This is a genomic window from Bartonella sp. CL63NXGY (assembly GCF_042194905.1).
Taxonomy (GTDB): Bacteria; Pseudomonadota; Alphaproteobacteria; order Rhizobiales; family Rhizobiaceae; genus Bartonella.
In genome coordinates, this window is record NZ_JBHINK010000004.1 from 1 (window position 1) to 57671 (window position 57671).

Sequence of the window (57671 nt, forward strand, 5' to 3'; positions counted from 1 at the left end):
AGCAGGTACACAGTTGTTTTCAAAAGTGAATGCACGGGCTTTTGATACGGCTTTTATCGGATGGAATAATGATTCTGTGGATCCTCATACAATGGCTTCACGTCTTATTTTCAATCCAGATAATCGGTTTGAGGCTAGAAATACAGCCTATCCTAGTTGGAAGCATGGGTATTTTGATGCCAAGATGAATCAAAAAGTTGAAGAGGCGCTGTTTCAAAAAGATCCGCAAAAACGGGCACAACTCTATGCTGATTTACAACGTGAACTTATGCAAAAAGGGCCTTATGCGTTTATCTTTCAACAATATAGCGTTGTAGCGATGACGCCTGATGTCAAAAAGTGGGTTTGGAATAGTGCACCGCGTATTTTTTATAGTGCAATTGAAAAATAAGTGTGTCTTTTTAATGTTGTCAAAGCTAAAAAGAGCTTAATCATATAAAAAGAGCTTAATCATAATTGCATGATGAAAATATTCTCCCATATAAAAGCTCTTCAGTTTTTTAAGGATGAAATTGTGAGGGATGTTTGTGCAGTAGCAGTATATAATTAAGATCGTTTATAGGGAGCGATGAATATAGAAAGTTATATTGGGGAGGATCTTTGTTTATAGTTATAGATTCTCTGCATCCAGAATATAGACTGATGTATAAGAAAATTATTTTATAGATGCTTAGTTTGATGAAATGAAATTGATGTCTAATGCTATGCTATTTAAAAGATGAAAGAGCAAAATCAAAATCACTTTGTGTGAAAAGGTAGAAGAATACAAAAGGAAGAGATAAAATGGGAAAACAAAGAATATTGAAAAATTTTTCTATTTTATTAAGCTCAATCGTTTTTTTTAATGGGGCTGTAACATCGGCATTCAGTGCTTCATCTAAAGATATATTGGTAATGGCGTGGAATATTGATTCAATTAGTAGTTTTGATCCAGCGCAAACTGTTGAGGTTGTGACGAGTGAGTTATTGACGAATATTTGCAGCGCGTTAGTGCAATATGACGAGCATGATCCTACAAAAATTCGTCCTGCTATGGCAAAATCTTGGGATGTTTTAGATAATGGCAAAAGAATAGTTTTTCATCTTCGTGATGATTTAAAGTTTAATGACGGAAGGACGGCTACAGCGCAAGATCTGGTATGGTCGATGCGACGGATTATTAAATTAGGATTAAGCTATGCTCAATCTTTAATGGATTATGGGTTTACCAAAAACAATGTTGAAACAAATATTCAGGCACTTGATGATAAGACTTTACAATTAAAATTAGATAAACCCTATCCTATTCAGCTCATATTGACTGTTATTGGACAATCTTATGCTTCTGCTTTGCTTGATCGGGAAACAATTGAAGCACAGAGTATTAACGGTGATATGGGGAATAAATATTTAGCAACACATTCAGCTTGTGTTGGACCTTATAAATTGGTGAGCTGGTCTCCAGGAGATAAAGTTGTATTAGAGGCGACACAGCATTATTGGGGCGATGTGCCTAAAATTAAGCAGATTGTTGTGCAGCATGTAGCGGATTCATCAAGTCAAAGACTTCTTTTGGAAAAAGGTGATGTGGATATAGTGCGTGATCTTTCTTCAGAGGATATTTTAGATCTTGAAAAAAAGGGAGGCTCAGTCAAAATTAGTCGTGTTTTGCGTCCGCAGATTATTTACCTATCGTTAAATAATAAGAATGCAATTTTTGCGAATGAAAAGGTCAGACTGGCACTTCGTTATTTGGTTGATTATGAAGGTCTTGGAAACACTGTTTTGAAAGGAATTGCTATTCCTAGGGCAACTTATATGTCTTTAGGTGTTCCAGGTGCTTTAGATGAAAAAGAAGGTTTGCCTTTTCAGTTGGATTTGAAAAAAGCAAAACAACTGATTACTGAAGCTGGTTATCCTAATGGGTTTAAAGCTAATCTTTTAGTTGGAAGCCTTAGTTATATGTCGTCTGTTGCACAGTCTATTCAAGCCAATGCACGCAAAATTGGTGTTGAGCTTACAATTGAAAAAATGGCACAAAATCAATTGTTGAGCCGTGTACGTGGTGGAAATTATGATACTGCACTTATGGGGTGGGGGAGTGCTGATCCTGATGGACATCCTGCTTCATTAAATCACGTGTTTAACCCTGATCCAACATTTACAAAAAAGCACAATATGTATTTAGCTTGGCGCGCTGGGTATTATGATGAAAATATTAATAACATGGTGATGGATGCTTTGTTTGAGCAAGACCCCAATAAGCGCATTGTGCAATATCGTACTTTACAGCATTATGTGTTAGAGCATGGTCCTATGGTTTATTTATTTCAGACATATTATACCGTTGGTATGGGACCTGATGTCAAAAAATGGATTTGGAACAGTTATAGACTTTATTACAATGAAGCAGAAAAATAAAAGAAGCATGTTATAGAGAAGGATTGTAGAACATGCTTCATAAGAGGTTGTTTCGTTATATAAAAAGAGGTGTTTGCTTTATGTTTTGTCGCTACAGAGGGGATTTTTATAATGGTTTTGCCACTTTCAGAGACTGAAAGAGCTGTATCAGAAAAGCAGAAAAAATTATTTTTATGGGATTTTTTATGCAAAGGATTGAAACTTCTTATTTCAGTTTTTATCACATTGCTTGGGTTGGTGACGATCACTTTTTTTCTTGGTCATCTTCTTCCTCTAGATCCGGTTCTGTCTATTCTTGGTGATAATATCAGTCAGGAAGCTTATGATGCAATGTATTATAAGCTGGGTCTTGATAAGCCGTTGATTGTCCAATATTGGAAGTATCTTCATAATGTATTTTTGTTTGACTTTGGAGATGCTTTAACTTCTGGGCGACCTGTTCTAGCCGATATTATGCGTGTATTTCCTGCAACATTAGAGCTTGCAACCGTTGCTATTGTTATTGGCACAACTCTTGGAATTCCATTTGGTGTTTTTGCAGCAATGTATCGCGATTCATTTATTGATTATGTTGTCCGTGTTTTTACACTTGTAAGTTATTCTACTCCAACGTTTTGGCTCGGATTAATGGCGTTGTTAATATTTTACGCCAAGCTTGGCTGGGTTGGTGGCCCAGGACGTATTGATTTTCTTTATGAATATTCTTTTGAACCAAAAACAGGATTTTTCCTTTGGGATACGGCAAGCCAAGGACAATGGGAGGCTTTTGGTAATGTTTTTAGTCACGTTATTATGCCTGCTTTGATCTTGGCTTTCGGTGCTATGGCTTATATTAGCCGTATGACTCGTGGGTTTATGATTGAGCAGCTTAATCAGGAATATATCATTACTGCACGTGTAAAGGGATTATCGTGGGCGCGAACCGTTTGGGGGCATGCCTTTCGAAATGCTGCTGTTCAAATTATTACTGTTGTTGCGCTTTCTTATGCTTTTTTATTAGAAGGGGCTGTTTTAACGGAGACAGTTTTTGCTTGGCCTGGTTTTGGACATTATTTGACAAATGCTCTTTTAGCCGGAGATATGAATGCAGTTGTAGGATGTACTTTACTTGTAGGATTTATCTTTGTCGCCATTAATTTATTTTCTGATTTGCTTTATCGCATTTTTGATCCAAGGACACGTTGAATATGACAGTAAGTAATCATCATAAATCGCAATCATCATCTTCTTTGGGTAGTTGGTTAAACGATCCTGTTCCAAACTCCATAATTCAAGCGAACATACAAAGAATTTATCACGCACTGGCTAAGTTTTTTCATAACTTTTCGGCTGTATTCGGTCTGCTTATTATTTGTATTATTATTATATGTGCATTTTTTGCTCCTTGGATTGCTACGCATGATTTTCTTAGCAATGATCTAGGGCATCGGTTGCAGCCACCCTCTATGGCGCATTATTTTGGAACAGATGAATTGGGACGTGACATTTTTAGTCGCCTTGTTTTTGGTTCCCGTATTACTCTTTATGTTGTTTTTCTTACAACAGTTATTGTAGGTCCAATAGGGCTTATTGTAGGAACTGTATCTGGTTATATGGGCGGATGGGTTGATACTGTGCTCATGCGTATTGTCGATATTTTTCTTGCTTTTCCAGGTTTGATTTTAGCTCTTGCATTTTCAGCCGCATTGGGACCGGGGATTGAAAATGCTTCTATTGCAATTTCAATTGCAGCATGGCCGCCAATTGCACGTTTAGCACGTGCTGAGACTTTGACAATACGTTCTTCTGATTATGTTTCTGTAGTTCGTTTGCAAGGGGCCTCTGCTTGGCGAATTATTTTGTTTCATGTTGCGCCCATGTGTATTCCTTCAGTGATTGTACGATTAACTTTGGATATGTCTGGAATTATTTTAACGGCTGCTGGTCTTGGTTTTTTAGGGTTGGGAGCTCAACTTCCAAGTCCTGAATGGGGTGCGATGCTTTCTTCAGGGCGGGAATTTATGATGACAAATTGGTGGTTGGCGGCAATACCAGGCTGTGCAATATTATTTGCAAGTCTTGCTTTCAACCTTTTAGGTGATGGTCTTCGTGATGTATTGGATCCACGCAATGGGTAATAAATTATTAGAAGTAGAAGATTTACGTATTTCTTTTCCTACAACGCGCGGCATTTCAGAAGTTGTGCGTGGCGTTAGTTTTTCTGTTGGAAAAGAAAAAATTGGAATTGTTGGTGAATCCGGATCTGGAAAATCGATGACTGGGCGCGCAATACTAAGGTTAAGTCCAAAAGCAGCCATTGTTAAAGCTAAAAAAATGCGCTTTGAGGATGTTGATTTATTGGCCGCAAGTGAACCTCAGATGCGAAAAATCCGTGGGAAACGTATTTCAATGATTTTACAGGACCCCAAATATTCACTTAATCCATTAATACGGATCGGGGAACAGATTATGGAGGCTTACCGTATTCATTATCGTGTTTCAAAAGCTGAAGCGCGGGAGCGCACCATATCTATGTTAGAATCTGTTCATATTCGTGATCCTGAACATGTGATGCGTCTCTTTCCTCATGAAATATCTGGGGGGATGGGGCAGCGTGTGATGATTGCAATGATGCTCATTCCAAAACCTGATTTAATTATTGCCGATGAACCAACATCTGCGCTTGATATTACGGTCAGACGGCAAGTTTTATCCGTATTAGATGAACTTGTTACAAAGTCTGGAACGGGACTTATTTTCATTAGTCATGATTTAAATATGATTGCTGATTTTTGTGATCGTATTTTAGTGATGTATGCGGGCCGTGTGCTAGAAGAGTTGCCTGCTTCTGATTTGTCTCACGCTTGTCATCCTTATACAAAGGCGTTGCTCGCGAGTTTGCCACGGCTTGATAATCCAGTTGATATTTTGGCTGTACCTGAGCGTGATCCTGATTGGTTGTATAATCCTACGATTGTTAATGGTGTTGAGGAGGTTCCTCATGACAAATTGTGAGAATATTATTGATGTTTCTAATTTATCTGTAACTTTTGGTCATAGGCATAAGGCAGTAACAGTTGTTAAAAATGTTAATTTTCATATTAAGCGTGGTGAAGCTTATGGTTTGATTGGTGAATCCGGATGTGGAAAGTCAACTATTTTGAATACATTGGTGGGGCTTATTCCAGATTATAGTGGAAAGTTTCTTTTTGCTGGACAAGAAGTTGAAAAGAAAAGAAGTAAGGATTTTTTACGCTGTATTCAAATGGTTTTTCAAGATCCTTATGCTTCGCTGCATCCAAGAAAAATGGTCCATACGGTTCTTTCTGAATCGCTCAAAATCCATGGGATGGATAATCAAAGAGAGCGGGTAGAGGATGCTTTAGATTCCGTTGGTTTAGATTCTTCATTTCTTTATCGTTATCCTCATGAGTTGTCTGGAGGGCAGCGTCAGCGTATTGCTCTTGCACGTGCTTTAATTATTGAGCCAGAGGTGTTATTGCTTGATGAGCCAACATCTGCATTGGATGTGTCGGTACAGGCTGAAATTTTAAACTTGTTGAAATCATTGCGCGTGAGAAAAAAGCTTACTTATTTAATGGTATCCCATGATCTTGCTGTTGTTGCACATATTTGTGAACGTGTTGGAATTATGCATAAAGGGATTATTCTTGAAGAGCTTAGCAATGATGAATTGCGTAATCTACGTGCGCAACACGATTATACAAAGGAGTTTTTTGAAGCAAGTATAGAGCCTATTGTCCATAGAGAGCAAAGAGCATGATCCATTTTACAGAAGAGAAAATGCAATTTTATTTGTTTTGAAGTTTCTGGTGATGTTTGGCGGTATTGTTAAGAGGGAAGGGCATAATAGGATTTTTCCAGTATGAATTTGCTGGGCAGTGTTTGAGCTATAATATTTTAAATCCTACTAGAACTCCCATTTTGAAATATACGAGTGACTTATAACATACATCCCTTTGTTTAATATTGTTACATTATTTTTACTTATCATTTTATGTTCAAAAGTTTTATTTTGGCATTTAAAGCATTAAATTTGTGAGAAATAACAAAAGATAGTAATACTGTATTTTCTAGAAAATCTTCACATTATTTTTCAATATTATTTTGTTTTTGGTTGTTCTCTTTTTACAGTTTTATTCTTTATAAAAAGAATTTTTTGTAAAAAACATTCAATGGTCAATGACAGTCTTCAAATATTTCGCTGTTCTCTATTTAAAAAAGCGCTTAAAAACAGCTTATAATAAGCCAAAAAGGCAGCAATATGCTGCCTTTTTGTTAAATTGAATGGGCTGTTTTTTACAGTCGTTATTTAAAACTGATAGCGTATTCTTCCTGAAAAGCTTGCACCACTTATACCAGTTTTTGAAGCTTTTGTTGATAGCTGACATCACCATGAAGGGAGAGGTTAGCGGACAATTGTGGCCCACCTTCAACGAAACTTCCCGAGGGGCACGTTTATAATTCTTATCGATATGGAGTGTCTGATCATCACCAAAGGTTTTGATCAAGTTTACTTTTCCATAGAAAGACATAGGACGGCTGTTTTCAGTGGCAATGGTTTTTTTCAAACGTCCACCAACACGGATTATCCATTGAGAAGGATTTTGCATGTCAATGGTCAGATTATCAGCATCTTTAATGGTATCAAACATCAAATGTTGATAGGCAAGTTGTGCCTGCGGTTCGAATGCTACGCCTTGGATACCCGTTGCAAATTGTTTGCCAACAGTTGTGGAGATCGCCAACATTTTTGCATTTTTCAATTTTGCGGTTGTACTAATGAGGGCATTGTGATCTTTCCCTTTAGGAAGCCATAGGATAACAGCGTATCAAGATAGAAACCACTGTCACGCTATTTACTGCCTTAGGCGGTGAGTTGAAATGACCATTTATTCAATATGCTCTTACTTGCTGTCTTGCATATTCTTTGGAGTGAAGGAGAGTTGCCCGTAGGTTCCGAAAAGACCAAAATGTATTGTAGATATTTTTCCTTTCTGCGCGACAAGGTTAACAGCTCCTTGTAGAGCAGCATAGCGAAGATGAGCACTGCTATAACCATATTTACTAGGAGCACTACTTATCAGAAAATAAGCTTCCTGTTTTCCATAGACGTATAAGAAGAAGCCATTCCGTTTGTCTTATTCTTTCCTTAAGACATCTGTTTTTTCAACTAACACACCAGAAGAACTGTGAAAAGAATCCGATAGTTTATATTTATTGGTGTAAACTCTGATGCGTATATCCATATTTTATCTCACAGCCAGAAAAAAAATCCCGTATCATATTTAACTGAAATGTATTCTCGTACTTTTTTCTATTTTCAAAATTAACTAAAATGAACTCGGGAGTAGCGATACATATTAGAGCTAACACTTCTGCCAAATCGAATCTCTCCGATAAAGTAATCGTCACACTATATGGTACGCTATCTTTTTTCATACACTCTATGTTATGCACCCACTTTTGTTTATATTTTTTACTGTCTAGATTTCTTATCTCTGAAATAACATCTGTGCCTATTTGTATCCCTAAAAAGAACGGATTACTCTTTAATAGCTTCAAATATGGTTGAATATAGATGTGCCCCCCTGTTGCAATCCGAAAATATTTTTTACAAATGAGACACATACAAGTATATTTATGAAGTAAATCATAATCGAGCTCAAAAGGCTCTCCACCAGAAAGAATAATAAAATCAGATTTTATGTCATTTATTGTATATAAAGATTCAGGCAACGCATCATCTCTCACCATACATTCCATCGAATACGGACAATGATTGCAGCCCGCACTGCAATTTTTATTACAAATTACAATATTATCGCCCATGAAATTTCTTATTCAAGTTCATATAATCCAATACTAATTGTTTCATGAAAATATTTTGGTATAGACAAAGATCAGAAATTTTTTTAGCCACAAACGCTTTTATCATTGGTAAAGCTTCATCCTTTGATATAGACAGCAAATGAGAAATATAGTCTATCCGTTCTTCTAAATTGAGAGATAATCTTGGACTGGTGAAAAATGTTAAGATATCCAATTCCGGACTGGCTTCTTGACATAAATCCCAATCCACTACCATAAAAGAACTATCAGGAGTAACAATGATATTATCAGGATGTAAATCTCCATGTGATAAGATTATATTCTTGCTTAATCGATCTTGAAAGATCTTATTGATTTGATCAATAATCGCCTTTTGATGTAGCAAATCCATTTGGCTCAATACAGTACCCCGGATAAACTCCCATTCGACTACTTCATCGCAAAGTGTTATCAAATTTGGTGCAGGATAGAGACTTTGTCGAAAAGAGCCATCCTTGATGTTTTCATTAATGCACGATGCTTCCGGATAAATTTGCCCATAGCAAAACTCTTGATGCTTGCGTTTCAAGAAATGTTGTTTTGACGATTGTGCATTTTCAGGCTGTAACCAAATGATTTCTTGTTTTCTGACAAAAATAATTAAAGCAGACACCCCAAAAATCACAGCCATAATCACTGCCAACCACAAATTAGCTTGCCAGAATGTTGAAAAAACATGACCGTATAAAAAACTGAATGCAAAGGATACAACAGCTGTAATAATGGCTGTGAATGATAAAACAGTCGCGATAGCTTTGGGATCAATCAGTGAATTTATAAGAAGAGACGACAGATAAGATCGATAAGCAGATTTAAAAACACATAGCAGTAAAAATCCTAATATAAGAGCCGCAATGATTTGAAATGACATGAGAAAAAAAGCAATGGTTACCATACAACCAATCATTAAGACGGGGAAAATAGGATTTTGAAACTTTGAAAAATACTTCTGAAACAATATATTGGAACTTGCTGAAAAAAAATTCCCAATGATAAAAATAATCGAAACCAAAATAGCAGGTTGAAATGGCAAAAAATCAGAAAATGCGATAGAAACAGTTCGATTATTAACCAAAATAGCAAAAGCTGAAACTGCACTTAAAAAAATAAGAGTGAAGCGATAAGGATTTTTGACTTCTTTACGGCTGGCGCACATAACTGTGAAAATATTCGGATGAGCGTTGATATGAAAACTATCTAATCCCTTCGTCAGTTTTGAAAACATAAAAATAGCAAAAATTAATGAAAGGACTTGAAAAATCACAGGCAATGCAGGATGCACATAATAAAGTATTCCTCCTAAAAAAATAAGTACCGTTGTCACACTATAGGTAACAGCAGCCACTTCGGACTTAACGGAAAACAGTGTGCGATGCTTTGGTACTACAGAAAAGAGTAAACTATCTTCCGCACCTGAGAAACAAGCGGCTGCTAATGTGATACACAACAAATAAGTGGCGTAAGCAAAATATGCATAATTCATAAAAAGAGCTAAAAAACCGCAAAGAAAGAAAAACAGCCCAGTATAAATAATGCGTTTACTTCCATAAACATCTGATAATAAACCCAAGGGGACTTCTAAGATCAAAGGAAGCAATAAAAAATAACTACCGATTAAAACAATATCCGCTTGTGACAAATGCAATTTTTCCGACAAAAAAAGTGGTAAAACAGCAACCACTAGAGCAGTAGACTTGCTAACACTATAAATCTTAAATTGCTTAACCTTATCCACAAAACACCTTCCCACGACATCCGCTACATGCGCCAGATTCTTTCAAAGATTTTAAAACGCTCTGAGCAGACCAATCTATTGCCTCATAATTTTGTAGATTCCAAAAAGCTTCTGAATAAAAGCAATTTTTTAAATCTCCATTATAGTCCAATACCAAGGATGAAAATGGAAATAAACACATTAACGGCGACGAAACGTACATAGAATTTTCGCCTAAGTAATAATTAATACAATTTACAAAATTTTGTGACGTCCATGAGATTTTCCTTTCTTGGAACTTTTTATCTATATAAATCTGGAGGGGGGATTCTTTCCTTGATAATTCATCTCTCAAATGAAAAAGTGAAGTGTTTGGCGGAAGAGTTTTGTTTCTTAAAGCCTTAGATCGATCCTTTGTATTATTTTTTCTAGAAAAACTAAATGACGACGTATCGAGCGGGCTGAAGCCGATATAATCGACATCTTTGCTTATACAAAAATCGATAAAATTAATAATATTTTCTAGAATCTCTTTGGTAACTGTCGCTCTTATTCCTATACTTTGCAGAGGTTGAAGATTCTTAACGGTTTCAATGTTTTTCCACAAGCGATCAAATTTATTCGCCCCCGTATATCATAATATCCTTGGACACTAGTCGAATCCATAGAAATAACAATACTTTATTCAGGAATCTCTCATCTTTAAAAAATATATGAAGAATCAATAACTGAATAGGAATGTAAAGCTATATGGTGGGCGATGAGAGACTCGAACTCCCGACATCCTCGGTGTAAACGAGGCGCTCTACCAGCTGAGCTAATCGCCCAATGCAATGATCAGCAATTGAATGGAGACTCTTTAAGGAAAAATTTTTCTAAACGCAAGAATAAAGATGGTATTTGATAATTTTTTTTAAAAATGCATAATCCTTCTTGACATAAACGCGTGAACCCCTTACACGACCGCTTGTACCAAATTAAATTGGTTCGAAAAAAAATGCGCGGGTGTAGCTCAGTTGGTTAGAGTGCTGGCCTGTCACGCCGGAGGTCGCGGGTTCGAGCCCCGTCACTCGCGCCATTTCTTGATTCCTTATGAAATTTCCTTTTTTTAAGTATCCATATGCTATAAGTGAGGTGGTGGAGTATTTGATTGGGGGATAAATATGTTTTTTCTTTCTTTTTATATGGTTTATAAGAATAGGGCTTGCGTCTTTCTTTGCTCTGCGTTACCTATGCCGATAAGAAAAGTATCGCTCTGTATGCCTTTGAAGCAGTATGAATAGAGTTAATAGAGCGATTGTTAAATTTGTCTGTTTAGTCTCGCAATATTGAATCATTGTGTTAAACTCAGGCATTTCGTTACGATGGAAGAGGGTTATGGCTTATTTATTGAGCTCTTACTTACCAGTCTTGATTTTCATTATTGTGTCAGCGGTTATTGCTGGAGTTTTGTTGATTACACCTTACATTGTAGCATATCGTTCCCCCGATCCTGAAAAGTTATCGGCTTATGAATGTGGGTTTAATTCATTTAGTGATGCACGCATGAAGTTTGATATTCGTTTCTATTTGGTATCAATTTTATTTATTATTTTTGATCTTGAAGTTGCTTTTCTTTTTCCTTGGGCTGTTTCATTCGAATCAATAGGTATGTTTGGCTTTTGGTCGATGATTGTGTTTTTAGCGATTTTGACTATTGGATTTATATATGAATGGAAAAAAGGAGCCCTTGAATGGAATTAAAATCTAATAATTCAACGATTACAGCTCCAAAACCAAAAGGAATCATTGATCCAAATACTGGTGGGCTGATAGGATCTGATGATAAGTTTTTTCGTGATATCAATGCTGAATTATCAGATAAGGGTTTTTTAGTTACCTCGGCAGATGCTTTGATTACTTGGGCACGTACCGGTTCTTTAATGTGGATGAGTTTTGGTTTGGCTTGTTGTGCTATCGAAATGATGCAATGCTCAATGCCTCATTATGATAATGAGCGTTTTGGATATGCACCACGAGCTTCACCCCGCCAGTCCGATGTGATGGTGGTTGCTGGTACGCTCACAAATAAGATGGCGCCTGCTTTAAGGAAGGTTTATGATCAGATGCCTGAGCCACGTTATGTGATTTCTATGGGGTCATGTGCAAACGGTGGGGGATATTATCATTATTCCTATTCAGTAGTGCGGGGATGTGATCGTATCGTGCCTGTCGATATATATGTTCCAGGGTGTCCACCTACAGCAGAGGCATTATTATACGGCATATTGTTGTTACAGAAAAAAATCCGTCGTACCGGATCCATAGAGCGATAGAGAGTTTTCTTGTCATGGTGGATGAAACATTGGTTGAACTTGCTGCTTATTTGGAAAACAAGTTAAAAAATAAGCTTGAAGAGACTGTTCTTGCTTTTGGTGAATTGACCATTGTGGCACGTCTTGATGCAATTATCGATGTCTTAATGTTTGTTCGAGATGATTCTCGCTGTCAATTTATTAATCTTACAGACATTAGTGGTGTGGATTATCCTTCTCGCGATAAGCGCTTTGATGTTTCTTACCAATTGTTATCTCCTCGTGAGAATTTACGCTTACGTGTAAAGGTTCGTACTGATGAAAATACTCCTGTTGCTTCAGCTTGTACGGTTTATCCTGGTGCAGAGTGGTATGAACGAGAAACGTATGATATGTATGGGATTTTATTTTCAGGACATCCGGATTTGAGACGGATTTTAACAGATTATGGGTTTGAAGGATATCCTTTACGCAAAGACTTTCCTGTGACAGGATTTGTTGAATGCCGTTATGATAATGAAGCAAAGAGGGTGATTTATGAGCCTGTTGTTTTGCGCCAAGAGATGCGTAATTTTGATTTTCTGTCTCCTTGGGAAGGAGGACAGTATACTTTGCCACGTGATGGAAAAGCAGATGAAAAAAAATAATATTGGTTTTGATAAGGCATTATATTAGAGTACTGTATTTCTTAAATAATTAAATATTTTTTAGCGTGATAGATTTTTTTGATATTTGATATGAAGTTTTTTAAAAAGCAAGGGGTTGATTGTGGCTGAGGTCAATGTTCGAAACTTTAATATCAATTTTGGTCCGCAGCATCCTGCCGCGCATGGGGTTTTGCGCATGGTTCTGGAGTTGGACGGTGAAGTTGTTGAGCGTGTAGATCCACATATTGGGTTGTTGCATCGCGGTACTGAAAAATTAATGGAAACAAAGACTTATCTTCAAGCGGGTCCTTATCTGGATCGTTTGGATTATGTTGCTCCTATGAATCAGGAACATGCCTTTGTTCTTGCTATTGAAAAGTTATTAGATATTAAAGTTCCTAAAAGAGGGCAATTAATACGTGTTTTGTTTTCTGAAATTGGGCGTATTCTTAATCATTTGCTTAATGTAACGACACAGGCAATGGATGTTGGCGCTTTAACACCACCGCTTTGGGGGTTTGAGCAACGTGAAAGGTTGATGATTTTTTATGAGCGTGCCTGCGGTGCTCGTCTTCATGCAAATTATTTTCGTCCCGGTGGCGTGCATCAAGATTTACCAGAATCTTTAGTTGAAGATATTGGTGATTTTATTGATCCATTTCTTGTTTCTCTCGGAAAACTTGATGCGCTTGTGACCCCAAATCGGATTTTTAAGCAGCGTAATGTGGATATTGGCGTTGTAAGTATTGATGAAGCTTGGGCACGCGGTTTTTCTGGGGTTATGATTCGTGGAGCTGGTGTTCCGTGGGATTTGCGTAAAAGTCAGCCTTATGAATGTTACGATGAAATGGAATTCGATATTCCTGTAGGTAAAAATAGCGATTGTTATGATCGCTATCTTATTCGTATGGAAGAAATGCGTCAATCAGCGAAAATCATGCGCCAATGTGTGGAGCGTTTACTGAGTACTGAAAAAAATGGACCGGTTTCGAGCTTGGATCGCAAAATCGTACCACCGACGCGGAGTGAAATGAAAAGCTCGATGGAAGCACTGATTCATCACTTTAAACTCTATACGGAAGGTTTTCATACACCTCCTGGAGAAGTATATGTTGCTGTGGAAGCTCCGAAGGGTGAGTTTGGTGTTTATCTTGTTTCTGATGGGACCAATAAGCCTTATCGTGTCAAGTTGCGTGCTCCTGGGTTTGCTCATCTCCAAGCTATGGATTTTTTAACCAGAGGTCATATGTTGGCAGATGCTACAGCTATTTTGGGTTCGATTGATATTGTTTTTGGGGAGGTTGATCGCTAATGTCCGTACGCCGTCTTGCAGATGATGTTTATCAGCCGGCTGAGTTTTCTTTTACAAAAGAAAATCAGATATGGGTACAAAATACCATAAAAAAATATCCTGTAGGGCGTCAGCAGTCTGCTGTAATTCCATTATTAATGCGCGCTCAAGAGCAAGATGGTTGGGTGACACGTGCTGCGATTGAGCATATTGCTCAGATTCTTTCCATGGCTTATATCCGTGTCTTAGAAGTTGCTACTTTTTATACTCAGTTTCAGCTTAAGCCTGTTGGAACAAAAGCGCATATTCAAGTTTGTGGTACAACGCCTTGTATGTTACGTGGTTCTGATGAATTGATTAAAGTTTGTCAGAAAAAAATTCATCATGAACCTTTTGCGACCAATCAGGATGGAACCTTATCATGGGAAGAGGTAGAGTGTCTTGGTGCTTGTGTTAATGCTCCGATGGTTATGATTTTTAAAGATACTTATGAAGATCTTACAGCTGAACGCCTTGAAGAAATTATTGATGCATTTGAAGCAGGTGAAAGTTCTGAGATAGCGGTTGGTCCACAAAATAGTCGTAAATCGTCGGAACCGATTAGTGGTTTAACTTCTCTTATTGATGATGAGAAAGAAAAAAAGATCTCTCAAGTCTTCACCAAAAAAGGATAAGGAAAGAATGGGAACATAATTAAGTATTTTTCTTGAAAAAATATTTTATTATTCTACCCATGATGGCAACATTTAACGAAAAGTAAGAAGTCTTGAAAAGATATTTAAAAATTGCATTTGAGGAAAAGCGGAAAATGCTATGGGTAATAGAAAAAAGGTGAGGTATGCTAGCTGATAAAGATCGTATCTTCACCAATATTTATGGCTTAAAAGACAAATCATTAAAGTCTGCGATGTTGCGTGGGCATTGGAATGGTCTGAAAGAGATGATTGACAAAGGTCGTGATTGGATCATTGACGAAGTGAAGGCATCGGGTTTACGCGGTCGTGGTGGTGCTGGTTTTCCTACTGGAATGAAGTGGTCCTTTATGCCAAAGCAGAATGATGGGCGTCCTCATTATTTGGTTGTCAATGCCGATGAATCTGAACCTGGAACTTGTAAAGACCGTGATATTTTACGTCATGACCCCCATACTTTGATTGAAGGATGTGTAATCGCTACTTTTGCTATGGGAGCCAATGTTGCTTTTATTTATATTCGTGGTGAATATATTCGTGAACGTGAAGCGCTTCAAGCTGCCGTTGATGAGTGCTATGATGCGGGGTTACTTGGCAAAAAAACGAAATATGGGCATGCTTGTGATATTGTTATTCATCATGGAGCTGGTGCTTATATTTGTGGTGAAGAAACGGCTCTTCTTGAAAGTCTTGAAGGAAAAAAGGGGCAACCTCGGCTTAAGCCACCATTTCCTGCCAATATGGGGGTTTATGGCTGTCCAACAACAGTAAATAATGTAGAGTCTATTGCCGTTGTTCCAACGATTTTGCGGCGGGGTGCTTCGTGGTTTTCATCAATTGGACGAGCAAATAATGTTGGAACAAAATTATTTATGGTTTCAGGGCATGTTAATGCACCTTGTACATTTGAAGACGCTCTTGGTGTTTCATTCCGTGAATTAATTGAAAAACATACGGGTGGTGTTCGTGGTGGATGGAATAATCTTTTAGCGGTTATTCCAGGGGGGGCTTCTTGTCCAGTCGTTCGTGGTGAGGATATGATCGATGCGATCATGGATTTTGATGGGATGAGAGATGTCGGGTCTTCTTTTGGCACAGGGGGAATGATTGTTATGGATAAATCAACCGATATTATCAAGGCAATTTGGCGTATAGCTGCTTTTTTCAAGCACGAGAGTTGTGGTCAGTGTACACCGTGTCGTGAGGGGACGGGGTGGATGATGCGTCTTTTAGGGCGTATGGTTGAAGGAAGAGCGCAAAAACGCGAGATTGATCTTTTGTTTGAAGTGTCTAAACAGGTTGAAGGACACACTATTTGTGCGCTTGGTGATGCTGCCGCATGGCCTGTACAGGGGTTGATACGTAATTTTCGTCCGGAAATCGAGCGTAGAATTGATGAATACACGCGAAATGTAGTCCAAAGCAAAAATATTGCTTTAGAAGCGGTTTAATAACGGATTTTGTTCTAAGAGCAACCGAATGCAAATTTTAAGTGGGTTATCCGCAGGTTGGATGGGTGATGATAAATATCAAAGTTGATGGCAAAGAGATTGAAGTTCCTGATTACTACACGTTGCTTCAGGCTGCTGAGGCGGCGGGTGTTGAAGTGCCACGTTTTTGTTTTCATGAATCTTTATCAATTGCTGGAAATTGTCGTATGTGTTTAGTTGAGGTTAAGGGTGGTCCTCCAAAACCTCAGGCTTCTTGTGCTATGGGGGTTCGTGATTTACGAGTAGGGCCTAACGGTGAAGCACCTGAAATTTTTACCAATACGGCGATGGTAAAAAAAGCACGTGAAGGTGTTATGGAATTTCTTCTCATTAATCATCCTTTGGATTGTCCAGTGTGTGATCAAGGGGGAGAGTGTGATCTTCAAGATCAAGCAATGCTTTATGGACGAGATTGTTCTCGTTATACAGAAAATAAACGTGCTGTAGAAGATAAATATATTGGACCTCTTGTCAAAACTGTTATGACACGATGTATTCATTGTACACGGTGTGTTCGTTTTACAACGGAAGTTGCAGGTATTTCTGAGCTTGGTTTGATCGGTCGTGGTGAAGATGCTGAAATTACGACGTATCTTGAAAAAGCTATGACATCTGAATTACAGGGAAATGTTATTGATCTTTGTCCAGTGGGAGCTTTAACTTCAAAACCTTATGCGTTTCATGCCCGTCCGTGGGAATTGGTAAAAACGGAATCGATTGATGTGATGGATGCGCTTGGTAGTGCTATCCGTATTGATAGCCGCGGCCGTGAAGTTATGCGGATTATGCCGCGTACGAATGAAGATGTAAATGAGGAATGGATCTCTGATAAAACGCGTTTTATTTGGGATGGATTACGGACTCAGCGGCTTGATAAGCCATATGTACGCAAAGATGGAAAGCTTCAACCTGTCAGTTGGACAGAAGCTTTTGCAAAAATTAAAATGGTGATCTCTAAAATTTTTCCAGAAAAAATTGGAGCCATTGCTGGAGATCTTGCTTCTGTTGAAGAAATGTATGCCCTTAAAACATTATTGAGCTCTTTGGGCTCAACGCTTTTTGATTGTCGTCAAAGAGGGGGGGCTTTATCGCCAGAGTTTGGACGCTCGAGTTATATTTTTAATCCTACAATTGTAGGTATTGAACAGGCTGATGCACTGCTTATTGTGGGATCTAATCCACGTCATGAAGCAGCTGTTTTAAATGCGCGTATTTTAAAGCGCCAACGGATGGGCAATTTTCCTATTGCATTAATTGGAGAGAAAATCGATTTACGTTATCCTTATTCTTACCTTGGATCTGGGAGTGATACATTAACGACACTTATTCGTGGAGAGGATGTTTTTTTTAATGTCTTAAAAGAAGCGAAGAGGCCCCTTATTCTTATCGGAGAGGGGGCTGTTTCAGGAAATGAAGGTTTATCTGTTTTAAAAAGTCTTGCTAAATTAGCTGATAATATTGGTGCTCTTAGTGAGACATGGAATGGGTTTGGGGTTCTTCATAATGCAGCATCGATTGTTGGAGGGTTAGACATAGGCTTTACTTCTAAGCTTGGGGTTGCAAATATACTTAAAACCTGTGAAGTTCTATTTTTGCTTGGTGCTGATGAAGTAGAATTAGCCAATACAAAAGCTTTTACAGTTTATATTGGGAGCCATGGTGATAATGGTGCACATGCTGCTGATGTTATTTTGCCTGCATCTGCTTACACTGAAAAATCAGGGCTTTATGTGAATACAGAAGGACGTGTTCAAATGACAAATCGGGCTGGTTTTGCTCCAGGTGAAGCAAAAGAAGATTGGGCTATTTTGCGTGCTTTATCGGATATTTTAGGACAAAAACTCCCTTTTGATTCTCTTCCTCAATTAAGGCAATGCTTGTTTAATGATTATCCACACCTTTGTGCTGTTGATGATATAGTGCCTTCTGATATAAGTGGTCTTAAGGCGCTTGGTTCAAAAATGGTTTCTCTCGAGAGTCAAACATTTACTTCTATGGTTAAAGACTTTTATTTAACAAATCCGATAGCACGTGCTTCTGCTGTTATGGCTAAATGTTCATCTCTTGCAAAAAATCGTTCTACGCAAACTGTACTGTAAAGTAAGGGCAAAGGAAAAAGAATAATGATGTATGATTTCTTTATGACTTGGCTGTTGCCATTACTCATTATAATCGGAAAAACACTTCTTCTTTTGGTCGTTCTTTTGGTCTTAGTTGCTTACCTTCTTTACGCAGATAGAAAAATTTGGGCTGCGGTACAATTGCGTCGTGGACCAAACGTTGTTGGTCCATGGGGATTGTTACAGTCTTTTGCAGATTTAATTAAATTTGTTGTGAAAGAACCTATTATCCCAGCAGGTGCAAATAAGGGGGTTTTTCTTTTGGCTCCTTTTGTTTCAGCGACACTTGCTTTATCAACTTGGGCTGTTATTCCTGTCAATGAGGGTTGGGAGGTTGCGAAGATTAATGTTGGCTTGCTTTATATTTTAGCCATTTCATCTCTTGAAGTTTATGGTGTTATTATGGGGGGATGGGCATCAAATTCAAAATATCCTTTCTTAGGAGCTCTTCGTTCGGCGGCACAAATGGTTTCTTATGAAGTTTCCATTGGTTTTGTGCTTGTGACCGTTATTTTAGTGAGTGGTTCGTTGGATCTTACAACAATTGTTCTTAAACAAAGTCATGGTTTTGGTACAACTCTTGGTCTTCCTTTTAACAGTTTTCTCGATTGGAATTGGTTGGTCCTTTTTCCAATGTTTATTATATTTTTTATTTCTGCGCTTGCAGAGACAAACCGTCCTCCATTCGATTTGGTGGAAGCAGAATCTGAACTTGTTGCTGGTCATATGGTAGAATATTCTTCAACGCCTTACATGCTCTTCTTTTTAGGTGAATATGTTGCGATTGTTTTAATGTGCGCATTAACAACCATTCTATTTTTAGGCGGTTGGCTGCCTCCTTTAGATGTTTGGTGGCTTAATTGGGTTCCTGGTATCATTTGGTTTGTTTTAAAAGTCTGTTTTGTATTTTTTTGGTTTGCTATGGTTAAAGCATTTGTTCCACGTTATCGCTATGATCAGCTCATGCGGCTTGGTTGGAAGGTTTTTCTTCCTCTCTCACTAGCAATGGTTGTGATAACTGCTGCTTTTTTAAAGTTTACGGATTTCGTTTAAGAGGAGATTTTACGATGTCAGGTTTCATTCAGGCGGCAAAGTCACTTCTTCTATTGGAATTTGTGAGTGCTTTTTTCTTAGCTATGCGCCAATTTTTTTCACCAAAGCCCACGATTAATTATCCTTATGAAAAAGGTTTTGTATCTCAGCGTTTTCGCGGTGAGCATGCATTGCGTCGCTATCCAAATGGTGAAGAACGGTGTATTGCTTGTAAATTATGTGAAGCGATTTGTCCTGCTCAAGCGATTACAATTGAAGCTGGGCCACGGCGCAATGATGGTACACGTAGAACTGTCCGTTATGATATCGATATGGTTAAATGTATTTACTGTGGTTTTTGTCAAGAAGCTTGTCCGGTTGAGGCTATTGTCGAAGGTCCAAATTTTGAGTTTGCGACGGAAACACGTGAAGAACTTTATTATGATAAAGAAAAGCTTTTATTGAATGGAGATCGCTGGGAGCGAGAAATTGCTCGAAATATATTGATGGATGCGCCTTATCGTTAAGTGTATCGTTAAATGAGGTGTCGGATATTTTTCCGATAAATTGTAATCTGGTATGAAGTTTATACCAATTGTTTGAATAATTAAGGAGAAGCCTATGCTAACAGATCTAGCGGCGGCATTTTTCTATTTGTTTGCTTTTATTATGCTAACAAGTGCAGTTATTGTTATTACAGCACGCAATCCAGTGCATTCTGTTTTGTTTTTAATCCTCGCATTTTTTAATGCAGCAGCTTTGTTTTTACTTGCAGGGGCAGAGTTTTTAGGGCTTATTCTGCTTGTTGTGTATGTTGGAGCTGTCGCTGTTTTATTTTTATTTGTCGTTATGATGCTTGACGTTGATTTTGCTGAGTTAAAGAGTGGAACTCTTCGGTATGCTCCTATTGGAGCTCTTATTGGTGTTATTATCGCTGTAGAATTGATTGTTGTTTTTATGAGTAGCTATTTTTCTCCAATCTTGAGAACGCATGTTACGCAACCAATGCCAGATTTAGCCCAGCGAACAAATACACAAGCATTAGGTGATATTCTCTATACGGATTATGTTTTCTATTTTCAAATTGCTGGAATGATTTTATTGGTTGCAATGATTGGAGCTATTGTTCTAACACTTCGTCATAAATTAGGAGTAAAGCGGCAATCTATTGCGGAGCAAGTTTCTAGAACGGTAGAAAGTGCTATTGAAATCAAACAAGTTGAATCAGGCAAAGGTATATAAGGGGGCTATGTAGATGTATATTGATATTACACATTATCTCACTGTTTCTGCTTTGATGTTTACAATTGGTATTGCTGGAATTTTTCTCAACAGAAAAAACGTGATTATTATCTTGATGTCCATTGAGCTTATATTGCTTTCAGTTAATCTCAATTTTGTTGCATTTTCAGCATTTCTTCATGATCTCGTTGGTCAGGTATTTGCTTTATTTGTCTTAACCGTAGCAGCTGCTGAAGCTGCCATTGGTTTAGCAATTCTGGTCGTTTTTTTCCGTAATCGTGGTTCCATTGCGGTTGAAGATGTTAATGTAATGAAAGGCTAACCAGTGATGTATTATACGATTGTCTTTCTTCCGCTTTTGGGTTTTTTAATTGCTGCACTAGGTGGAAAAACGATAGGAGATCGTGCGAGTGAATTGATAACATGTAGCTTTATGGTTGTTGTTGCCATATTATCGTGGATAGCATTTTTCAGTACTGCACTTGGTCATATTCCAGCGATTGATGTATCGGTATTACATTGGATGACTGTTGGTGACTTAAGCTTTAATTGGGCTTTACATGTTGATGCATTAACAGCTGTCATGCTTATTGTTGTAAACAGTGTTTCGGCATTGGTGCATATTTATTCAATTGGTTATATGCATCATGATCCTTCAAGGTCTCGTTTTTTTTCTTATCTTTCTTTATTTACATTTATGATGCTTATGTTGGTCACATCCAATAATTTGATTCAGATGTTTTTTGGATGGGAAGGTGTCGGACTTGCTTCTTATTTACTCATCGGTTTTTGGTTTCAGCGCGATTCTGCTAATAAGGCCGCAATGAAAGCTTTTGTAGTTAACCGTGTTGGAGACTTTGGTTTTCTCTTAGGAATCTTTAGTATTTTTGTTTTGTTCCAATCGGTTGATTTTGCCTCTATTTTTGCAAAAGCTGCCGACAAGAGCTTTATACAAAATGTGACATTTTTAGATTGGCAATTTGATGGGCAGACGGCAATTACCATTACATGTCTTTTATTATTTATTGGTGCGATGGGAAAATCCGCACAATTTCTTTTACATACTTGGCTGCCTGATGCAATGGAAGGACCAACCCCTGTATCAGCGCTTATTCATGCTGCTACAATGGTAACGGCTGGTGTTTTTATGGTTGCGCGTATGTCGCCAATTTTTGAACTTTCTTCGACTGCTTTGACCGTGATTATTATTGTTGGTGCAACAACAGCGTTTTTTGCAGCAACTGTGGGGTTGGTGCAGAATGATATTAAGCGTGTTATTGCTTATTCTACATGCTCTCAACTTGGTTATATGTTTGTGGCATTAGGTGTTGGAGCTTATGGCGCTGCTGTCTTTCATCTTTTTACGCATGCTTTTTTTAAAGCCTTATTGTTTCTTGGTGCAGGTTCTGTGATTCATGCTGTATCTGATGAACAAGATATGCGAAAAATGGGTGGGTTACGCAAACATATAAAGGTCACCTATTGGATGATGATGGTCGGGACCATTGCCTTGACCGGTGTTGGAATTCCAGGAACACTTTTCGGGACTGCAGGTTTTTTCTCAAAAGATGCGATTATAGAGTCTGCTTTTGCATCTCATAATATTGCTTCAGGATATGCTTTTTATCTTCTTGTTTTTGCTGCCTTTTTAACAAGTTTCTATTCATGGCGGCTTATCTTTATGACATTCCATGGTAAACCACGGGCAACAGTTGATGTGATGCATCATGTTCATGAATCGCCTCCAGTTATGTTGATTCCACTCTTTCTTTTATCTATTGGAGCAATATTTTCTGGTGTCGTTTTCCAACCTTACTTTTTTGGTGAGTTGTATAATGCTTTTTGGAAGGGAGCATTATTTACAAGCAGCCATAATCACATTCTTCATGATGCCCACCATGTCTTTAATTGGGTAAAATGGTCGCCATTTATAGCGATGCTTCTTGGGTTTATCTTAGCTTATTTATTTTATGTTTCTATTCCATCTCTTCCTAAGAAAATGGTTCGTATTATGCCAAGAACATATAACTTTCTTTACCAAAAATGGTATTTCGATCAATTATATAACTTTTTGTTTGTTCGTCCTACCTTTAGAATTGGTTCTTTTCTTTGGAAAGTGGGAGACGGTAAGATTATTGATGGTCTAGGTCCTAATGGTATTGCAGCGCGTGTTGTTGATATTACAAATAGAGTTGTTCGAATGCAAACAGGCTATCTTTACCACTATGCATTTGCAATGCTTATCGGCGTTGCATTGCTCATTACATGGATGATGATCGGGGGCGTAAACTAATGACCGATTGGCCTATTCTTTCTACGGTTACATTTTTGCCGCTTGTTGGTGTGCTTCTGATTTTGTTTATCAAAGATGATAGTGAAGTAGCACGCCATAATATACGTAATGTCGCATTTTTTACGACTCTATTTGTTTTTATTATTTCTTTAATTATTTGGATAGGATTTGATTCTAGCAACCAAAATTTTCAAATGGTTGAAAAATCCAGTTGGTTAGGGGGGGGTATTAGCTATCATATGGGGGTTGATGGTATTTCTATTCTTTTTGTTGTTCTCTCGGCTTTTCTTTTGCCTTTCTGTATTTTAGCAAGTTGGGAGAATGTTAAAGAGAGATTAAAGGCTTATATGATTGCGTTTCTTCTTCTAGAAGTTGCGATTATTGGCGTTTTTTGTGCTCTTGATGCAATGCTATTCTATGTTTTTTTTGAAGGCAGCCTTATTCCAATGTTTATCATTATAGGTGTATGGGGAGGAGCACGTCGTGTTTATGCAAGTATAAAGTTTTTCTTATATACTTTACTTGGTTCAGTGCTTATGCTGGTTGCTCTTATGGTTATGTATTGGGAGGCTGGGACACTTGATATACCAACTTTACTCAATTATCAGTTTCCTGCTCATATGCAAATATGGCTATGGCTTGCATTTTTTGCTTCTTTCGCAGTTAAAATGCCAATGTGGCCAGTTCATACATGGCTCCCTGATGCTCACGTAGAAGCACCGACAGCGGGTTCCGTTATTTTAGCTGGTGTCTTACTCAAATTAGGTGGGTATGGTTTTCTTCGTTTTTCTTTGCCTATGTTTCCTATCGCTTCAGCAGATTTTGCGCCTTTTGTTTTCACATTATCGCTTATCGCTATTATTTATACATCACTGGTTGCACTTGTTCAAAGTGACATCAAAAAACTTATTGCTTATTCTTCAATAGCGCATATGGGGTATGTGACAATGGGTATTTTTGCTGCAAATGAACAGGGGATACAAGGGGCTATTTATCAGATGCTATCCCATGGAATTGTTTCAGCAGCATTGTTTCTTTGTGTTGGGGTTATCTATGATCGCTTGCATACACGTGAAATTTCAGCGTTTGGTGGTTTAGTGAATAATATGCCTAAATATGCTGTTGTTTTCTTAATTTTCACTATGGCAAATGTTGGTTTGCCTGGAAGCTCAGGATTTTTGGGTGAGTTTTTAACCTTAATAGGTGTTTTTCAAGTAAATAAATTGGTTGTTGTTTTAGCAACAACAGGTGTTATCTTATCGGCAGCCTATGCCCTTTATCTTTATCGGCGTGTGGTTTTTGGTTCCTTGGATAAAGAGAATTTAAAAGTATTAATAGATCTTTCTTTAAGAGAAAAATTCCTCCTTTATCCAATGGTTATTCTTACAATATTCTTTGGTATCTATCCAACGCCTATTCTTAAGGCAACGGCGTTTTCCGTAGAAACCCTCATCAATAAACTGCACTAGATAAGGGAAGAATGCACATGCAAACTGAAATAATAGCGCAATTAGTCTTAATTCTTCCGGAGCTTTTAATCGCATTAGGAGCTGTCGTGCTACTTATGATTGGTGTTTATTCCAATACACGTGCTTCTTTAACAGTGACAGGTTTAGCCATGGCACTTCTTGTGGCAACCATTATTATTCTTATAGTTTTTCCGAAAAATGGTTCATTTCAAACCAATGCGCTCGTTATCGATTCCTTTAGTCGTTATATGAAAATTTTAATGCTTATTGGCGCACTCTTTTCTCTTATTATGTCTGTTGGTTTTGCCAATGCACAAAAGTTTAATATATTTGAGTTTCCAGTGCTTGTTCTTTTAGCAACCCTTGGAATGATGTTTATGATTTCAGCGGGTAATATGCTGTCGCTTTATATGGGGTTAGAACTGCAATCTTTAGCTTTATATGTTTTAGCAGCGATTAATCGTAATAATGTAAAATCTTCTGAAGCCGGTATAAAATACTTTGTTTTAGGAGCATTATCTTCAGGGTTGCTTCTTTATGGTATTTCTTTACTTTATGGTTTTACCGGTCAAATTGGTTTTCACGAAATTGCTCTTGCTTTAAAAGGTAAGAATGTACAATTGGGGGTCATTTTTGGAATTGTCTTTATTTTAGCTGGTTTGGCTTTCAAAATTTCTGCTGTTCCATTTCATATGTGGACACCTGATGTTTATGAAGGAGCGCCCACACCGATTACAGCATTTTTTGCTGGTGCCCCTAAAGTTGCTGCAATGGCTTTAATCATCCGTATTATTGTGACGACCTTTATTCCCCTAGGGCGTGTTGATAACGTGATGCCTGCATGGCAACAAATTTTGGTGTTCATGGCGATTGCATCAATGATACTGGGTGCTTTTGCTGCAATTGGTCAAAATAATATTAAGCGCTTAATGGCTTATTCGTCGATCAGTCATATGGGCTATGCACTTGTTGGTTTATCTGCTGGAGATATGCTAGGAGTAAAAAGTGTTATTCTTTATATGACGATTTATCTTGGAATGACGATTGGTTCATTTGCCTTTATTCTTGGAATGCGCTCTCAGAATGGCAATGTTGAAAATATTTATGATCTTTCAGGGTTAGCAAAGACGAATCCTTTTATGGCTGTTGTGATGACAATACAGCTTTTTTCTTTAGCAAGCATACCTCCTATGGCTGGTTTTTTTGGAAAGTGGTATACATTTTCTGCGGCTGTCCACGCTGGACTTACTCCACTTGCTGTCGTGGGGATGATAGCGTCTGTCGTTGGGGCTTTTTACTATTTGAGAGTCATTAAAATTATGTGGTTTGATGATGCAAAAGCGCATTTTGTTGCTTTATCGAATGAGCTTCAGTTTTGTCTTAGTCTTTCTGTATTCTTTATTTTATTTTACGCGCTTTTTGGAGTTTGGTTCGCTGAGCTAGCAGAAAAAGCAGCAACAGCATTGTTTTAATGAATATGGTTTATACTTTATCAGATTTTGCACAAAAACAGGGATATACTGTTGAAGCGTACGATAGTGTTGATTCAACAAATCTCATTGCGCAACGAAAAGCGAAAACTGGTCATCAAGGTAATCTTTGGATTGTTGCACAAGAACAATCACAGGGAAGAGCAAGAAGAGGGAGGACTTGGTCTAGTCCAAAAGGGAACCTTTATTCTAGTCTTTTATTAATTGATGATATTGTTCATCAAACTGCGGCTCAACTTGGCTTTGTTGCTGGAGTAAGTGTGGCAGAGGCAATAAAACAATTGATAAAAGAGGAAAAGCAGACAAACAATATTGTGAGCTTAAAATGGCCAAACGATATTTTGCTCAAAGGAGAAAAAAGCTCTGGAGTTTTGCTTGAGATTTTAAAATTGTCATCACAACAATATGCCTTGGTTATTGGTATTGGAATAAATGTGAAATATAATTATGAAGATGCACCTTATTCCACTTCAAGCTTAAAGAATATCGGTTTGCATATTGATGCAGAACAATTATTTACGGTTTTGACGGAGTGTTTTTCTAAAAATTATCTTCTTTGGAAACAACCAAAAGGATGTGAAATAATCCGAAAAAAATGGCTTTTATATTCCGCTCACCTTGGAAAACATGTCAAAGTGGTGAATGATGAAAAAGTCATTGAGGGTATTTTTGATGGTCTTGATAGTGATTTTAACTGCATCATAAAGCAAAAAGACGGTCAGACAGCCATTATAACAGCTGGAGATGTTCATTTTGGTTCCGCTGATTCTATTAATGCAGGTCGTTATTGAAAAATTATTTTACCATCAGATACCTTAATGATTTGGGAGATGTTTATGGTTGCAGCCAATAAGAATGAATTTGTTTTTTTACCTCTGGGAGGTGTAGGTGAGATAGGGATGAATTTAGCTGCTTACGGATTTGGTCCCCAAAGTCTTCGTGAATGGCTGCTGGTTGATATGGGGGTTAGTTTTGCTGGTTCTGAATTACCAGGTGTCGATCTTGTTTTGCCTGATATTCGTTTCCTAGAAAGTGAAAAACATAATATACGGGGTCTTGTTTTAACACATGCACATGAAGATCATTATGGGGCCGTTCTTGATTTATGTCCAAAGTTACAAGTGCCAATTTACTGTACGCCTTTTACGGCAGGGTTATTGGAAACTAAAAAACAATTAGATTTTGAATCTCAAAAAATTTTACTCAATATTTTTCAAGCTGGTGATTGTTTTCAGGTAGGTTCCTTTGCTGTAGAGGCTATAGCCGTTAACCATTCAATACCAGAATCTGTATCTTTAGCAATTACAACCTCTTTGGGGACTGTGATTCATACTGGTGATTGGAAAATTGATCATACCCCTTCACTCGGGGCTGTAACCGATGAAAAAAGATTTCGTGCTTTAGGCAAAAAAGGTGTTTTAGCATTACTTTGTGATTCCACAAATGCATGTCGGGATGGTATATCTCCATCAGAGCAGCAAGTTCAAGCCAGTCTTTCTGAGATTATTTCCAAAGCTGAAGGGCGCGTTGCGATAGCAACTTTTTCTTCTAATATTGGTCGGATACGTTCTATTGCTCTTGCAGCTGAAGCTGCTGGACGTAAGGTGCTTGTCATTGGGCGTTCCCTTAAGCGAAGTATTATGGTTGCACAAGAGCTTGGTTATATGAATGGTTTAGCGCCATTTGTAACGGAAGATGATTATGGCTATATCTCGCGAAAAGATCTTGTTTTAATTGTCACTGGGAGCCAAGGTGAGCCATGTGCAGCTTTGGCTAAACTGTCACGTGATGGAATGAAAAATATTGCACTTTCCGCTGGTGATACCGTTATTTATTCATCACGAAGTATTCCAGGAAACGAAAAAGCGATTATTGAGGTACAAAATCGTTTCATTGATTTGGGTATTGAAATTATTACGAATGAAGATGCGCTTGTTCATGTTTCAGGTCATCCACGTCGTTCAGAACTTTTACAGATGTATGATTGGATAAAGCCACAAATACTTGTCCCTGTACATGGGGAAGCAATGCATCTTAAGGCTCAGGCAACTTTAGCACGTCAAGCAGGTATTAAAACTGTTACGGATATCAGAAATGGACATATTTTACGCCTTGCACCAAAGCCTGTAGAAGTTATTGATCAAGTTCCTGTTGGCCGCATCTATAAGGATGGTTGCTTAATTGGAGATGAAGATGAATTAGGGATTCGTGAGCGCCGCAAACTAAGTTATGCTGGTCATGTTACTATTTCTCTCCATATAAATAGTAAGCATGAATTATTAGGGGATATAGGTCTAACAATATTAGGGTTACCTGAAAGTAATGGAAAGGGGAAAAGTTTAAAAGATATTCTTTTAGATATCGTAGAAAATACAGTTTATAATATCCCACGCATGAAACAGAAAAATAATGAACTTATTCGAGAGGCAACACGACGTGCAGTGAGAGCGGCTGTTCATGAAATTTGGCAAAAAAAACCTATCTGTACAGTTTTTTTACATCGGTCAAAATAAAGAACTTTCATATTACGTTATTTAAAAAGAGAAGAGCATTTTTATTTTATTGCTAAATAAGAAAAATAGAGAATAAAGCACAATAAATTTTTAAATGATAAGATCGTTATATTTGCAAGTATTCAGAATGCGGCTATAGATGAATAGAGGGTGTGATAAATTGTTCCGATATGATAGATCTGATTAGGAGTTAATTATTTCAATGCGTCTTTCTCAATATTTCCTTCCACTTTTAAAAGAGAATCCTAAAGAAGCAGAAATTGTTTCTCATCGCTTCATGTTGCGCGCTGGAATGATTCGACAACAAACATCAGGGATTTATTCTTGGCTTCCTTTGGGAAAAAAAGTGCTTGATAAAGTTTGTAAAATTATTCGTGAAGAGCAAGAACGTGCGGGTGCAATAGAAATATTGATGCCTACAATTCAGTCTGCTGATCTTTGGCGTGAAAGCGGTCGTTATGATGATTATGGTTTGGAAATGCTCCGCATTAAAGATCGTCAAAAGCGTGATTTACTTTATGGTCCAACCAATGAAGAGATGGTAACAGATATTTTTCGCTCTTATGTTCGTTCTTATAAAGATCTTCCGCTGAATTTATATCATATTCAATGGAAATTTCGTGATGAAATTCGTCCACGTTTTGGTGTGATGCGAGCACGAGAATTTTTAATGAAAGATGCTTATTCTTTTGATCTTGATTATGAAGGCTCTAAAACATCTTATAATCGTATGTTTGTTGCTTATTTACGCACTTTTTCTCGCCTGGGATTAAAAGCAATTCCTATGCGTGCAGATACAGGTCCAATAGGGGGGGAACTCAGTCATGAATTTATCATTTTGGCTGAAACAGGAGAGAGTGCTATCTTCTGTGATAAACAATTTCTTGAACTTACCGTTCCAGATAGTTCAATCGATTTTAGTGATAAAGCTGTTTTAGATGATATTGTTAAGCAATGGACATCTTGTTATGCAGCAACGGAAGAAATGCATAATGAAGAGGAGTGGGCTAAAGTTTCTGATCATAATCGTCTTTCAGCGCGTGGTATTGAAGTAGGTCATATTTTCCACTTTGGTACTAAATATTCTGCTCCAATGGGAGCAAAAGTTATGGGACAAGATGGAAAAGAGCATGTGGTCTCTATGGGATCTTATGGTATTGGGCCTTCGCGTCTTGTTGCGGCCGCTATTGAAGCTTCTCATGATGAAAATGGTATTATTTGGCCAAAGTCGATGGCACCGTTTGATTTTGGGATTATCAATATGAAACCCGATGATGAAAAATGCACACAGGCATGTGAGTTTCTCTATCAGGGATTAAAGGAGGTTGGTTTTGATCCGTTATTAGATGATAGAAATGAACGTCCTGGATCAAAATTTGCAACAATGGATTTGATTGGTTTGCCAATGCAAGTCATTGTTGGCCCTAACAGCATTGCACAAAATGAAGTTGAAATTAAAGATCGAAAAACAGGAATAAAAAAATCTCTAAAGGTTGAAGATGTGCTCAGCCAACTTTCTATAATTTAATAGGAAATGTTATGAAGAGGCTGAAAAACAAATGCTTTTCATCTTATGAGTGGATGATCGCTTTTCGTTATATGATTCCCAATAAAAAACATGTCGTTGCATCTGTTATTTCAATTATTTCTCTTATTGGGATTATGTTGGGCGTATTTGCTCTGGTTGTTGTTATGGCGGTGATGAATGGCTTTCGTACAGAACTTCTCAATCGTATTCTTGGTATGAATGGGCATCTTATTATTCAAACAGTTGATTCTGGTTTTTCTGATTATAAGACTCTTATTTCTTCTTTAGAAACTACAAATGGTGTGAAGTTTGCTTTACCTGTTATTGAAGGTCAAGCGCTTGTTCAAGGTGAAGTTCAAGGTGGCTCTGGCGCGTTAGTTCGTGGTATGCGCAAACAAGATCTAGAAAAGCTTAAAACAGTCTCTCAAAACATTAAATTAGGATCGATTTCTCGGTTTGATCAAGAAGAAGGTGTTGCAATTGGAAGTGGCTTAGCAGAAAAATTAGGACTGACAGTTGGAAGAGATATTCGTATTATTACTCCAGATGGTGATGAGACTCCTTTTGGCGTTACCCCACGTGTGAAAGCTTATAAAGTCGTTGCTATTTTTGAAGTTGGTATGTCTGAATATGATTCAATATTTATCTTTATGCCTCTCCATGAAGCACAAATGTTTTTTAATTTGGGAGATAAGGTTCAGTCTTTGGAATTATTTCTAAATGATCCTGATGCTGTTGATCAAATAAAACCTGTTGTAGAAAAAGCAGTTGAACAACAGGTCTATTTAATTGATTGGCGTACACGCAATCAGGCTTTTTTTTCAGCCTTACAGATTGAACGAAATGTTATGTTTTTCATTCTTTCTCTGATCGTTCTTGTTGCTGCTTTAAATATTATTTCAGGGCTGATTATGCTTGTAAAAGATAAAAGTCATGATATTGCAATTTTACGCACGATGGGGGCTCAACAGAGTGCGATTTTGCGTATATTTATCATTACAGGAATGATGATTGGTTTTATTGGAACTATATTGGGTTTAGTTTTAGGTGTTATCGCGACCGCGAATATTAATCATATCCAAGATTTTATATCTTGGTTATTTAATGTCGATGTTTTTAATCCTCAACTTTATTTTTTAACAAAATTGCCTGCACAAATTGAGTGGAAACAGACCATCTTGGTTGCTATGATGGCTTTATTCTTGTCGTTTCTTGCTGCTCTCATTCCGGCATGGCGTGCTGCTAAGCTAGACCCCGTACAAGCTTTGAGGTATGAATAATGACAGCTATTTTAGAGCTTGTAGAGATTGAAAGACACTTTTTCGAGAGCCATAAGCCGCTCATTGTTTTAGATAAAGCGAATTTTATTCTTAATCGTGGAGAGCTTGTCGCACTTGTTGCACCATCTGGTGCTGGAAAATCAACACTTCTTCATATTGCTGGATTATTAGAAAAACCAACAGCTGGTGATGTGATGTTACGGGGTGTTTCTTGTGCAAAGCGCTCTGATAGTGAGCGAACAGCTATAAGACGGAATGATATTGGTTTTGTTTATCAATTTCATCATTTACTTCCAGAGTTTACGGCGTTAGAAAATGTCATGATACCGCAAATGATAGCAGGATTAAAAAAATCTATAGCAGAAGATCGTGCGCGCAAATTATTGACGTATCTGCGTGTTTCTCATCGTGCGAACCATCGTCCCTCAGAGTTATCGGGAGGAGAACAACAACGTGTTGCTATTGCACGTGCAGTAGCAAATGGCCCTTCGGTTCTTTTGGCTGATGAACCTACAGGAAATCTTGATCCAGTAACTTCAGCTTATGTCTTTCAAGCTTTATCTATCCTTGTTCGTCAGTCTGGTCTTTCTGCTCTTATTGCAACACATAATTACGCTTTGGCTAAGCAAATGCATCGTCGAATTACACTTAAAGAACAAAAGATTATAGAACTTCCTTAAAGCAAGGTACAAATTTTATACGACTAATTGAATAGTTTATATTACTTTATTCAAGGAGATTTTTTATGACAGTTTTTGTCGTTGACAAAAATCAATTAGATGCTCGTCGTCGTCGATTGATTTTTCGTGCATGGCATCGCGGTATTCGTGAAATGGATCTCATTTTTGGACATTATGTCGATGCTCATATTACTGGGATGAATGATAGAACGCTCTCTGAGCTTGAGTATATTATGTCTTTTGATGATCGTGATTTACTGACATGGATTACTGGAGAAATTTTGCCCCCCTCTGAGGTTGATAGTCCACTTTTTCGTGATATTGCCAATTATCGTACTTGCTTAAGTTATTAATCCCGATGCCTATATTTAAAAAAATTGTTATTCCCAAAAATAATTCTGTTCGTATGATTTTAGATGGCGTTACTGATGGATTTGAAGCCTTTGCGCTTGCTAAATTAAGTTCAGAAATTGCACAAGGTAAACCGCTCCTCTATGTTGTCCGTGACGGAACAAAAATTGTGCATTTACAACAAGTTTTAAATTTTATTGAGCCCAATTTACCCGTACTTCAATTTCCTGCATGGGATTGTTTGCCGTATGATCGTGTGTCACCAGGAATTGCTGTTATGGCTCGTCGACTATCAGCATTGGCACACATAGCAAATTTACGTAAAGATCCACATCCTGCAATTATATTAACAACAGCAAATGCGATTATGCAAAAGCTACCTCCTCGTGAAATGATAGAAGCTCAGCTTATTCACGCACGTGTTGGCCAGCGCAATAACATGGGAAATCTTATTCAATTTCTAGAAACCAATGGTTTTGAACGCGTTACGGTTGTCCGTGATGTTGGTGAGTTTGCTGTAAGAGGAGGAATACTTGATATCTTTTCTCCGATGGATGTTGAACCTTTACGTCTTGATTTTTTTGGAGATACCCTAGAAAGTATCCGCGTATTTGATCCAGAAAGTCAAAGGACAACAGGCCAAAAAACTGAACTTTTATTACAGGCAATGAGTGAGGTTGTTCTTACACCAGAATGCATCAGTCGTTTTAAAAGCAATTATACCCGTACATTTGGTGTATCACAAAAAAATAACATGCTTTATGAAGCAATTTCTCAAGGTCGGCGTTTTGCCGGTATGGAACATTGGCTTCCATTTTTTTATGAAAACCTTGATAGCTTTTTTGATCATTGTGGCAACTTACCGATAGTTTTTGAGCATCTCATAGAAGAAGTCTTCATTGAGCGCTATCGTCTTATTGAAGACTATTATAATGCGCGCAAAGAGCGCGAAAGTGATGAAAAAAATTCTACTTCTTATCATCCAATAGATCCTAGTCTTTTTTATTTAACGCCAGAGCGTGTTTTGGAAGGTGCGCAACAATCTTCACAGCGTATTGATTTTTCTCCTTTTAATGTTCCACAAAGTTTGGAACAAACTATTATTCACGCACATGTTAAACAGGGATATGATTTTGTAAAAGAGCGTAATGCGCAGGAAAAAAATGTTTTTTCAAGTGTTATTGATCATATCGCATCTTTACGCGCTGCTGGTAAAAAAGTGCTTTTAGCGTGTTGGAGTGAAGGATCTCTCAATCGTTTGTTACAAGTTCTCGATGAGCATGGATTGAAAAAAATAGATGTTGCAAAATCTTTGCAAACTGTCAAAGCAACACCTCGGGATCGCATATTAGCAGCTGTTATCATGATAGAACATGGTTTTGTGGCTGAAGATTTGGCTATTATAGCAGAGCAAGATATCCTTGGCGATCGTTTTATAAGATCGCCAAAGCGGCGTAAGAATAATACAAATTTTATTTCTGAAATTTCTGCTTTAAATTCTGGTGATATTATTGTGCATATCGACCACGGTATTGGCCAATTTGTTGGTCTTAAAACCATCAGAACCACTGGAATTTTACGAGACTGCCTTGAAATTAGATATGCTGGAGGTGATTTACTCTTTTTACCTGTTGAAAATATTGAGCTTCTCTCACGTTATGGCTCAGAAGGAACAGAGGTAACTTTAGATAAATTAGGAGGTGTTGCTTGGCAGGCACGTAAAGCTCGGCTTAAAAAACATTTATTGGAAATGGCAGGGCAATTAATCCGTATAGCTGCAGAGCGTATGACTCGTGCTGCGCCTGCTTTACTTCCACCAATTGGACCATTTGATGAGTTTGTTGCTTGCTTTCCCTATGAAGAAACGGAAGATCAAATGAATGCAATTGATGCTGTTTTGGACGATCTAGCCTCAGGCAAGCCGATGGATCGCTTGATATGCGGTGATGTTGGTTTTGGAAAAACTGAAGTAGCCATTCGAAGTGCTTTTGTTGCAGCATTAAATGGATATCAGGTTGCTGTTGTTGTACCGACAACTTTGCTTTCACGTCAACATTACAAAACATTTATTTCGCGTTTTCAAGGATTACCGGTTAAAATTGGACATGCTTCGAGGCTTGTAAAAGCGAAAGAACTTGCACGAGTAAAAAAAGGTGTTTCAGATGGTACAATCGATATTGTCATTGGAACCCATGCATTATTAAGTGATGCAGTTAATTTTTTACGGTTAGGTCTTCTTATCATTGATGAGGAACAGCATTTTGGTGTCAAACACAAAGAGCGTTTAAAAGAGCTTAAAAGTGATATTCATGTTCTCACACTTTCAGCAACTCCCATACCACGCACTTTAGGGTTAGCTTTATCGGGTGTACGTGAACTTTCATTGATAACAACCCCCCCCATTGATAGAATGGCGGTTCGTACTTTTATTTCACCCTTTGATGCACTTGTTATACGAGAGACCCTGCTTCGAGAATATTATCGTGGTGGACAAAGTTTCTATGTTTGTCCTCGTATTTCTGATCTGGCTTTTGTAGAAGAATATCTCAAAACACATGTGCCAGAACTGAAATTCGTTGTGGCTCATGGACAAATGCCGGCTGGACAACTTGATGATATCATGAATGCATTTTATGATGGACAATATGATGTGCTGCTCTCAACAACCATTATTGAATCAGGTCTTGATATTCCAACAGCCAATACCCTAATTGTGCATCGTGCTGAGATGTTTGGTCTTTCTGCCCTTTATCAGTTACGTGGTAGGGTAGGACGTTCAAAACAACGTGCGTATGCTCTCTTTACATTTCCTGCTGGTAAAGTTTTAACAATTGCTGCTGATCGCCGTCTTAAAGTGTTACAATCTCTTGACACCTTAGGGGCCGGTTTTCAATTGGCAAGCCATGACATGGATATCCGCGGTTCAGGCAATTTTTTAGGTGAAGAGCAATCGGGGCATATCAAAGAAGTTGGATTTGAACTCTATCAAAAAATGCTTGAAGAAGCTGTTGCTGAATTAAAAGATGGAGAGCTAAATGAAGATAAGCAATGGTCACCTCAAATTTCTCTTGGTACAACAGTGATGATACCAGAAAGTTTCGTGCCTGACTTATCGTTACGTATGGGACTTTATCGTCGTTTAACAGAACTTGATGATTTAGAACAAATTGATGAATTTGCAGCGGAGTTAATTGATCGCTTTGGTCCTTTACCCCTTGAGGTTCAACACCTTCTTAAAGTCTTTTATATCAAAACATTGTGTCGAAAAGCGCATGTAGAAAAATTAGATACAGGACCAAAGGGGATTGTCATACAGTTTCGTAATAACTATTTCGCAAATAGTGTTGCTCTTGTTCAGTGGGTGGGAAAACAAGGTTCAATGGCAAAAATCCGACCAGATCAAAGTATTGCTCTTATTCGTGATTGGTCCACAGCGGATGAAAGGCTTGTTGGAGCAGCGAATATTATAACACAGCTTGTCGAAATGGCAGAACAACATTCTGTTTAAAAAATTTCTTTATTGTTTCAGAACTGTTACTCATTTTTATAAAATCATTCTATAAAAACAAACAGTTATTGATTTTGTATAAGAATAAAATTTAAGTTTATAATAAAGAACCCTTTATATATTTATTTGGTTTTTATTATATACGTATTGATATAATGAAGAAAATAGATTAGACGGTTGGACCGCATTAAATAGCACTTTCAATATAATAAGCTAATAAGCTCCTGTAAATTTTTTAGAAAGAAAAAATTTAGGTAAAGATAACATGCTTTCTTCATTACAAAAGTTGCTAACGATAGTTTTTTTATTACTCACTTTAATATATGGCGTAAAAAACGCTTATGCTGAGTTATCTTCTGATGAACAATACCAACATTTAAAAAACAAAAGAAAGAATATTAAAGAGAGCATACAATTTATTGAAGAAAGTATATCTCATTTGGATATTTGGGAAAAAAATATTTCTAAAGCAGAATACTATGAGCGTTTACAGGAACGGAATAAGTTATATAAAAAACTGAAAACCCTGAAGGATGAATATTATAATCTTGGTTCGAAATTACAGGATCTAGCTGAAAAAAAACAAAAAATTATCTCTAAAATACATATAGCGAGAGAGTATGAAGTAGGGGAGTATGAAGAAAAGTTGATTAAAGCAAAAGACTATTTAAAAAAAACTCAAACGTTTAATGAATGGGGAATGAATGAGAAAAGTGGAGGTGATGATGAGATAATGAAAAATTATCTCATGTTTATTATTGCTTGCAATACGTTAGCGGATATATTGCAAAGTGATATAGGTGCTATTTTGCGCAAAGATTTTGATTGGAAAGATAAAGATTTTAGTTGGGCTAAAGGCGCAAATAATTCAATAAGTCCTAGTTTAGTCAGGGATATTAAAGAATTACTAACAGATGGCTCTTATAGTTATGAAAAACAAATATTTGACGATATAAAAAATAGTCTTACAGAAGATAATTGGTTTGTAAAAAGTGCACCTAAGCTTTGTAATACCATTAAAGAAGTACATAATATAATGCTTCCAAACAAGAAAAAGAATATTATAGATCGTATGCGTTTTCATGTTGAAGAATTATTCAATTAAAAATTATTTATTTGATTTATGTTGAATTATATTCAAAATAGAAAAATACTTAATTTTTCGTAACATTATAGTTTAGAAAATTCATAAAAAATAATGCTATGAGAATATCCAATTAAAAATTTACTTATACAAATACAGAGAAATTAAGATAATATACTAAATAATAGTTAAAATATATTTTAATTTTTTGTTTTTAATTATTATTTATAATAAAGTAATCTTATACACATAATATATTATCTGTTATTCTTATCATATAAGACTTAATATATATATATTAAATAATAAACTCATATATTTTTTTATGTTTTCTTTTTATGCATAATTTTTTGTGCTTGTAGTTTTTTATTTTTATCTGATTAATTATTTTAATGACGATACATCTCATATCATAAATCTTGTTTCATTAATACGATAAGAGAGATTTTTTATAGCTCTAAGTTTGTTATATAGGAAAACAAAATGATATTTTGAATTCATTTTTTCTTAAAACTTAAATCATTAACGATTTATATCTTTGATGTTGTGAAAGCTGAAAAGAATTTATCATTTTAGAAGCTTCTTTTATTTGAGAAATAACTTAAAATAAATTGATAAAAGCTACATTTTTATTCACGTTATAAAGCTGAGAGATGATATTTGTACAGATATGCAATAATAGATGTATAATATATGAGCATAAATTTATTATGGCTTTAGGCACGTGAGATGATTCATAGGGGGGCCTTTGTTCAGTAGTTTTATCTATAAAACTAACTCCGCTTGTGATGTACAAGTGGATAAATTTTATTGATTCAATATAAGAGAGGTTTGCGCTATTAAGATCTTTCATACAATATAGAAATAGAAAAAAGATAAATTATTATTATAAATTAATATGTTATTATATTTTAAGAAAGTTTATTATAAATAAAATATTTTCAGCAGTTATAGATTTTCTCTCTAAGAAAATGTGTTGTTTAATTAAGAAAAAAGCACTTCTTTAGTAACGTATTTTTAAACTAAACTTTTTATTTAAACGCTATAGAATATAAAATTTTTATTACAAAAGCGTATCACCATTGTTTTGTAAACAAGGGCAGAAGATTGTTCATTAGCAAAAAGTTCTCTTACAATTATGCAGAAATTTTAGACAATCAGTGGTTTTAATTCATTCAATGTTTCAATAATATCGTAGATGATTTTGTTTTTGTGTATCACACGAGGCACATAAGGAAAACAGTAAAATTTATCTGATATTTTGGAGCTTCATGCATTGCAACAACCTGTTGCTAAGGCTCTATAAGCTTAACATGAAGAGTAATAAATGTAAAAAGTTTAATTAGTAAGTTTTTTAGAGTAGTATTAGACTTTATTTTAATTAATATTGCAATATTGATTCGTTTGTGTAATCTTAGTTTAAATGCACAGAGGTATTTTATAGATAGATTATATCAAATACCAATGTGATGAAGAGGGGAATTATATGGGTGTATAAAAATAGAATGGCTCATCGTATTTTTTCTCTAAATTTGACTTTTTTTTTTATATTGAAGTAAAAATAGTAAAATTAATTGTTATTTCATTATAATTTAATAAATTTAAGTTGGAATTACATTTAATATTTTTTTTAAAGTTACTTAAGAGCGCGTTGAAAGGATTAACTTAATCATGTCGCATAAAAATGTTTATTCTGCTGTTTCAGTATTAGTTGGAGCCGCTGCCCTTTTTCTTATAGCTGGTATTTCTGCAAATGCGCAAACTTTATCACAAGGTTGGTACAAAGTTTGCAGTAAGCAGCATGATGTTGATATTTGTAATACAATGAATACTGTATTATCGAATACGGGACAACCTTTAACGGCTTTTAATCTTGTTGAAATAAAAGGGAAGCAAAATGAAAAACGTATAGGTATTCAAGTACCTACTGGGCGTTTTTTGCCAGAAGGTGTTCACATTAAAATCGGTGACGAGTTCTCTAAAAAAATTCCTTATATTATTTGTAATGGACCAAGTTGTATTGCTAATGATGTCTTAGATGATAAGCTTATAGCAGCTATGAAAAGTGGAACAAAAATGGTTGTAACCACAGTTAATTTTCGTGGTTCAGCTAATCCTATTGAATTTTCTCTTAATGGGTTTACAGCAGCCTATACCGGTCCTGGTATGGAGGAAAAAGATTTCCAACAAGAACAAATAAAGCTGCAGCAAGCCATTCAATCAAAGCAAAAAGAAATTGAAGAGCGTATGCGGGCTGAGCAAGAAAAAGCAAAACAAAAGTAATAAACCCACACTATAGAATTGGTTGAAACGTTTTCTATAATTGTTTATTTGAACCGCCACAGTTTTCTGTGGCGGTTTTTTAATCCTTAATTTTTCGAAAGAATTCTGCGTTTCCACCAACCAATACGTTCAGTTTTGGAAGAATCATTAGGCGTTGATGAAATAACAACGGATTGATTAATTGTTTCTTCAATTTGGGAAGGAGAGGTTTCTACAACTTCCTCCATCTCGATTACAGTTTCTTGCTCTAATATTTTTTGTATTTGCGTCTCTTTAGAAGATGATTTTTTACGTGTTCCACGTGTTGATTTTTTACTCTTTTCAAGAGCTTTATCTTCTACCTCATGAATAGATTTGTCTGCTTTTTTTGTTTTAGCTTTACGCATCGAACTGGTTGTAGGTTTTTCTTCAAGAGATTTTTGTTCTGCAACATTTTGATCATTCTCTAAAGAAAGCTGATTTTCTACTACTTTTGAAGAACGTGTTTTACGTTTTTTAGGTTTAATACTTGTATCAATTTTTTCAGATTCACCCTGTTGTTGTATATCTAGAGCTTGTGTATTATTTGTTGTTTCTTCAAGTTCAAAAGATTTAGTAGGCGAAATACGACGTTTGCGATGCGCTGCTTTAATTTCTGCCAAAGCTTGCTTAGCAAAATCTCCCACTGGTTCTGCGTAAGGAACGCGAATCTGATGAAAACTATTATCTTGATTGCGTCGACCACCACGACGTCCTCGACGACGTCCTCGACGATAAGAATCATCATTCAAAGTATCTTCTTTTTTATGAACGTTGGAGAGAGAATGATCAGTAATTTCACCGTGACGATTTTTGCGCCTACGCTTTTGGTTTGTTTCAATGGGAGAAGGATTTTCAATAGATTCACTCTTTATGAAAACAGAATCTTCAATTTCTTGCTCATTGGCATCTTCCAATGAAGATCGAGAAATGCTCTCTGCTATTGAGCCTTTAGAAATAACAAGATGTTGCGTTCCAATACTATCATCTGCTTCAATACTAATATTAAGCTTAAAACGAGCTTCTAAATTAACAAGAATGTTGCGTTTATGATTTAATACATAAAGCGCTGTTGCTACGGGTGTGCGCACGATAATATTATATTGCGAATTATGAAGAAGATATTCTTCAATTGAGCGCATGACATGTAACGCAATGGATGATTCAGAACGTATATTTCCTGTTCCTGCGCAATGCGGGCAGGGCTGTGTTGTACTTTCTAAAACCGATATGCGAATACGTTGACGACTCATTTCTAAAAGGCCGAAGTGTGAAATATGACCTACTTGAATACGAGCACGATCGTTTTTTAAACAATCTTTTAATTTTTTTTCGACCAGCTTCACATTGCGTTCTTCAAGCATATCAATAAAATCAATCACAATTAAACCAGCAAGGTCACGCAAGCGTAATTGCCGCGCTACTTCTTCAGCAGCTTCAAGGTTAGTTTGTAAGGCTGTCTTTTCGACAGAGAATTCTTTCGTGGAGCGGCCAGAATTTACGTCAATAGCAACAAGTGCTTCTGTTTGATTAATAACAAGATAACCACCAGATTTTAAAGAAACTTGTGGTTGCAACATTTTATCAAGTTGAATTTCAATATTATTTCTTGCGAAAATGGGTGTAGGATCACGGTAAGGTTGCACAACTTTTGCATGACTTGGCATGAGCATACGCATAAAGTCTTTCGCTTCACGATATCCTTGGTCTCCAGAAACAAGAATTTCACTAATGTTCTTATTGTAAAGATCTCGTATAGAACGCTTGATGAGATTGCTTTCTTCATGGACAAGGCATGGCGCCGTTGACTCGAGTGTCAAAGTGCGAATAGTATCCCATAACCGCATAAGATATTCATAATCACGTTTAATTTCAGCTTTTGTTCTATTGGCACCAGCAGTTCGTAAGATAACGCCCATACCTTTTGGAACAGCTAATTCTTTTACGATTTCTTTAAGACGCTTACGGTCTTGTACGTTCGTAATTTTTCGTGAAATACCACCACCACGTGCTGTGTTGGGCATTAGAACAGAGTAACGACCTGCTAGAGATAAATATGTTGTAAGGGCAGCACCTTTATTACCACGCTCTTCTTTGATAACTTGTACCAACAAAATTTGACGTCGTTTAATGACTTCTTGAATTTTATACTGGCGCCCTTGTTTTCTTTGATAAATTGGGAGCTCTTCACGGATGTCCTCAGCACCGACCATTTCGATCTCATCATCAGAGATATCGGCATTTAATGCTTCTTCTGTATTATCAATTATTGTCGCTTCAGATGTGATGTCACTTTCAATATCGGCTGCAATGACATTGTTTTTTCCATTTTTTTTTGTTCTTCTGGAGCGTTTTTTATTTTTAGTTGCTTCTTCCGTAAAGGTATCTACAGAATTTTCTCCTATAGCTGCTTTTTCCTCTTCTTCAAGAAGAGCAAGTCGATCAGCAATAGGAATTTGATAATAATCAGGATGAATTTCAGAAAATGTTAAAAAACCATGTCGGTTTCCACCATATTCAACAAAAGCTGCTTGGAGAGACGGTTCTACACGCGTAATCCGTGCGAGATAAATATTCCCCTTGAGCTGTTTTCTATGTTCTGATTCAAAATCAAGTTCTTCAATTTTGTTGCCGTGAACAACAACAACACGAGTTTCCTCCGGATGGGAGGCATCTATAAGCATTTTGTTTGACATAAGTTAATATCCTGAAGGCGACATGCACAATTTTATTCAAACGAACGCTATAACTATTCGTAAACATAAAAGGCTGTCTGCCATAAAAGGGAGGTACCAGAAAAACAGGACGGAACACCACGTGCAGAGGCATGACTGCATTTACACCATTTCTCATCATTATTTCCATCTGTTTTTTATGACTCATATTTCTTAAAAGTCTCCGGTAAAATAATCTTTAAAACAGTTCGGATATCCGAACCAACGAATCTTAAGTAATGCAATCCTAATATTATAACATAGAAATTTTTCATCCATAAAAAAGTCTCAACGCATAATAGGCAAAAAACCTCTAAAGACAACTTAATATGAGTTACAGATAATTTAGATGACTATTATCAGCTAGGAAGCATAAATATTCTTTTATGTTGATATCATGCGTTTGGCAAGTAACAATGTAAATCATGTATAATTATAATATCTTTATGACCTTAATTTCGTTTTTGGGTGTTTATTTAGCTTTTATTGAAAAATAGAGAATAAATTGGTGTATCATTTTATATAACCAAGATAAATTATTACAAAGGTAATGTAGAGTATTTTGCTTATGATAAGAGTTTTTTTTACCAAAAAGCTGAAAACAGCTTATGGGGATGTTATTGTGCTCGTCACATACTTTTTATTATCTTTTTTTCTACTCCAAACCAGTGTTCAAGCCGCAGATCCTCTGAGACTTATTAATTTTCGAACCATTGGTGATAGTGTTCATACGCGTATTATTGCGGTTTTTAATTCAAAACCAAATGTTCGTTTACAGATTTTGGACAGGCCAGCACGTTTGGTTATCAATTTACCTACAATTGACTTTTCGATGCAAAATACGCCTTTAAAGAAACGGAATACATTATCCGTTATGCTTTCAGATGTACGTTATGCTTTCTCTGATATACAGACTTCACGCATTATTTTGACAAGTAAAACGGCTTTTGTGGTTGAAAAAAATGTCGTAAAAAAATTAAATAATGGTTTATGGCAGTTGCTGATTGATATTCGTAAAAGTACACAGGAAAAATTTGATGAGATATTAAAAAAACAGCAAAGAAGCAATTTTGATACAAAAACACAGTTAATGCCAGCATATAATTTCCGTGTTGTTCTTGATCCTGGTCATGGTGGTATTGATGGTGGTGCACGGGGTGTTACTGGAATTTTAGAAAAAGATGTGACTTTAGACTTTGCGCGTGCATTGCGAGACGAATTACAAAAGGATTCTCATATTACCGTTGCTTTAACACGAGATTCCAATATTTTTTTAAGACTAAGTGAAAGAGTTAAAAAAGCGCAAGAGTTTGATGCTGATCTTTTTATATCTATTCACGCGGATACGATTGATTTACATTCTCTTCGCGGTGCTACAGTGTATACCATATCAGACAAAGCCTCTGATGCCATTGCAAAATCTTTAGCTGAAAATGAAAATAAAGTTGATTTGCTTGATGGTTTGCCTGCAGATGAAACGCTCGAAGTTACAGATATTTTGATGGATCTTACACGACGTGAAACACATACATTTTCGGTTAATTTTGCAAATAGTGTTATTTCAAGTTTATCAAAGAATCATATTAACTTGATTAATAACCCACATCGGTATGCTAATTTTCAAGTTTTAAGAGCTTCAGATATACCCTCAGTCTTGATAGAGATAGGTTATTTATCCAATAAAGAGGATGAAAAGTTATTAAATGATCCTCATTGGAGAAAACAAATGGCAGCCTCTATTGCTCATTCTATTCGTCAATTTGCTGATTATAGGCAGAAAATGATACAGCCTCTTTAAATTTGTGAGAAAATAGAGTATCAATATGGGCTTCTAGTGTACCCTAGTATAAATAAAAGATAGAAAACAATTTCTCTTGATCTCAATCTTGTGGTGATATCCACTTGGTGTGTTTGAAGTAACGTATTTTTTCTTTAATTAATTCTTAAGAAAGCGATAGCCGTTTTTATGATGATTTTTTTAAGATATCTTCTTCGTTTTTTTATTGCTATTGGACTTTGTGGTGCAATAACGTGGGTTGTTATGACCAGTGGTCAAGCAAATGCACTCCCTGATTATGAAGTTCTTTCACTTTATGAGCCGCCGGTAATGACCCGCGTCCATGCTTCTGATGGCCGTCTTATGGCAGAGTTTGCAACAAAACATCGCCTCTATTTACCGATTCAATCAATACCAAAGCTTGTTATAAATGCTTTTATTTCGGCTGAAGACAAAAACTTTTATCATCATTTTGGTTTAGATCCTGAAGGACTTTCTCGAGCTTTGATCAATAATATTCGTAATATTGGTTCTGGAAGACGTCCAGAGGGTGCATCAACTATAACGCAACAAGTCGCTAAAAACTTCCTTTTAAGTTCAGAAACAACGTTAGAACGTAAATTTAAGGAAGCTATTTTAGCAATGCGTATTGAGAAAACTTATTCAAAAGATCATATTCTCGAACTTTATCTCAATGAAATTTATCTGGGTCGTGGCACTTATGGTATAGCAGCTGCTTCTTTGACTTATTTCAATAAATCCGTCAATGACCTGACGCTAGAACAATGTGCTTATTTGGCTGCTCTTCCAAAAGGACCAGCAAATTATGATCCATTTAAGAATACACAACGTGCTATTGATCGGCGTAATTGGGTTATAGACCGGATGATTGCAAATGGATATGTAACGCGTGAACAAGGTGAAAAAGCGAAAGCTAAACCTTTAGGAGCGACAATACGTGGGAGTGATAGCTATGTTTTTGCGGCTGATTATTTTACTGAAGAAGTACGGCGTCGTTTAATACATCGCTATGGGGCTAAAACACTTTATGAAGGCGGGCTTTCCATTCGTACAACGCTTGATCCGCATTTACAACTTATTGCGCGACGTGCTTTGCACGATGGATTAATTAGATTTGATCATGCGCAAGGATGGCGTGGAGCTTATGCGCATATTGATGAGAAAAGTGATTGGGGGACAGAACTTGCAAATATCACAGGGCTAAGTGATGTTCCTGAATGGCGTTTAGCTGTTGTTCTTTCTACTAATCCCAACAAAGTAGAGATTGGTTTACAGCCACAGCGCGAAGCTTCAGGTATATTATCAAAAAAACGGGAAATTGCTGTTTTATCTGAAGCTGATTCAAAATGGGCACTCCATGTTGTAAAAGAAAATGGTTATCGAAAAACTGTTCAGAGCTTATCTCATGTTCTGCAAGTTGGGGATGTCATTTTTGTTGAAAAACTACCCAATACAAATAATACTTATCGTTTACAACAAATTCCAAAGGTTGAAGGTGCAATTGTTGCTATGGAACCTCATACAGGGCGCGTTCTTGCTATGGTGGGAGGATTTTCTTTTGCCGCATCTGAATTCAATCGTGCAACCCAAGCTTATCGCCAACCGGGGTCTGCTTTTAAGCCTTTTGTTTATGCAGCAGCTCTTGATAACGGATATACACCAGCATCCGTTGTTTTAGATGGCCCCATTGAAGTTCGTCAATATAATGGTGAAGTTTGGCAACCCAAAAATTATGGAGGTACCTTTGCAGGACCTTCAACGTTGCGTTATGGTATTGAGCGTTCTCGTAATCTTATGACAATACGGCTTGCCAATGATATGGGAATGCCTCTTGTCGCTGAATATGCAGAACGCTTTGGGATCGTAGATAAATTGCAGCCTTATCTTCCCATGGCTTTAGGGGCTGGCGAAACAACAGTATTACGAATGGTTACAGCTTATTCAGTTATTGCCAATGGGGGACGCTCTATTAAACCTTCTCTGATAGACAGAATTCAAGATCGTTATGGGAAGACAATTTATCGTCATGATGATCGTATTTGCGAAAATTGTAATACGCATTCATGGAATAATCAAAGTGAGCCCACATTGATTGATGAAAGAGATCAAGTTCTTGACCCTATGACGGCTTATCAGATTACATCGATGATGGAAGGGGTTGTTCAGCGTGGTACTGCGGCACGTTTACGTTATCTTAATCGACATATTGCTGCTAAAACAGGAACAACCAATGACTCTAAGGATGTCTGGTTTATGGGATTTACTCCTGATATTGTCGTTGGTATTTTTGTCGGTTATGATCAACCAGCTCCGTTAGGATATAATGGAACAGGAAGTTCATTAGCTGCGCCTATTTTTGGTGATTTTATGGCAGATGCTCTTAAAGGGAAGCCAGATGTTCCCTTTAAGATGCCAAAGGGCATGATTTTAATGCCAATTAATCGAAAAACAGGAATGCTTGCCGAAAGAGGAGATCAAGATGTTATTATAGAAGCATTTAAACCAGGGACTGGTCCTGCTGATATATATCAAGTTATTGGGAGTACAAATTCTTTTCAAGAAGGTGTTCCTGCAGTAACGACTTCTCCACAAGTCAACAAAGCACTTGAAAGTGGGACAGGTGGGCTGTATTAATCGACAAAATCTCCTTTTGCCATGAGTCATGGTTTTTATCTCTTTTTTACAATGTCGGTTCTGTAAATAGAGTGATAGAATTGTACCATTTTCTGATAGCAGCTATTAAATTTGTATAAAATGCTAAGAGACACAACCAAAAAGAGTTTTTAAAAATACGGTGTTAAATTATGCGAGCAGAAATAGAAACATTAGTTGATGAAATCCAGAAAGCAATACAATTGCTAAGGGGGCATCTTTGACTGGGATCAATCACTAAAGCGTCTCGAATATCTTAATCAAAAAGCAGAAGATCCATCATTATGGGATGATGCACAACGAGCACAGGATATGATGCGTGAGCGTCAACGTCTTGATGATTCAATCAATGGTCTTTTATCATTTACAAAAACACTTGAAGAATGCATTGAGCTTATTGCGATGGGCGAAGAAGAAAGTGATGTTGAAATTATCGCTGATGCAGAAAGATCAATACGTAATCTTAAAAATGAGATAGATAAAAGGCAAATTGATGTACTTCTTTCAGGAGAAGCAGATCCGAATGATACCTATTTAGAAGTTCATGCTGGAGCAGGGGGAACAGAAAGCCAAGATTGGGCTTCTATGCTCTTACGTATGTATATGCGCTGGGCTGAACAGCATGAAATGAAGGTTGAAATTTTAGAAATTCATGATGGAGAAGAAGCAGGAATAAAGTCAGCGACTATTCTTGTAAAAGGGCATAATGCTTATGGAATGTTAAAAACAGAATCAGGCGTTCATCGTTTAGTGCGGATTTCTCCATTTGATTCGAATGCAAAGCGCCATACCTCTTTTGCAAGCATTTGGGTTTATCCAGTTATTGATGACAATATTGAAGTTGATGTTTCAGAGGCAGATGTGCGTATTGATACATATCGTGCATCGGGAGCAGGAGGACAACATGTTAACACGACAGATTCTGCTGTTCGCATCACGCATATAAAAACGGGTATTGTTGTTCAATGTCAAACAGAGCGCTCTCAACATAAAAATCGCGCTACGGCTTGGTCGATGTTGCGTGCACGGCTTTATGAAGAAGAGCTTAAAAAAAGAGAAGAAGAAACCAATGCTGCTGAATCTTCTAAAACAGAAATCGGATGGGGACATCAAATTAGATCTTATGTTCTTCAACCCTATCAGCTTGTCAAAGATTTGCGTACAGGAATTGAAAATACGGATCCACAATCCGTACTTAATGGTAATTTAGATGCATTTATAGAGGCAGCGCTCGCACGGCGCATTTATAGACAAGACAAAAAAATTGAGGATATTCGTTAATTATATATCCTTCCTTCAAGCCATGTAGATTTTTTCTTAAGCTGTTCGTTTTATTGATGTTGTGATGTTACGATAGTCCTTGATACTTTAAAGGTTTAAAGAGGGATTTTCTTGTTTCTTTCTTCATTTTTTTTCTCATACGCCAATTCTGCTTATGATATTGCAAGTGATAGGAAGAATCTAAAATAAGAAAAATTTGGGATATTCGGGGGACTAATATAAATGTAAAACAATTCATTATCCTTATAAATCAATATATTGTAAAAATTGAATCCGTTGAAAAACTAAAATCAATTAAGGAGGATAACTTTTGCTTTTTAAGGTAAATCAAACACTCAATTTACAAGTTACCATTATGATATAAAAGTGTTGCAGTAGCTAAAACATTTTCAGCATGCCCAGATACGCTTACTTTACGCCATTCTTCTGCTATTATTCCATTTGCATCAATTAAAAAAGTGCTCCGTTCAACTCCCATATATTTGCGTCCATACATGCTTTTCTCAACCCAAACACCATAAGCTTCGAGGGTTGTTTTTTCTTCATCAGAAACCAAGATGACATCAAGTTCATGTTTTACTTTAAATTTATCATGTTTTTTTACATTATCTGGAGAGATTCCAATAACAGAAACACCGATTTCATCAAATTTCATCTTTAATTTTGTGAAATCAAGTGCTTCGCTTGTGCAACCACTAGTGTCATCTTTTGGATAAAAATATAAAACAACAGACTTTCCTTTAAAGTCAGAAAGACATACCATCTCTCCTCCATCGCGCGGCAAATTAAAATCAGGAGCAAGAGCACCTTTCATTGGTCTTGTCATTATTTTCATCTTTCTTGTGTAACAGGTATAAGATATCAGAGTACACAGAAGAAAAGAACTATTCAACTCTCTAGAATATTATTGTTTTGAAGAGACCTTTATTTCCTAACAAAACTCGCCCTATCACAACAATTGAATTGAAAAAACAAGGTCGACAACATAAACAAAACGGCAAAAGATTATACTGGTTTCATCACAACATGTTTTTTCTTACCAAAAGAAAGTTTAACGGTCCCTTCTGCACTGACATCCCCTTCAATAATAAGATGTGTTTCATCCTCAATAATTTGATCATTTACACGGACCCCCCCACCTTGAACGTGTCGGCGTGCCTCACTATTAGATCTAGCGAGTCCTGCTTGTACTAAAAGAGTGAGCAATCCAACACCTTTTTTTAATTCTGAGGCATTAATTTCAACAGTTGGAAGATTTTCTCCTAGAGTTTTTTCTTCAAACGTCTTGCGAGCTGTTTCTGCTGCTGCATCAGCAAGAACACGTCCATGCAACATTGCTGTAATTTCTGTTGCAAGAATTTTTTTTGCTTCGTTAATTTCTGTCCCTTGTAATAGAGAAAGTTTAAGAATCTCATCCATTGGCAATGGAGTATAGAGCTTTAGAAATCGTGTTACATCAGCATCTTCTGTATTGCGCCAGTATTGCCAAAATTGATAAGGTGAAAGCTTATCCGCATTCAGCCATACAGCCCCATTCAATGATTTACCCATTTTGGCACCGGAAGAGGTTGTCAGCAATGGTGATGTTAACGCATATAATTGCGGTGTTCCTAAACGATGCCCTAATTCGATTCCGTTAATAATGTTGCCCCACTGATCAGAGCCCCCCATTTGCATACGCAATCCATAACGTTTATAAAGTTCAACAAAATCATAAGCTTGCAGAATCATATAATTAAACTCTAAGAATGACAAAGAGTGCTCACGCTCAAGTCTGAGTCTAACGGAATCAAATGACAACATACGATTGACAGAAAAATGTTTTCCTACATCACGCAAAAATTCTAAGTAGTTTAAATTGCATAACCATTCCGCGTTATTCACAATACAAGCATCGGTTTCTCGGTCACCGAATGTCAAATAGTTAGCAAATACCTTTTTAATACCATCAATATTTTCAGCAATATCATTTTGTGTCAGAAGGCGTCGCGCTTCATCTTTGAAAGAAGGATCACCAATCAATCCGGTTCCTCCACCCATTAAAGCAATGGGGCGATGACCTGTTTTTTGTAACCAATAAAGCATCATAATCTGAAGAAGACTTCCAGCATGTAAACTCGATGCTGTTGGGTCAAATCCAGTATAAGCGCTTACAGTTTCTTTTGAAAAAAGATCATCTAAGCCTTTTTCATCTGAAATTTGGTGGATAAAACCACGTTCGCTCATAATGTGTAAAAAATCAGATTTAAAGGCAAACACAGATTTAATTTCCTAATTTAAGAGTGCATTATTTTATAGAATAGGCGATTATATAATGAGTTATTAATGCGTTATCTATCATAACTGACACACACCTCACAAGAGAAAGAGACATATTGGTAACATAAAGATAATAATACAGGTATTATTTCCTTTTTACGCTAAAAAAGAGACTTATCAGTGATAGAAAACAGGGATGCTGTTATTCTCATTTCTATCCTGAAATAAAATTTAGAAAAATTTTAAATGCAAACGGAAAAAATTACTTTGTTATGATCAGAAACGACTTTTGCTAATTTTTTATAAATCTATCGTATTTTCCTAAGTTAGTGAAAGTATTTCAGGAGGAGGAGCGAGAAGTTCATTGGAGATATGGTTATCCAAATAGTGGGCACATCGCTCAATAAGTTCTTCATGACATCCACTGAAAAAGTGATTAGCCTCTTCTAATATTTCTTGTGTGATGATGATACCTTTTTGTGTTTTTAATTTATCGACAAGTATTTGAACATCTTTTGGAGGGGAAACTTTATCGATACCGCCATGAATGATAAGCCCAGAGGAGGGACAAGGTGCAAGAAATGAAAAGTCATAAACATTAGGCTGAGGGGCAACTGAGATAAATCCCTCAATTTCCGGTCGGCGCATTAAAAGCTGCATACCAATCCATGCTCCAAATGAATATCCTGCTACCCAACAATTTTTAGAGTCTGGATGTTGTGTTTGCACCCAATCGAGAGCAGCAGCAGCATCTGAAAGTTCTCCTATTCCATAATCAAATTCACCCTGACTACGACCAATACCACGAAAGTTAAAACGTAAAGTTGTAAAGCCACGTTGTTGGAACATATAAAAGAGGTCATAGACAATTTTATGATTCATAGTTCCACCAAATTGGGGATGAGGATGCAAAATAATCGCAATGGGTGCATTTTTTTGTTGTGAAGGTTGATAACGTCCTTCGAGCCGACCCGCAGGACCGTTAAAAATAATTTCTGGCATAAAATGCTCCTTAAATGCAATAAAAGGCTTTCATTGATCTTGGTCGACTTTTACCATAGAATCTCTTAAATAATTATTAGATATTCTTTTTTTAGTGCACTTTTCAAGAAAATTGCGCTATTTTTTTAATCAATTCATAAGATTAATGATTGCGATGTAAAATGGTTATAAAACGCCGATATTTTGATCATAACGCAACAACACCACTCAAAAAAGTGGCACGAATAGCGTTACTGGAATCTTTAGAAATATTTGGTAATCCATCATCTGTTCATAAGGAAGGGCGTGCGGCTAAAACTTTGTTGCAAAAGGCTCGTCGGCAAATCGCTGAAAATCTTAAAACAGATCCAGATCACGTGGTATTTACCTCTGGTGCGAGTGAAGCCGCAATGACTTTGTTAACACCCTTTTACAATATGGGGAATGCAAAAGTTAAATTTTCTCGTCTTTACCTTGGAGCGACTGAACATCCCTCTGTGGCAGAGGGAGGACGTTTTTCTAAAGAGTTGATAAGCGTCATTGCTGTTGATCAAGATGGGCTCATACAACAAGATAAATTAACATCACTCTTAACGGTTCATGATAAAACAAAAGGTTTACCTCTTGTTGCTATTCAAGCTGCAAATAGTGAAACGGGTGTTATTCAACCATTAACAGAAATCGCCGCTATTGTTCGGGATTTAGGAGGCACTCTTATTGTTGATTTGACACAATATGTAGATAAAAATTTTGTGGATATTAATCAGCTAGGAGGAGACTTTTTTATATTGTCTGCACATAAAGTTGGCGGTCCGAAAGGAATCGGTGCTTTTGTTTCATGTGGTAATCTTCTCATGCCACACCCTCTTATTACTGGGGGAGGACAAGAAAAAGGTCTCCGTGGAGGAACAGAAGCATTGCCCCTTATTGCTGCTTTTGGGGCAGCAATAACTGATTGCTTCACACAGGAGGAAATAAAACAGTTAATATATTTACGCAATAAATTAGAAGATGGACTACAAAGAATAAGTAAAAATGTTGAAATTTTTGGCAAAAGAGTTCAACGTTTGCCAAATACAACTTACTTTACCGTGAAAAATATAAAAGCTGAAACGATGCAAATTGCTTTTGATTTAGAAGGGTTTTCTTTATCATCCGGCTCTGCTTGTTCTTCGGGAAAAGTAAAACAAAGCAAAGTGTTGGAGGCAATGGGGTATCATGTTCCAAATGGTGCCATTCGCATTTCGCTAGGGCGTGGCACAACTTCTGAAGATATTGATGATTTTCTGTCGTTTTTTTCTCAAATTATAAGCAGGAAAAAAGGGGAAGGTTTATCATCAGAAAGTTATAAAAATTAGAATTATTTTAAAAATAAAATAAGTTTGATTGAAATTTTTGCACTTTACCTATAGCCTAGAGATAACTTGCTTACTTTAATCTTGTAAAAAACAAGACTTTAGTTACCGGTTTTTGACGCCAAAAAATGGAGAAAATTTATGCCGGCAATACAAGAAACGATACGCCAAGTACGTGAAATAGATGTTGACCAATATAAATATGGTTTTGAAACCAATATTGAAACCGATAAAGCTCCAAAAGGCTTAAATGAGGATATTATCAAATTTATTTCCGCTAAAAAACATGAGCCTGAATGGATGCTAACATGGCGCTTAAAGGCTTACCGACGTTGGCTGACAATGCAAGAGCCTCATTGGGCGCGTCTTGAATATCCTAGAATTGATTTTCAGGAGCTTTATTATTATGCTGCTCCAAAAAATCATACAGGACCAAAATCTTTGGATGAAGTGGATCCTGAGTTATTAGCAACGTACGAGAAACTTGGCATTCCCCTTAAAGAACAAGAGATTTTGGCAGGAGTAAGAAAACAGTCTGATCCCTCCACTTTTGATGACAGTATGTCTGTATCGGGGCAGGTGGCTGTTGATGCAGTCTTTGATTCTGTTTCTGTTGTAACAACATTCAAAAAAGAGCTGGCACGTGCCGGTGTGATTTTTTGTTCTATTTCAGAGGCGATTATTGAACATTCTGAGCTTATTAAAGAATATTTAGGAACAGTTGTACCTATAAGTGATAATTATTATGCGGCCTTAAATGCAGCTGTCTTTACAGATGGTTCATTTGTTTATATTCCCAAAGGGGTTCGTTGTCCTATGGAGCTTTCAACTTATTTTAGGATTAATGAACGCAACACTGGCCAATTTGAACGAACATTGATTATCGCCGCTGAAGATTCCTATGTTTCTTATCTTGAAGGGTGTACAGCACCCCAACGTGATGAAAACCAACTTCATGCTGCTGTTGTTGAGCTTATTGCCCTTGAAAATGCAGAGATTAAATATTCTACAGTACAAAATTGGTATCCTGGCGATAGAGATGGAAAGGGTGGTATTTATAATTTTGTGACGAAGCGTGGAGATTGTCGAGGTGATAGCTCTAAAATTTCATGGACACAAGTTGAGACTGGTTCTGCGATTACTTGGAAATATCCATCCTGCTTACTCCGTGGTGATAATGCGCGTGGAGAATTTTATTCTATTGCCGTTGCAAACGGTCATCAACAAATTGATTCCGGTACAAAAATGATTCATTTGGGAAAAAATACTTCCAGTCGCATTATTTCCAAAGGTATTTCTGCAGGTTTTTCAAATAACACGTATCGAGGACAAGTCACAGCTCATCGAAAAGCACAAAATGCGCGTAACTTTACGCAATGTGATAGTTTGTTAATCGGGAATGATTGTGGTGCACATACAGTTCCTTATATTGAAGCAAAAAATGCAACAGCTCAGTTTGAACATGAAGCCACAACATCAAAAATTTCTGATGACCAACTTTTTTATGTTATGCAGAGAGGAATTCCCGAAGAAGAAGCTATCGCATTAATTGTAAATGGTTTTGTAAAAGAGGTCATTCAAAAACTTCCCATGGAATTTGCTGTCGAAGCACAAAAGCTTATTGGTATTAGCCTTGAAGGTAGTGTTGGATAATTTTATTTAATTAGATAAATAGAAGACTTTATGTAAAAAGGCTGTAACAGTAGCATATAATGCTAAAAATGACCTCTATGCTAATTACAAAAGTAGATGGATGCTAAGGCAAAATAATCCGCATCTGTATCTGAAAAAACAGCCAAAACAGGATTAAATTATGTTAGAGATAAAAAATTTGCACGCCCGTATTGCTGAGACCGATACAAAAGTTATTCGTGGTTTAAACTTGACAGTTCAAGATGGAGAAGTTGCCGCTATCATGGGACAAAATGGAGCCGGAAAATCAACTTTGTCTTATTTACTTGCTGGTCGTGATGATTATGAAATAACAGAAGGAGATATTCTCTATAATGGGCAATCACTTTTAGAAATGGATCCAGCAGAACGTGCTGCATATGGTGTTTTTCTTGCATTTCAATATCCAATGGAAATACCAGGAGTAGCAACAATGGAATTTTTAAAAGTTGCGATGAACTCTCAACGCAAAGCACGAGGTCACGAAGAACTTAAAATTCCTGAATTTATAAAATATGTTAAAGAAGTTTCAGCCAAACTTGAAATAGATATGGATATGCTAAAGCGTCCATTAAATGTAGGTTTTTCAGGTGGAGAAAAAAAACGCGCTGAAATTTTACAAATGGCACTTCTTGAACCTAAACTTTGCATTTTAGACGAAACGGATTCTGGTTTAGATATTGATGCACTAAAAATTGTTGCAGATGGTGTTAATAAACTTCGGGATTCAAAACGTTCATTTCTGGTGATTACCCATTATCAACGGCTACTTAATTATATTATTCCTGATACGGTACATGTTCTTTATAAAGGACAAATTATCAAAAGCGGTGATAAATCCTTAGCGCTTTATTTAGAGGAAAATGGGTATGCTGATCTTATCAGGGAAGCGGTTTGAGGTTATTAAATATGAATGCACAGCAAAACTTGTTAGCGGTTGAAGAAAATATCCTCAGTAATTTTAATCAGTATGTAAACGACTTACCTGGTGATAAAGCTGTACAGGAAATCCGCAAGAAAACTATTGAGCAATTTCAAATGACACGGCTTCCTTCCCGTAAAATCGAAAGATGGCATTATACCAATCTGCGTACCTTACTGAAGTCTATTAGCAATTTTTCAAAAGTTCAAGACAATCAATTGGTTGATGCATTGCTTTCAGAAAGTGCTGTTTTCTCCATAAACAATGGAAAAACATCGATAGAGTCAAAGGTAGACAATATTACAGTAAAACGCCTTTCAGACGCATTAGAAGATAATTCTGTGCAGATAAATCAAAACATTTCTGATGAAGATTTTATTGGACAGTTAAATACAGCTTTTGTTACAGATGGTTGGCTTTTTCACATCCCTGAAAATACAAAGTTAAATATACCCATTGAATTACAAAATATACAAATGGGGGGACAATCTCATATTTTTTCGGATATAAAAGTTGATAAAAATAGTCAAGTTATGTTTATTGAACATCAGGTTGGCAATGATAAAGATACCTTTGTCAGTTCAATATTTTCATTAAGTATTGCTGCTGATAGTGATGTTACGTGGATTCTCATTCGCAATCGTGATTTTAATTCTACACAATTTGGTCGATTTTGTGCTGTTCTTGATCAAAGAGCAAAGTTATCACTTTATGTCATTAATATAGGGAGCCAATTAAATCGCCAAGAAATCGATATTGAATTACAGGGAGAAGAATCTAATTTTCAATTACGCGTCATAAATTTATTATCAGGACAAACACATAGTGATCTTACAATGACTGTTCGTCACGTGGAAGAAAAGTCAACATCAACCGAAATTATACGCAATGTGGTTACAGATAAGGCTGTTGGTGTTTTCCAAGGAATAATACGTGTTTCTCAAAAAGCGCAAAAAACAGATGCACGCATGGCTTGTAATAGCCTTATTCTTTCAGATGATGCAGAATTTAATGCAAAGCCTGAACTGGAGATTTTTGCTGATGATGTTGCGTGCGGTCATGGTGCAACAGTTGCTAATATTAATCATGATTATCTTTTTTATCTTATGGCGCGTGGTATCCCATTTAAAACGGCTCGTGCACTTTTGATTAAAGGATTTATCTCTGAGCTCATTGATGACATCAAGCAGGATAAGATTCAAATCGTTTTGGAGAATATCATTAGTAAATGGCTTGAAAAAAATGTTTAAGGTAGAAAAAATGGAAAATAACGTACAAACATTTACTTATAATGTCGAAGAAATTCGGCGTGATTTTCCTATTTTACACCATCAAGTTTATGGAAAGCGATTAGCATATCTTGATAGTAGTGCTTCTGCCCAAAAACCAATGTCAGTACTCAATGCAATGAATAATTATTATCACTATAGTTATGCTAATGTGCATAGGGGAATGTATTTTTTAGCCAATATAGCAACACAATCTTATGAAAATTCTCGTGAAACCGTTCGTGTTTTTCTAAATGCTCAAAAAGCTGAAGAAATTGTTTTTACGAAAAATGCAACAGAAGCTATTAATACTGTTGCTTATGGTTGGGCGATGCCAAAACTCAAAGAAGGTGATGAGATTGTTCTAACGATCATGGAACATCATTCAAATATTATTCCTTGGCATTTTCTCCGTGAACAAAAAGGTGTTAAACTTATTTTTGTTCCTGTCGATGAAAATGGTGTTCTGCACATTGAAGATTTCCAAAAGGCTTTAAGCGAAAAAACGCGGCTTGTTGCTATAACGCATATGTCCAATATATTAGGAACTGTGCCTCCTGTTAAAGAGATTATTAAACTAGCACATCAAAATTCTATTCCGGTTCTTGTTGATGGTTCTCAAGGAGCAGTACATTTAACCGTTGATGTGCAAGATCTCGATTGTGATTGGTATGTCTTTACAGGTCATAAGCTTTATGGTCCCACTGGTATTGGTGTTTTGTATGGTAAAGAAGATAGATTAGAAGAAATGCGTCCTTTTCAAGGGGGAGGGGAAATGATCGAGGAGGTAACAACCGATAAGGTGTTTTATAATGCTCCTCCTTACCGTTTTGAAGCAGGTACCCCTCCTATCGTTGAAGCTATTGGATTAACTGCGGCTATTGATTATATACAAGAGAAAGGTCGTAGCACGATTCATGCCCATGAGAGGTCCCTTTTAGCTTATGCGCAGGAAAAACTTAAAATGGTTGAGTCATTGCGTATTTATGGTCATTCTCCCAATAAAGGAGCTATTATATCATTTACAATTGAAGGAATTCACGCCCATGATATCGCTATGTTTATTGATAGAAAAGGGGTTGCAATACGTGCGGGAACTCATTGTGCACAGCCTTTATTACAGCGCTTTGGTCTAACATCTATTTGCCGCGCATCGTTAGCCATGTATAACACTAAAGAAGATATAGATCAATTGGTAGAAGCATTGCAAGAAACAAGGACATTTTTTAATGGCTGAATTAATTGAAGAGCGTCATTCTCCAGAATCTGTTGAAACTGTAAGTGAAGATAAAAAATCTTACATATCAGCAATTCCAGCAGATGAAATTGATCGTATGACGAATGATATTATTGCTGCTCTTAAAACAGTTTATGACCCAGAGATTCCTGCTGATATTTATGAGCTAGGACTGATTTATCGTATTGATATTGAAGATGATCGTTCAGTAAAAATTGAAATGACTCTTACAGCACCGGGATG

General features: G+C 36.7%; 42 protein-coding genes, 2 tRNA genes and 3 pseudogenes (1 of these 47 running past the window's edge). 39 read left to right on the forward strand and 8 right to left on the reverse strand.

Annotated elements, in window-relative coordinates; genetic code table 11:
- The 6 genes and pseudogenes from ACFIK0_RS03115 to ACFIK0_RS03140 form a co-directional block, all read left to right on the forward strand.
- Nucleotides 1-391 (forward strand): annotated as a pseudogene (locus ACFIK0_RS03115) (ABC transporter substrate-binding protein); the annotation flags it as partial.
- A 392-nt stretch (nt 392-783) separates the two neighbouring features.
- Nucleotides 784-2400, forward strand: coding sequence for an ABC transporter substrate-binding protein (locus ACFIK0_RS03120; RefSeq protein ID WP_375663191.1), 1617 nt, complete (start codon nt 784-786; stop codon nt 2398-2400).
- A gap of 111 nt (nt 2401-2511) precedes the next feature.
- Entirely contained in the window at nt 2512-3585 is a 1074-nt protein-coding gene (locus ACFIK0_RS03125) for an ABC transporter permease (RefSeq protein ID WP_375631682.1), read from the forward strand.
- 2 nt (nt 3586-3587) lie between these two features.
- Complete coding sequence (locus ACFIK0_RS03130; RefSeq protein ID WP_273790732.1) at nt 3588-4517, forward strand: ABC transporter permease; 930 nt, start codon at nt 3588-3590, stop codon at nt 4515-4517.
- A complete protein-coding gene (locus ACFIK0_RS03135; RefSeq protein WP_273790733.1) occupies nt 4510-5394 on the forward strand; it encodes an ABC transporter ATP-binding protein in 885 nt (294 codons plus the stop codon). The genes ACFIK0_RS03130 and ACFIK0_RS03135 overlap by 8 nt, the downstream gene beginning before the upstream one ends.
- Nucleotides 5381-6163 carry an ABC transporter ATP-binding protein gene (locus ACFIK0_RS03140; RefSeq protein ID WP_375631680.1) on the forward strand — a complete coding sequence of 261 codons (783 nt, stop codon included), beginning with the start codon at nt 5381-5383 and terminating at the stop codon, nt 6161-6163. The genes ACFIK0_RS03135 and ACFIK0_RS03140 overlap by 14 nt, the downstream gene beginning before the upstream one ends.
- 549 nt (nt 6164-6712) lie before the next feature.
- Here the strand turns inward: ACFIK0_RS03140 and ACFIK0_RS03145 are convergent.
- From ACFIK0_RS03145 to ACFIK0_RS03160, 4 genes and pseudogenes are all read right to left on the reverse strand, one after another.
- Nucleotides 6713-7541 (reverse strand): annotated as a pseudogene (locus ACFIK0_RS03145) (autotransporter domain-containing protein); the annotation flags it as partial.
- Between the two features lie 76 nt (nt 7542-7617).
- Nucleotides 7618-8232 carry a hypothetical protein gene (locus tag ACFIK0_RS03150; RefSeq protein WP_375643701.1) on the reverse strand — a complete coding sequence of 205 codons (615 nt, stop codon included), beginning with the start codon at nt 8230-8232 and terminating at the stop codon, nt 7618-7620.
- Entirely contained in the window at nt 8222-10006 is a 1785-nt protein-coding gene (locus tag ACFIK0_RS03155; protein ID WP_375663477.1) for an MFS transporter, read from the reverse strand. The genes ACFIK0_RS03150 and ACFIK0_RS03155 overlap by 11 nt, the downstream gene beginning before the upstream one ends.
- Before the next feature lie 730 nt (nt 10007-10736).
- Nucleotides 10737-10812: transfer RNA gene (locus ACFIK0_RS03160), tRNA-Val, on the reverse strand.
- A 174-nt stretch (nt 10813-10986) separates the two neighbouring features.
- Between ACFIK0_RS03160 and ACFIK0_RS03165 the strand changes: the two genes are divergently transcribed.
- From ACFIK0_RS03165 to ACFIK0_RS03280, 24 genes and pseudogenes are all read left to right on the forward strand, one after another.
- Nucleotides 10987-11063: transfer RNA gene (locus tag ACFIK0_RS03165), tRNA-Asp, on the forward strand.
- Between the two features lie 299 nt (nt 11064-11362).
- The gene (locus ACFIK0_RS03170; RefSeq protein ID WP_005773599.1) at nt 11363-11728 is read left to right on the forward strand and encodes an NADH-quinone oxidoreductase subunit A; all 366 of its coding nucleotides are present in this window, start codon (nt 11363-11365) and stop codon (nt 11726-11728) included.
- The gene (locus ACFIK0_RS03175; protein WP_375663478.1) at nt 11719-12300 is read left to right on the forward strand and encodes a NuoB/complex I 20 kDa subunit family protein; all 582 of its coding nucleotides are present in this window, start codon (nt 11719-11721) and stop codon (nt 12298-12300) included. Before ACFIK0_RS03170 ends, ACFIK0_RS03175 begins: the two co-directional genes overlap by 10 nt.
- Before the next feature lie 14 nt (nt 12301-12314).
- Nucleotides 12315-12926 (forward strand): NADH-quinone oxidoreductase subunit C, encoded by a 612-nt coding sequence (locus ACFIK0_RS03180; protein ID WP_273791281.1) that lies wholly within the window; start codon nt 12315-12317, stop codon nt 12924-12926.
- 121 nt (nt 12927-13047) lie between these two features.
- The gene (locus ACFIK0_RS03185; RefSeq protein ID WP_375654461.1) at nt 13048-14238 is read left to right on the forward strand and encodes an NADH-quinone oxidoreductase subunit D; all 1191 of its coding nucleotides are present in this window, start codon (nt 13048-13050) and stop codon (nt 14236-14238) included.
- Nucleotides 14238-14910, forward strand: a pseudogene (gene nuoE, locus ACFIK0_RS03190) (NADH-quinone oxidoreductase subunit NuoE). The gene ACFIK0_RS03185 and the pseudogene nuoE overlap by 1 nt, the downstream one beginning before the upstream one ends.
- A gap of 145 nt (nt 14911-15055) precedes the next feature.
- Entirely contained in the window at nt 15056-16360 is a 1305-nt protein-coding gene (nuoF, locus tag ACFIK0_RS03195; protein ID WP_375663479.1) for an NADH-quinone oxidoreductase subunit NuoF, read from the forward strand.
- 68 nt (nt 16361-16428) lie between these two features.
- Entirely contained in the window at nt 16429-18498 is a 2070-nt protein-coding gene (nuoG, locus tag ACFIK0_RS03200; RefSeq protein WP_375663480.1) for an NADH-quinone oxidoreductase subunit NuoG, read from the forward strand.
- Between the two features lie 27 nt (nt 18499-18525).
- Nucleotides 18526-19572, forward strand: a complete 1047-nt coding sequence (nuoH, locus tag ACFIK0_RS03205) for an NADH-quinone oxidoreductase subunit NuoH (RefSeq protein ID WP_375637643.1) — start codon at nt 18526-18528, stop codon at nt 19570-19572.
- 14 nt (nt 19573-19586) lie between these two features.
- Nucleotides 19587-20078, forward strand: a complete 492-nt coding sequence (nuoI, locus tag ACFIK0_RS03210; protein ID WP_273723184.1) for an NADH-quinone oxidoreductase subunit NuoI — start codon at nt 19587-19589, stop codon at nt 20076-20078.
- Nucleotides 20079-20172: 94 nt separating this feature from the next.
- Nucleotides 20173-20793: an NADH-quinone oxidoreductase subunit J gene (locus tag ACFIK0_RS03215; protein ID WP_273791276.1), complete on the forward strand. Its 621-nt coding sequence runs from the start codon at nt 20173-20175 to the stop codon at nt 20791-20793.
- A gap of 13 nt (nt 20794-20806) precedes the next feature.
- Nucleotides 20807-21115, forward strand: coding sequence for an NADH-quinone oxidoreductase subunit NuoK (nuoK, locus tag ACFIK0_RS03220; RefSeq protein WP_273791275.1), 309 nt, complete (start codon nt 20807-20809; stop codon nt 21113-21115).
- A gap of 6 nt (nt 21116-21121) precedes the next feature.
- Nucleotides 21122-23086 (forward strand): NADH-quinone oxidoreductase subunit L, encoded by a 1965-nt coding sequence (gene nuoL, locus ACFIK0_RS03225; protein ID WP_375631157.1) that lies wholly within the window; start codon nt 21122-21124, stop codon nt 23084-23086.
- A complete protein-coding gene (locus ACFIK0_RS03230) occupies nt 23086-24555 on the forward strand; it encodes an NADH-quinone oxidoreductase subunit M (protein ID WP_273791287.1) in 1470 nt (489 codons plus the stop codon). Before nuoL ends, ACFIK0_RS03230 begins: the two co-directional genes overlap by 1 nt.
- A 17-nt stretch (nt 24556-24572) precedes the next feature.
- Nucleotides 24573-26027: an NADH-quinone oxidoreductase subunit NuoN gene (gene nuoN / locus ACFIK0_RS03235; protein ID WP_375637640.1), complete on the forward strand. Its 1455-nt coding sequence runs from the start codon at nt 24573-24575 to the stop codon at nt 26025-26027.
- On the forward strand, nt 26027-26836 hold the full coding sequence (locus ACFIK0_RS03240; RefSeq protein WP_375631153.1) for a biotin--[acetyl-CoA-carboxylase] ligase: 810 nt from the start codon (nt 26027-26029) through the stop codon (nt 26834-26836). The genes nuoN and ACFIK0_RS03240 overlap by 1 nt, the downstream gene beginning before the upstream one ends.
- A 45-nt stretch (nt 26837-26881) precedes the next feature.
- Nucleotides 26882-28558 (forward strand): ribonuclease J, encoded by a 1677-nt coding sequence (locus ACFIK0_RS03245; RefSeq protein ID WP_273791272.1) that lies wholly within the window; start codon nt 26882-26884, stop codon nt 28556-28558.
- Between the two features lie 202 nt (nt 28559-28760).
- Nucleotides 28761-30086, forward strand: a complete 1326-nt coding sequence (gene proS / locus ACFIK0_RS03250; protein ID WP_375637639.1) for a proline--tRNA ligase — start codon at nt 28761-28763, stop codon at nt 30084-30086.
- 11 nt (nt 30087-30097) lie between these two features.
- Complete coding sequence (locus tag ACFIK0_RS03255; RefSeq protein WP_273791270.1) at nt 30098-31366, forward strand: lipoprotein-releasing ABC transporter permease subunit; 1269 nt, start codon at nt 30098-30100, stop codon at nt 31364-31366.
- Nucleotides 31366-32046, forward strand: coding sequence for an ABC transporter ATP-binding protein (locus ACFIK0_RS03260; RefSeq protein WP_273791269.1), 681 nt, complete (start codon nt 31366-31368; stop codon nt 32044-32046). The genes ACFIK0_RS03255 and ACFIK0_RS03260 overlap by 1 nt, the downstream gene beginning before the upstream one ends.
- Nucleotides 32047-32111: 65 nt before the next feature.
- Nucleotides 32112-32399 (forward strand): succinate dehydrogenase assembly factor 2, encoded by a 288-nt coding sequence (locus ACFIK0_RS03265; RefSeq protein ID WP_273791268.1) that lies wholly within the window; start codon nt 32112-32114, stop codon nt 32397-32399.
- A 5-nt stretch (nt 32400-32404) separates the two neighbouring features.
- On the forward strand, nt 32405-35905 hold the full coding sequence (gene mfd, locus ACFIK0_RS03270; RefSeq protein ID WP_375663481.1) for a transcription-repair coupling factor: 3501 nt from the start codon (nt 32405-32407) through the stop codon (nt 35903-35905).
- A 265-nt stretch (nt 35906-36170) separates the two neighbouring features.
- Complete coding sequence (locus ACFIK0_RS03275) at nt 36171-37010, forward strand: hypothetical protein (RefSeq protein WP_375643437.1); 840 nt, start codon at nt 36171-36173, stop codon at nt 37008-37010.
- 1650 nt (nt 37011-38660) lie between these two features.
- Entirely contained in the window at nt 38661-39272 is a 612-nt protein-coding gene (locus ACFIK0_RS03280) for an invasion associated locus B family protein (RefSeq protein WP_273791265.1), read from the forward strand.
- Between the two features lie 86 nt (nt 39273-39358).
- Here ACFIK0_RS03280 and ACFIK0_RS03285 read toward each other — a convergent pair whose 3' ends face one another.
- The gene (locus ACFIK0_RS03285) at nt 39359-41986 is read right to left on the reverse strand and encodes an Rne/Rng family ribonuclease (protein ID WP_375643435.1); all 2628 of its coding nucleotides are present in this window, start codon (nt 41984-41986) and stop codon (nt 39359-39361) included.
- Between the two features lie 586 nt (nt 41987-42572).
- Here ACFIK0_RS03285 and ACFIK0_RS03290 point away from each other — a divergent pair.
- From ACFIK0_RS03290 to prfB, 3 genes are all read left to right on the forward strand, one after another.
- Nucleotides 42573-43802: an N-acetylmuramoyl-L-alanine amidase gene (locus tag ACFIK0_RS03290; protein ID WP_375657771.1), complete on the forward strand. Its 1230-nt coding sequence runs from the start codon at nt 42573-42575 to the stop codon at nt 43800-43802.
- A gap of 168 nt (nt 43803-43970) precedes the next feature.
- Nucleotides 43971-46436 carry a penicillin-binding protein 1A gene (locus ACFIK0_RS03295; RefSeq protein WP_375663482.1) on the forward strand — a complete coding sequence of 822 codons (2466 nt, stop codon included), beginning with the start codon at nt 43971-43973 and terminating at the stop codon, nt 46434-46436.
- 170 nt (nt 46437-46606) lie between these two features.
- Nucleotides 46607-47735 (forward strand): peptide chain release factor 2 gene (gene prfB, locus ACFIK0_RS03300; protein ID WP_375637636.1). Its coding sequence is split into 2 segments (ribosomal slippage): nt 46607-46675 and nt 46677-47735, totalling 1128 coding nucleotides; the frame shifts between segments, so codons are not numbered across the junction.
- A 340-nt stretch (nt 47736-48075) separates the two neighbouring features.
- Here prfB and ACFIK0_RS03305 read toward each other — a convergent pair.
- The 3 genes from ACFIK0_RS03305 to ACFIK0_RS03315 all read right to left on the reverse strand — a co-directional run bounded on the left by ACFIK0_RS03305 (nt 48076) and on the right by ACFIK0_RS03315 (nt 50996).
- Nucleotides 48076-48561 (reverse strand): peroxiredoxin, encoded by a 486-nt coding sequence (locus ACFIK0_RS03305; RefSeq protein WP_273791260.1) that lies wholly within the window; start codon nt 48559-48561, stop codon nt 48076-48078.
- A 179-nt stretch (nt 48562-48740) separates the two neighbouring features.
- Nucleotides 48741-49994 carry a tyrosine--tRNA ligase gene (tyrS, locus tag ACFIK0_RS03310; RefSeq protein ID WP_375631146.1) on the reverse strand — a complete coding sequence of 418 codons (1254 nt, stop codon included), beginning with the start codon at nt 49992-49994 and terminating at the stop codon, nt 48741-48743.
- A gap of 321 nt (nt 49995-50315) precedes the next feature.
- Entirely contained in the window at nt 50316-50996 is a 681-nt protein-coding gene (locus ACFIK0_RS03315) for an alpha/beta hydrolase (RefSeq protein WP_273791258.1), read from the reverse strand.
- Nucleotides 50997-51157: 161 nt separating this feature from the next.
- On the opposite strand from ACFIK0_RS03315, the gene ACFIK0_RS03320 reads away from it, so the two are divergent.
- The 6 genes from ACFIK0_RS03320 to ACFIK0_RS03345 all read left to right on the forward strand — a co-directional run.
- On the forward strand, nt 51158-52333 hold the full coding sequence (locus ACFIK0_RS03320) for a cysteine desulfurase family protein (protein WP_375657773.1): 1176 nt from the start codon (nt 51158-51160) through the stop codon (nt 52331-52333).
- A 138-nt stretch (nt 52334-52471) separates the two neighbouring features.
- Complete coding sequence (sufB, locus tag ACFIK0_RS03325; RefSeq protein ID WP_375657774.1) at nt 52472-53983, forward strand: Fe-S cluster assembly protein SufB; 1512 nt, start codon at nt 52472-52474, stop codon at nt 53981-53983.
- Nucleotides 53984-54143: 160 nt separating this feature from the next.
- A complete protein-coding gene (gene sufC, locus ACFIK0_RS03330; protein WP_273791255.1) occupies nt 54144-54899 on the forward strand; it encodes a Fe-S cluster assembly ATPase SufC in 756 nt (251 codons plus the stop codon).
- Nucleotides 54900-54910: 11 nt separating this feature from the next.
- The gene (gene sufD, locus ACFIK0_RS03335) at nt 54911-56173 is read left to right on the forward strand and encodes a Fe-S cluster assembly protein SufD (protein ID WP_273791286.1); all 1263 of its coding nucleotides are present in this window, start codon (nt 54911-54913) and stop codon (nt 56171-56173) included.
- Between the two features lie 10 nt (nt 56174-56183).
- The gene (locus tag ACFIK0_RS03340; RefSeq protein ID WP_273791254.1) at nt 56184-57428 is read left to right on the forward strand and encodes a cysteine desulfurase; all 1245 of its coding nucleotides are present in this window, start codon (nt 56184-56186) and stop codon (nt 57426-57428) included.
- On the forward strand, nt 57421-57671 hold the 5' portion of the coding sequence (locus ACFIK0_RS03345) for an SUF system Fe-S cluster assembly protein (RefSeq protein ID WP_375663483.1). Its footprint extends 151 nt past the window's final position; only the first 251 of its 402 coding nucleotides appear in the window; the start codon lies at nt 57421-57423; the stop codon falls past the right edge of the window. The genes ACFIK0_RS03340 and ACFIK0_RS03345 overlap by 8 nt, the downstream gene beginning before the upstream one ends.

Excerpts from the sequence above, each read along its gene's own strand:
- ACFIK0_RS03140 (WP_375631680.1), top strand. The coding sequence starts at position 5,381 with ATGACAAATTGTGAGAATATTATTGATGTTTCTAATTTATCTGTAACT.
- nuoG (WP_375663480.1), top strand. The coding sequence starts at position 16,429 with ATGATAAATATCAAAGTTGATGGCAAAGAGATTGAAGTTCCTGATTAC.
- ACFIK0_RS03120 (WP_375663191.1), top strand. The coding sequence starts at position 784 with ATGGGAAAACAAAGAATATTGAAAAATTTTTCTATTTTATTAAGCTCA.
- ACFIK0_RS03290 (WP_375657771.1), top strand. The coding sequence starts at position 42,573 with ATGATAAGAGTTTTTTTTACCAAAAAGCTGAAAACAGCTTATGGGGAT.
- ACFIK0_RS03150 (WP_375643701.1), bottom strand. The coding sequence starts at position 8,232 with ATGGGCGATAATATTGTAATTTGTAATAAAAATTGCAGTGCGGGCTGC.
- nuoF (WP_375663479.1), top strand. The coding sequence starts at position 15,056 with ATGCTAGCTGATAAAGATCGTATCTTCACCAATATTTATGGCTTAAAA.
- ACFIK0_RS03265 (WP_273791268.1), top strand. The coding sequence starts at position 32,112 with ATGACAGTTTTTGTCGTTGACAAAAATCAATTAGATGCTCGTCGTCGT.
- ACFIK0_RS03280 (WP_273791265.1), top strand. The coding sequence starts at position 38,661 with ATGTCGCATAAAAATGTTTATTCTGCTGTTTCAGTATTAGTTGGAGCC.
- ACFIK0_RS03295 (WP_375663482.1), top strand. The coding sequence starts at position 43,971 with ATGATGATTTTTTTAAGATATCTTCTTCGTTTTTTTATTGCTATTGGA.
- mfd (WP_375663481.1), top strand. The coding sequence starts at position 32,405 with ATGCCTATATTTAAAAAAATTGTTATTCCCAAAAATAATTCTGTTCGT.
- sufC (WP_273791255.1), top strand. The coding sequence starts at position 54,144 with ATGTTAGAGATAAAAAATTTGCACGCCCGTATTGCTGAGACCGATACA.
- nuoK (WP_273791275.1), top strand. The coding sequence starts at position 20,807 with ATGTATATTGATATTACACATTATCTCACTGTTTCTGCTTTGATGTTT.
- ACFIK0_RS03340 (WP_273791254.1), top strand. The coding sequence starts at position 56,184 with ATGGAAAATAACGTACAAACATTTACTTATAATGTCGAAGAAATTCGG.
- ACFIK0_RS03170 (WP_005773599.1), top strand. The coding sequence starts at position 11,363 with ATGGCTTATTTATTGAGCTCTTACTTACCAGTCTTGATTTTCATTATT.
- nuoN (WP_375637640.1), top strand. The coding sequence starts at position 24,573 with ATGCAAACTGAAATAATAGCGCAATTAGTCTTAATTCTTCCGGAGCTT.
- ACFIK0_RS03285 (WP_375643435.1), bottom strand. The coding sequence starts at position 41,986 with ATGTCAAACAAAATGCTTATAGATGCCTCCCATCCGGAGGAAACTCGT.
- sufD (WP_273791286.1), top strand. The coding sequence starts at position 54,911 with ATGAATGCACAGCAAAACTTGTTAGCGGTTGAAGAAAATATCCTCAGT.
- ACFIK0_RS03135 (WP_273790733.1), top strand. The coding sequence starts at position 4,510 with ATGGGTAATAAATTATTAGAAGTAGAAGATTTACGTATTTCTTTTCCT.
- ACFIK0_RS03255 (WP_273791270.1), top strand. The coding sequence starts at position 30,098 with ATGAAGAGGCTGAAAAACAAATGCTTTTCATCTTATGAGTGGATGATC.
- ACFIK0_RS03240 (WP_375631153.1), top strand. The coding sequence starts at position 26,027 with ATGAATATGGTTTATACTTTATCAGATTTTGCACAAAAACAGGGATAT.
- nuoI (WP_273723184.1), top strand. The coding sequence starts at position 19,587 with ATGTCAGGTTTCATTCAGGCGGCAAAGTCACTTCTTCTATTGGAATTT.
- ACFIK0_RS03320 (WP_375657773.1), top strand. The coding sequence starts at position 51,158 with ATGGTTATAAAACGCCGATATTTTGATCATAACGCAACAACACCACTC.
- proS (WP_375637639.1), top strand. The coding sequence starts at position 28,761 with ATGCGTCTTTCTCAATATTTCCTTCCACTTTTAAAAGAGAATCCTAAA.
- sufB (WP_375657774.1), top strand. The coding sequence starts at position 52,472 with ATGCCGGCAATACAAGAAACGATACGCCAAGTACGTGAAATAGATGTT.
- nuoH (WP_375637643.1), top strand. The coding sequence starts at position 18,526 with ATGTATGATTTCTTTATGACTTGGCTGTTGCCATTACTCATTATAATC.
- ACFIK0_RS03125 (WP_375631682.1), top strand. The coding sequence starts at position 2,512 with ATGGTTTTGCCACTTTCAGAGACTGAAAGAGCTGTATCAGAAAAGCAG.
- ACFIK0_RS03130 (WP_273790732.1), top strand. The coding sequence starts at position 3,588 with ATGACAGTAAGTAATCATCATAAATCGCAATCATCATCTTCTTTGGGT.
- ACFIK0_RS03315 (WP_273791258.1), bottom strand. The coding sequence starts at position 50,996 with ATGCCAGAAATTATTTTTAACGGTCCTGCGGGTCGGCTCGAAGGACGT.
- nuoL (WP_375631157.1), top strand. The coding sequence starts at position 21,122 with ATGTATTATACGATTGTCTTTCTTCCGCTTTTGGGTTTTTTAATTGCT.
- ACFIK0_RS03305 (WP_273791260.1), bottom strand. The coding sequence starts at position 48,561 with ATGACAAGACCAATGAAAGGTGCTCTTGCTCCTGATTTTAATTTGCCG.
- ACFIK0_RS03230 (WP_273791287.1), top strand. The coding sequence starts at position 23,086 with ATGACCGATTGGCCTATTCTTTCTACGGTTACATTTTTGCCGCTTGTT.
- ACFIK0_RS03260 (WP_273791269.1), top strand. The coding sequence starts at position 31,366 with ATGACAGCTATTTTAGAGCTTGTAGAGATTGAAAGACACTTTTTCGAG.
- ACFIK0_RS03175 (WP_375663478.1), top strand. The coding sequence starts at position 11,719 with ATGGAATTAAAATCTAATAATTCAACGATTACAGCTCCAAAACCAAAA.
- ACFIK0_RS03215 (WP_273791276.1), top strand. The coding sequence starts at position 20,173 with ATGCTAACAGATCTAGCGGCGGCATTTTTCTATTTGTTTGCTTTTATT.
- ACFIK0_RS03275 (WP_375643437.1), top strand. The coding sequence starts at position 36,171 with ATGCTTTCTTCATTACAAAAGTTGCTAACGATAGTTTTTTTATTACTC.
- ACFIK0_RS03180 (WP_273791281.1), top strand. The coding sequence starts at position 12,315 with ATGGTGGATGAAACATTGGTTGAACTTGCTGCTTATTTGGAAAACAAG.
- ACFIK0_RS03245 (WP_273791272.1), top strand. The coding sequence starts at position 26,882 with ATGGTTGCAGCCAATAAGAATGAATTTGTTTTTTTACCTCTGGGAGGT.